At 68.2% G+C, this 57,671-nt stretch carries 43 protein-coding genes, 1 tRNA gene and 1 other RNA gene (2 of these 45 only partly in view); 24 read left to right on the forward strand and 21 right to left on the reverse strand.

Going from position 1 to position 57,671, the window contains the following annotated elements; genetic code table 11:
- The 4 genes from ACIA49_RS13550 to ACIA49_RS13565 form a co-directional block, all read right to left on the reverse strand.
- On the reverse strand, nt 1-577 hold the 5' portion of the coding sequence (locus ACIA49_RS13550) for a creatininase family protein (protein WP_396377440.1). It extends 149 nt beyond the left edge of the window; 577 of the gene's 726 nt are visible here — the first part of the coding sequence; it begins with the start codon at nt 575-577; the stop codon falls past the left edge of the window.
- Complete coding sequence (locus ACIA49_RS13555) at nt 574-1,524, reverse strand: Gfo/Idh/MocA family protein (protein WP_396377441.1); 951 nt, start codon at nt 1,522-1,524, stop codon at nt 574-576. The genes ACIA49_RS13550 and ACIA49_RS13555 overlap by 4 nt, the downstream gene beginning before the upstream one ends.
- A 100-nt stretch (nt 1,525-1,624) precedes the next feature.
- A complete protein-coding gene (locus ACIA49_RS13560; RefSeq protein WP_396377442.1) occupies nt 1,625-2,149 on the reverse strand; it encodes a GNAT family N-acetyltransferase in 525 nt (174 codons plus the stop codon).
- 729 nt (nt 2,150-2,878) lie between these two features.
- The gene (locus ACIA49_RS13565; RefSeq protein ID WP_396377443.1) at nt 2,879-3,826 is read right to left on the reverse strand and encodes a type IV toxin-antitoxin system AbiEi family antitoxin domain-containing protein; all 948 of its coding nucleotides are present in this window, start codon (nt 3,824-3,826) and stop codon (nt 2,879-2,881) included.
- 218 nt (nt 3,827-4,044) lie between these two features.
- On the opposite strand from ACIA49_RS13565, the gene ACIA49_RS13570 reads away from it, so the two are divergent.
- The 3 genes from ACIA49_RS13570 (at nt 4,045) to sfnG (ending at nt 6,512) form a co-directional block, all read left to right on the forward strand.
- Nucleotides 4,045-4,116, forward strand: a complete 72-nt coding sequence (locus ACIA49_RS13570) for a putative leader peptide (protein ID WP_355465572.1) — start codon at nt 4,045-4,047, stop codon at nt 4,114-4,116.
- 63 nt (nt 4,117-4,179) lie between these two features.
- A complete protein-coding gene (locus ACIA49_RS13575; RefSeq protein WP_396377444.1) occupies nt 4,180-5,397 on the forward strand; it encodes an acyl-CoA dehydrogenase family protein in 1,218 nt (405 codons plus the stop codon).
- Nucleotides 5,397-6,512 (forward strand): dimethylsulfone monooxygenase SfnG, encoded by a 1,116-nt coding sequence (sfnG, locus tag ACIA49_RS13580; RefSeq protein ID WP_396377445.1) that lies wholly within the window; start codon nt 5,397-5,399, stop codon nt 6,510-6,512. Before ACIA49_RS13575 ends, sfnG begins: the two co-directional genes overlap by 1 nt.
- Before the next feature lie 186 nt (nt 6,513-6,698).
- On the opposite strand, the gene aceE is transcribed toward sfnG, so the two are convergent.
- A complete protein-coding gene (gene aceE / locus ACIA49_RS13585) occupies nt 6,699-9,428 on the reverse strand; it encodes a pyruvate dehydrogenase (acetyl-transferring), homodimeric type (RefSeq protein ID WP_396377840.1) in 2,730 nt (909 codons plus the stop codon).
- Between the two features lie 297 nt (nt 9,429-9,725).
- On the opposite strand from aceE, the gene ACIA49_RS13590 reads away from it, so the two are divergent.
- The 4 genes from ACIA49_RS13590 to ACIA49_RS13605 all read left to right on the forward strand — a co-directional run bounded on the left by ACIA49_RS13590 (nt 9,726) and on the right by ACIA49_RS13605 (nt 21,909).
- The gene (locus ACIA49_RS13590) at nt 9,726-10,166 is read left to right on the forward strand and encodes a DUF3052 domain-containing protein (protein WP_391549029.1); all 441 of its coding nucleotides are present in this window, start codon (nt 9,726-9,728) and stop codon (nt 10,164-10,166) included.
- A gap of 1 nt (nt 10,167) precedes the next feature.
- Complete coding sequence (locus ACIA49_RS13595; protein WP_396377446.1) at nt 10,168-10,629, forward strand: peroxiredoxin; 462 nt, start codon at nt 10,168-10,170, stop codon at nt 10,627-10,629.
- Between the two features lie 18 nt (nt 10,630-10,647).
- Nucleotides 10,648-10,721, forward strand: a tRNA-Val gene (locus ACIA49_RS13600).
- Between the two features lie 550 nt (nt 10,722-11,271).
- Nucleotides 11,272-21,909 carry an amino acid adenylation domain-containing protein gene (locus tag ACIA49_RS13605; protein WP_396377447.1) on the forward strand — a complete coding sequence of 3,546 codons (10,638 nt, stop codon included), beginning with the start codon at nt 11,272-11,274 and terminating at the stop codon, nt 21,907-21,909.
- 470 nt (nt 21,910-22,379) lie between these two features.
- On the opposite strand, the gene ACIA49_RS13610 is transcribed toward ACIA49_RS13605, so the two are convergent.
- Nucleotides 22,380-23,297 carry an ROK family protein gene (locus ACIA49_RS13610; protein ID WP_396377448.1) on the reverse strand — a complete coding sequence of 306 codons (918 nt, stop codon included), beginning with the start codon at nt 23,295-23,297 and terminating at the stop codon, nt 22,380-22,382.
- Between the two features lie 438 nt (nt 23,298-23,735).
- Between ACIA49_RS13610 and ACIA49_RS13615 the strand changes: the two genes are divergently transcribed.
- The 4 genes from ACIA49_RS13615 to nagZ all read left to right on the forward strand — a co-directional run bounded on the left by ACIA49_RS13615 (nt 23,736) and on the right by nagZ (nt 28,787).
- Entirely contained in the window at nt 23,736-24,989 is a 1,254-nt protein-coding gene (locus ACIA49_RS13615; protein ID WP_396377449.1) for an aconitase X, read from the forward strand.
- A 676-nt stretch (nt 24,990-25,665) separates the two neighbouring features.
- Complete coding sequence (locus ACIA49_RS13620) at nt 25,666-26,319, forward strand: aconitase X swivel domain-containing protein (protein ID WP_396377842.1); 654 nt, start codon at nt 25,666-25,668, stop codon at nt 26,317-26,319.
- Entirely contained in the window at nt 26,316-27,245 is a 930-nt protein-coding gene (locus tag ACIA49_RS13625; RefSeq protein ID WP_396377450.1) for an ornithine cyclodeaminase family protein, read from the forward strand. Before ACIA49_RS13620 ends, ACIA49_RS13625 begins: the two co-directional genes overlap by 4 nt.
- 24 nt (nt 27,246-27,269) lie before the next feature.
- Nucleotides 27,270-28,787 carry a beta-N-acetylhexosaminidase gene (gene nagZ / locus ACIA49_RS13630; RefSeq protein ID WP_396377451.1) on the forward strand — a complete coding sequence of 506 codons (1,518 nt, stop codon included), beginning with the start codon at nt 27,270-27,272 and terminating at the stop codon, nt 28,785-28,787.
- On the opposite strand, the gene ACIA49_RS13635 is transcribed toward nagZ, so the two are convergent.
- Entirely contained in the window at nt 28,771-29,991 is a 1,221-nt protein-coding gene (locus ACIA49_RS13635; protein WP_396377452.1) for an ROK family protein, read from the reverse strand. The genes nagZ and ACIA49_RS13635 overlap by 17 nt on opposite strands.
- A gap of 93 nt (nt 29,992-30,084) precedes the next feature.
- Between ACIA49_RS13635 and ACIA49_RS13640 the strand changes: the two genes are divergently transcribed.
- The 5 genes from ACIA49_RS13640 (at nt 30,085) to ACIA49_RS13660 (ending at nt 36,369) form a co-directional block, all read left to right on the forward strand.
- Nucleotides 30,085-31,716 carry a glycoside hydrolase family 13 protein gene (locus ACIA49_RS13640; RefSeq protein WP_396377453.1) on the forward strand — a complete coding sequence of 544 codons (1,632 nt, stop codon included), beginning with the start codon at nt 30,085-30,087 and terminating at the stop codon, nt 31,714-31,716.
- A gap of 23 nt (nt 31,717-31,739) precedes the next feature.
- Nucleotides 31,740-32,870 (forward strand): Nif3-like dinuclear metal center hexameric protein, encoded by a 1,131-nt coding sequence (locus ACIA49_RS13645; protein WP_396377454.1) that lies wholly within the window; start codon nt 31,740-31,742, stop codon nt 32,868-32,870.
- 229 nt (nt 32,871-33,099) lie between these two features.
- A complete protein-coding gene (locus ACIA49_RS13650) occupies nt 33,100-33,810 on the forward strand; it encodes a zinc ribbon domain-containing protein (RefSeq protein WP_396377455.1) in 711 nt (236 codons plus the stop codon).
- Complete coding sequence (locus ACIA49_RS13655; protein ID WP_396377456.1) at nt 33,807-34,910, forward strand: bifunctional RNase H/acid phosphatase; 1,104 nt, start codon at nt 33,807-33,809, stop codon at nt 34,908-34,910. The genes ACIA49_RS13650 and ACIA49_RS13655 overlap by 4 nt, the downstream gene beginning before the upstream one ends.
- Before the next feature lie 13 nt (nt 34,911-34,923).
- A complete protein-coding gene (locus ACIA49_RS13660) occupies nt 34,924-36,369 on the forward strand; it encodes an RNB domain-containing ribonuclease (RefSeq protein ID WP_396377457.1) in 1,446 nt (481 codons plus the stop codon).
- Here ACIA49_RS13660 and ACIA49_RS13665 read toward each other — a convergent pair.
- Nucleotides 36,366-36,932 carry a TetR/AcrR family transcriptional regulator gene (locus tag ACIA49_RS13665; protein WP_396377458.1) on the reverse strand — a complete coding sequence of 189 codons (567 nt, stop codon included), beginning with the start codon at nt 36,930-36,932 and terminating at the stop codon, nt 36,366-36,368. The two genes, ACIA49_RS13660 and ACIA49_RS13665, sit on opposite strands and share 4 nt — an antisense overlap.
- A 50-nt stretch (nt 36,933-36,982) precedes the next feature.
- Between ACIA49_RS13665 and ACIA49_RS13670 the strand changes: the two genes are divergently transcribed.
- Nucleotides 36,983-37,459 carry a GNAT family N-acetyltransferase gene (locus tag ACIA49_RS13670; protein WP_396377459.1) on the forward strand — a complete coding sequence of 159 codons (477 nt, stop codon included), beginning with the start codon at nt 36,983-36,985 and terminating at the stop codon, nt 37,457-37,459.
- Here the strand turns inward: ACIA49_RS13670 and ACIA49_RS13675 are convergent.
- On the reverse strand, nt 37,456-38,613 hold the full coding sequence (locus tag ACIA49_RS13675) for an alpha/beta hydrolase family protein (RefSeq protein ID WP_396377460.1): 1,158 nt from the start codon (nt 38,611-38,613) through the stop codon (nt 37,456-37,458). The two genes, ACIA49_RS13670 and ACIA49_RS13675, sit on opposite strands and share 4 nt — an antisense overlap.
- A gap of 59 nt (nt 38,614-38,672) precedes the next feature.
- Between ACIA49_RS13675 and ACIA49_RS13680 the strand changes: the two genes are divergently transcribed.
- Nucleotides 38,673-39,149: a VOC family protein gene (locus ACIA49_RS13680; RefSeq protein ID WP_396377461.1), complete on the forward strand. Its 477-nt coding sequence runs from the start codon at nt 38,673-38,675 to the stop codon at nt 39,147-39,149.
- On the opposite strand, the gene ACIA49_RS13685 is transcribed toward ACIA49_RS13680, so the two are convergent.
- The gene (locus tag ACIA49_RS13685) at nt 39,146-40,048 is read right to left on the reverse strand and encodes an aldo/keto reductase (protein ID WP_396377462.1); all 903 of its coding nucleotides are present in this window, start codon (nt 40,046-40,048) and stop codon (nt 39,146-39,148) included. The two genes, ACIA49_RS13680 and ACIA49_RS13685, sit on opposite strands and share 4 nt — an antisense overlap.
- A 91-nt stretch (nt 40,049-40,139) precedes the next feature.
- On the opposite strand from ACIA49_RS13685, the gene ACIA49_RS13690 reads away from it, so the two are divergent.
- Nucleotides 40,140-40,637 carry an NUDIX hydrolase gene (locus ACIA49_RS13690; protein WP_396377463.1) on the forward strand — a complete coding sequence of 166 codons (498 nt, stop codon included), beginning with the start codon at nt 40,140-40,142 and terminating at the stop codon, nt 40,635-40,637.
- Nucleotides 40,638-40,645: 8 nt separating this feature from the next.
- Here ACIA49_RS13690 and ACIA49_RS13695 read toward each other — a convergent pair whose 3' ends face one another.
- Together ACIA49_RS13695 and ACIA49_RS13700 are read right to left on the reverse strand one after the other, a co-directional pair.
- Nucleotides 40,646-40,822 (reverse strand): hypothetical protein, encoded by a 177-nt coding sequence (locus tag ACIA49_RS13695; RefSeq protein ID WP_165952739.1) that lies wholly within the window; start codon nt 40,820-40,822, stop codon nt 40,646-40,648.
- Nucleotides 40,823-40,885: 63 nt separating this feature from the next.
- The gene (locus ACIA49_RS13700) at nt 40,886-41,578 is read right to left on the reverse strand and encodes a helical backbone metal receptor (protein WP_396377464.1); all 693 of its coding nucleotides are present in this window, start codon (nt 41,576-41,578) and stop codon (nt 40,886-40,888) included.
- A gap of 292 nt (nt 41,579-41,870) precedes the next feature.
- On the opposite strand from ACIA49_RS13700, the gene ACIA49_RS13705 reads away from it, so the two are divergent.
- Nucleotides 41,871-42,482 carry a histone H1-like repetitive region-containing protein gene (locus tag ACIA49_RS13705; protein WP_396377465.1) on the forward strand — a complete coding sequence of 204 codons (612 nt, stop codon included), beginning with the start codon at nt 41,871-41,873 and terminating at the stop codon, nt 42,480-42,482.
- 60 nt (nt 42,483-42,542) lie between these two features.
- Here the strand turns inward: ACIA49_RS13705 and ACIA49_RS13710 are convergent, their stop codons facing one another.
- Nucleotides 42,543-42,734: a hypothetical protein gene (locus ACIA49_RS13710; RefSeq protein WP_396377466.1), complete on the reverse strand. Its 192-nt coding sequence runs from the start codon at nt 42,732-42,734 to the stop codon at nt 42,543-42,545.
- A gap of 47 nt (nt 42,735-42,781) precedes the next feature.
- On the opposite strand from ACIA49_RS13710, the gene map reads away from it, so the two are divergent.
- Both map and ACIA49_RS13720 read left to right on the forward strand, forming a co-directional pair.
- Nucleotides 42,782-43,630: a type I methionyl aminopeptidase gene (gene map / locus ACIA49_RS13715; protein WP_396377467.1), complete on the forward strand. Its 849-nt coding sequence runs from the start codon at nt 42,782-42,784 to the stop codon at nt 43,628-43,630.
- On the forward strand, nt 43,627-44,010 hold the full coding sequence (locus ACIA49_RS13720; RefSeq protein WP_396377468.1) for a GNAT family N-acetyltransferase: 384 nt from the start codon (nt 43,627-43,629) through the stop codon (nt 44,008-44,010). The genes map and ACIA49_RS13720 overlap by 4 nt, the downstream gene beginning before the upstream one ends.
- On the opposite strand, the gene ACIA49_RS13725 is transcribed toward ACIA49_RS13720, so the two are convergent.
- From ACIA49_RS13725 to ACIA49_RS13740, 4 genes are all read right to left on the reverse strand, one after another.
- Complete coding sequence (locus ACIA49_RS13725) at nt 43,987-45,480, reverse strand: S10 family peptidase (RefSeq protein ID WP_396377469.1); 1,494 nt, start codon at nt 45,478-45,480, stop codon at nt 43,987-43,989. The genes ACIA49_RS13720 and ACIA49_RS13725 overlap by 24 nt on opposite strands.
- Nucleotides 45,481-45,607: 127 nt before the next feature.
- On the reverse strand, nt 45,608-46,729 hold the full coding sequence (locus ACIA49_RS13730) for a ThuA domain-containing protein (protein WP_396377470.1): 1,122 nt from the start codon (nt 46,727-46,729) through the stop codon (nt 45,608-45,610).
- Between the two features lie 10 nt (nt 46,730-46,739).
- A complete protein-coding gene (locus tag ACIA49_RS13735) occupies nt 46,740-49,559 on the reverse strand; it encodes a carbohydrate-binding protein (protein WP_396377471.1) in 2,820 nt (939 codons plus the stop codon).
- 11 nt (nt 49,560-49,570) lie between these two features.
- A complete protein-coding gene (locus ACIA49_RS13740) occupies nt 49,571-52,378 on the reverse strand; it encodes a glycosyl hydrolase family 95 catalytic domain-containing protein (RefSeq protein WP_396377472.1) in 2,808 nt (935 codons plus the stop codon).
- Between the two features lie 237 nt (nt 52,379-52,615).
- Here ACIA49_RS13740 and ACIA49_RS13745 point away from each other — a divergent pair, with 237 nt between their 5' ends.
- Both ACIA49_RS13745 and rnpB read left to right on the forward strand, forming a co-directional pair.
- Nucleotides 52,616-52,984 (forward strand): DUF952 domain-containing protein, encoded by a 369-nt coding sequence (locus tag ACIA49_RS13745; RefSeq protein WP_396377473.1) that lies wholly within the window; start codon nt 52,616-52,618, stop codon nt 52,982-52,984.
- 8 nt (nt 52,985-52,992) lie between these two features.
- An RNA gene (gene rnpB / locus ACIA49_RS13750) (RNase P RNA component class A) lies at nt 52,993-53,391 on the forward strand.
- Nucleotides 53,392-53,422: 31 nt separating this feature from the next.
- Here rnpB and ACIA49_RS13755 read toward each other — a convergent pair.
- The 4 genes from ACIA49_RS13755 to ACIA49_RS13770 all read right to left on the reverse strand — a co-directional run.
- Nucleotides 53,423-53,947 (reverse strand): DUF3291 domain-containing protein, encoded by a 525-nt coding sequence (locus ACIA49_RS13755; protein WP_396377474.1) that lies wholly within the window; start codon nt 53,945-53,947, stop codon nt 53,423-53,425.
- Between the two features lie 84 nt (nt 53,948-54,031).
- Nucleotides 54,032-54,520 carry a GNAT family N-acetyltransferase gene (locus ACIA49_RS13760; protein WP_396377475.1) on the reverse strand — a complete coding sequence of 163 codons (489 nt, stop codon included), beginning with the start codon at nt 54,518-54,520 and terminating at the stop codon, nt 54,032-54,034.
- Between the two features lie 75 nt (nt 54,521-54,595).
- On the reverse strand, nt 54,596-56,632 hold the full coding sequence (panB, locus tag ACIA49_RS13765; RefSeq protein ID WP_396377476.1) for a 3-methyl-2-oxobutanoate hydroxymethyltransferase: 2,037 nt from the start codon (nt 56,630-56,632) through the stop codon (nt 54,596-54,598).
- Nucleotides 56,633-56,784: 152 nt separating this feature from the next.
- Nucleotides 56,785-57,671, reverse strand: partial view of an NAD+ synthase gene (locus tag ACIA49_RS13770; protein WP_396377477.1) — the 3' portion only. It continues 886 nt past the right edge of the window; 887 of the gene's 1,773 nt are visible here — the last part of the coding sequence; its start codon lies beyond the right edge, outside the window — the gene reads right to left on this strand; it ends in the stop codon at nt 56,785-56,787.

Consider the following 57,671-nt stretch of genomic DNA (forward strand, 5'->3'; position numbering starts at 1 on the left):
CGTCGTCGATCATGGGACCGGCTGGTGTGTCGTCGCGTGGGTGGCGTTCAGCGACGAGTGCTTCGTCCTGGGCCAGCATCAGCGCGGTCTCGAACCTCCCCGCATGGCCCGGGACCGGGGTGTCCCCGATGTCACGGGCGAGTCGCCAGTAGTCCACGTGCGCCACGTTGACGTCGTACCGGCTGGAGGCCGCCGCGGCGGCTGCGTGACAGACGCCGATGTTGCCGCCATGGCCGTTGACCAGGACGAGCCGGCGTCCGCCCGAGGCGGCGAGTGAGCGGGCCAGGTCGATCAGGACGGCGAGCAGGGTCTCGGGGCTCAGCGAGAGGGTGCCGCCGAACGGGAGGTGATGGTCGGACGCGCCGTACGGGAGTGGCGGGGCAACGATGAGCGGGCGGGCGGCGCGGTCGCCGACTTGTTGGACGGCCTGTTCGGTGACGGCCTGGGCGAGCATCCAATCGGTGCCGGTGGCCAAGTGCGGCCCGTGCTGCTCGGTCGCGCCGATCGGCAGGATGACGATTGCCTCAGGCAACAGTTGTACGAGGTCGGTGCGGTTGGTGCGCTGCCACTGGATCATTCGGCCCTCCCGGCGACGAGTTGGGCAGTCTGGAGGGCGGCGATCCCGTCGTCCAGCGAAGGCTCAGCCGGTACGCCGTTGTGCAGGGCGACGAAGCGGTCGAGTTGCCGATCGAAGCACCGGGTCATCCGGTCGCCGGGGAAGCGCACGACCTTCTCGCCCTCGGCCGTGGTCAGGGTGAGTGCGAACGTGAAGCCGTCGAGCACCGCCAGCCCACGGTCGCCGAGCACGCTGATCTCGCACCGGGGGAGTGCTGCGGTGAACCACCCGAACTCGACCAGCGCTTGATGGCCGCCGGGGTAGCTCAGCCGGGCGCCGGTGAGATTCGGCGCGGGCAGCCCGGCACGCGTCCGCACCGCCCACCGGTCGTCGACGGCGGTTGGTCGCCCACCGAGCAGATGGGTGAGCCAGTCGAACACGTGCGCACCTTCGTGTACGACGGGCGACCCGTGCTCGAGCGTGGCGGTGATCCGCGCGGTGTGTTCGGCGTCGTCCGGCCGGTACGGCTCGTCGTAGATATGCGCCCGCACCAGCACGGTCTCGCCGAGAGTGCCGTTCGCGATCCACGTGGCCAGCTGACCGATCGCCGGGTCGTGGCGGTAGGTGAGACCGACCTGCACCCGCCCGCGCTCGGCCGGCTCCAGCTTGTCGTAGATGCGAGCGGCCTCCATCGAGGTCGCCACCGGCTTCTCCGCCAGGACGAACAACCCCGCCTGTGCGTAGCTGACGGTCAGCTCAGGAGTCACCCATGGGGGAGTAGCCAGCACGACCCCGTCGACATCGGCTTCGAACTCGGCGGCCACCTGGACGTCGAGCTCGGCCACCGCCGCCCGGCGCTCCGGGTCGGGATCCACGAGCTGGACGAGCTCGATCGCCGGATGCCGCTGGAGCGCAGGCAGGTGCGCGGACAGACCGATGTCCCCGAGCCCCACCAGCGCTACCCGCATCGCCACATCCTTCGGAATCTCGTAGATAGATTCTGAGTTCTGAAGTTTAGTGGCCGCTCGTTCACCCGGCAACGGCCCCGGACGACTTCGGGTAGACCAGTCAGGTGGTGATCCAGTACCGCCGCGTCGTCCCCAGCCACGTCTCCCGGACATCCTCGAGCACACCGCCGTTGCGCTCGATCGTCTTCGCCGAGGCGACATTCGCGTCGTCGCAACTCACCATCACCCGCTCCAACCCATGCTCCCGAGCGCGCTTCACCACCTCACCCAGCGCCCACGCCGCAAGCCCCCGACCCCGAGCCGACGGCCGAACGCCGTACCCGACATGCCCACCGCCCTCGAGCAACTGCTCCGTCAACCGGTGCCGCAACGTGATCGCCCCGAGGTACTCACCACCCTCGACGATCCACCAGTGCGTCGCATGCACAAACCCAGGCTCCATCGGCGTCCCCGGGTCACTCCGCTCCCGCAGATACCTCACCCACGCCGCGAACCCCTCAGCACTCCGCACCTGGTCTCGCTCCGGGTGATACCCCGACCCGTCCTGCGCCACCTCCCCCCACTCCTCCAACGACCCCAGCCACGACTCCCACAACGCCACATCCGGCTCAACCAGCTCCACCACCCCCCGACCCTAAATCCACCCCACCCCACCACCCCACCCAATTTCCCGCCCCCGCCCCACCCACCCTCCCCACCCACCGACCCCACCCAGCGACCTCACCTAGCGACCTCACCCAGCGACCTCACCCCACCCAGCCTCCTCACTCCGCCTCACCCCGCCCCACCCAGGCACCCCCACTCGCTCACTCCCTTCCCCGCCCGATCACCCCAGCCGCCGTGCCCCGCCGTACCGACGCATCTCGCTGCCCCTTCCCTCCGGCCATTTGAGGGGAGATCCCCTGAAGTTGCCGGTTCTCTGCCCGAAATTTGAGGGGAGAACGGGCTACGTCAAGGGAGATCCGTTGAAATGACCGAGGTGTGGCAAGCCCGGGTGGAGGTGGGTGGGCCGAGGCCGGGCTGCCGGGCACGCCCGCGTCGCTCGGCCCGGTCACCCCATCCGCCGAGGCCGTCCGCCGAGCCCGTCACGCCATCGGCCGAGCCCGTCACGCCATCGGCCGAGTCCGGTCGCGCCGTCGATCGAGGTCGAGCCCGGTCGCGTCCGGTCAACCCGTGTGCCGCCGGCCGTCGTACCGGCGTCGGCTCTCCCCGCTCCCGCCGGCCATTTGAGGGGAGATCCCCTCAAGTTGCCGGTTCTCTGGCCAAAATTTGAGGGGAGAAGGGGCCATTTCAGGGGAGATCCGTTGAGATGGCCGAGGCGCGGTGGCGGTGTGGTGAGGTGGTGGGGAGTAGGTCAGGCTGCTGGGCGGGCTCGGTTGAGGCTGCGGCGGATGGTGGCGGCGAGTTGGTCCGGCCGGCTGAGGTCCGACCAGACGGTACGGACGACGTGCAGGCCGAGCGCCCGGAGCCGATCTTCTCGGCGTTTCTCGCGGATGAGGACCTCAGGTTCTCCGCTGGAGTATTTCAGGAGGCCGTCGAACTCGACGACGCTGTCCTCGGCATCGAAGTAGAAGTCGGGTCTGCCGATCAAGCCTTCCGCGTCGTAGAACTCCACCTGAAGCTTGGGTGCGGGCAGGCCGTGCTGGTGCATCAGGACGCGGACGCGGGATTCGCCGACCGATTCCGACAGCGGGTCGGCGAACCGGAGGACAGCTCGTGCCGCCGGACCCCCTGGCCAGAACTCGATCGCGCCTTGCAGGCGTTCCAGGTCGCCCGCTGTGAAGGCACCGCGGCGCAGCGCGGCATCCGCGACGACGACCCCAGACTCGAAAGGCACGATGGAGGCGGTCTCGACGACAGCTCTGGGTACGGTCGTCACCAGCAGGCCGTCGATGACGGCCAGGTCCGCCGGTATGAGTACGCCGAGGTGATGCCGAACGCCGGCGGTCAGGCCACCTGCTTGCCCGTCGAGTCTGGTGACGTGGACCAGTTCGAGGTCCAGGCCCCACAGCGGAAGCCCGTGTACGACGAGCGCCGACTGATGGCTCACCGCCACCGATCCCGGTCGCAGCGAGTTCATCGCAGCGCGGATCGCCCGCAGATGTCGCAGTCGGATCCGCTCCCAGTCCGGCATCTCGGTCTCGTCCGGGCGTTCGGCGTACTGGCCGTGCCGGATCCGTACCCAGCGACCATTGCCGAGAAGGTCGCGAACCTGACGTGGGGTGTATCCGCTGGCCAATGCTTGGCGGCGGCTGAACACCCCGCCCTGCTGCTCGGCGATCACCCGGAGCTTCACATTCATGCGTCCAAGCATTCCGCAGCCGTCGCCGCTGTGGGCCGCGCTCAGAGGATCTGTGGATAACCCATTTCAGCGGATATCCCCTGAGGTTGCTGGTTCTCCCCTCGAATTTCGAGGGGAGAAGGGGCAACTCGAGGGGATCTCCGGTCAAATGGTCCAGGGGGTGAGACGGGGGTGGGGGTGGTTGACGAATGTCTAGTTGTTGGGTCGACAATAGGGTTATGACTCGCGAGTTGATCTTGGTGCAGCGCCGCCACATCGACCTGCTGCGTGTCGCCTCTCAGGCGTGTTGATTCCAGCGGTCGGCCTCAGTTCACCCATCCGGAATCCCCTGGGAAACAAGGAGTTTCACCCTTATGTCAACCTCAGAGCTACGCCCTGCCCTGTCCGAGATCACGCCGTCCACGCCGCAGGAGTGGATCCGGCGCGCCGCCGAGGTGGCGGCGATTCTGGCCGTCGACGCGGCTGAACGCGACCGCGCCGGCGCTACGCCGTACGACGAAGTCCAGCTACTGAAGGACTCCGGCCTCGTCACGTTGTTGGGCCCGACCGAACATGGCGGCGGCGGTCAGAACTGGCCGACGGCGTACAAGGTGATTCGCACGGTCGCGGAGGCCGACGGGTCGATCGGGCAGCTGCTTGGTTATCACTTGTTGTGGTTCTGGGCCGCGCGGTTGGTCGGCACGAAGGAGCAGATCGCGGCGGTCGAGGAGCAGGCCACGAAGAACAAGTGGTTCTTTGGTGGCGCGGTCAATCCGCGCGACGCTGATGTGGTCGTCACCGATGAAGGCGACACGATCAGCTTCAGTGGTCGCAAGAGCTTCTCGACCGGTAGCAAGGTCTCCGACGTGACCGTCCTGGAGGGCACGCTGCTTGACAGTGGGACCCATGTCTTCGCGATCGTGCCGTCCACCATCGAAGGGCTGACCTTCCTCGACGACTGGGACAACATCGGCCAGCGGCTGACCGAGAGTGGCGGGGTCACCCTCAATCAGGTCCGGGTCGGTTGGGACCAGGCTGCTGGGTTCGTCGGTAAGACGTTCCAGCCGCGGGTCTACAACACCCTCAACGTTCCGACGATCCAATTGGTCTTCGTGAACTTTTATCTCGGCATTGCGCGCGGTGCCCTGGAGACCGCGGTGACCTACACGCGGGAGAAGAGCCGGTCCTGGCTGCACGGCGGGTATGCGACCGCTGTCGACGAGCCGGCCGTCATTGACGCGTACGGCGATCTGCAGTCGAAACTGTGGGCCGTCGAAGCGCTCGCCGACGCGGTCGCGCTGGAAGGTCAGGTGATCCACGAGAACGCGTGGGAAGTCACCGAGCAGCAGCGTGGTGAGCACGAGGTGCGCGTGGCTGCGGTCAAGGCGCGTGCGACCGAGGTCGCGCTCGAGGTGACCAGCCGGATCTTCGAGGTCACGGGTGCGCGGTCGACCGCCACGATCGAAGGGCTCGACCGGTTCTGGCGCAACGTCCGGACGCACACGCTGCACGATCCGGTCGCCTACAAGCGGCGCGAGGTCGGCCGGCACTTGCTCGTCGGTGAGCTGCCCGAGCCGACCTGGTACAGCTGATGTCGACCGAGCGCGTCGCGGACGCGGTCAAGTTCGCCTACTGGGTTCCGAACGTCAGCGGTGGTCTCGTCACGAGTGACATCGAGCAGCGGACGAGTTGGGACTTCGAGTACAACAAGAAGCTCGCGCAGACGGCCGAGCGGGTCGGGTTCGAGTACGCACTCAGCCAGGTTCGCTACACCGCAAGCTATGGCGCCGAGTTCCAGCACGAGTCGACAAGTTTCAGCCTCGCGCTGCTACTCGCGACCGAGCGGCTGAAGGTGATCGCCGCGGTTCATCCCGGGTTGTGGCAACCCGGCGTACTGGCAAAGTTCGGTGCCACTGCGGACCACCTTTCAGGTGGGCGGTTCGCGGTGAACGTGGTCAGCGGCTGGTTCAAGGGCGAGTTCACCGCGTTGGGCGAGCCGTGGCTGGAGCACGACGAGCGATACCGGAGGTCGGCCGAGTTCCTGCAGGTACTGCGCAAGCTGTGGACCGAGGACAACGTGGAGTTCGCCGGCGACTTCTACCGGATCCGGGACTTCACGCTGAAGCCGAAGCCGGGGGTGTTCCCCGAGCTCTTCCAGGGCGGCAACTCATCCGCCGCCCGGGACAACGCGGGCAAGCACTCGGACTGGTACTTCTCCAACGGCAAGGACTTCAACGGCGTCACCGAACAGCTTCTCGACGTACGGCGGGTTGCCCGCGACGCGGGTGGTGGTCGCGAGGTGAAGTTCGGGCTGAACGGGTTCATCATCGCGCGGGACACCGAGAAGGAAGCGCGGGAGACGCTCCGGGAGATCGTTGCCAAGGCCAACAAACCGGCGGTGGAGGGGTTCCGGGACGCCGTGACCCAGGCCGGCCGGTCGGCGCCTGACGGCAAGGGGATGTGGGCGGACTCGACGTTCGAGGATCTCGTCCAGTACAACGACGGCTTCCGGTCGCAGCTGATCGGTACGCCGGAGCAGATCGCCGAACGTATCGTCGCCTACCGCCGGCGCGGGGTCGACCTGATCCTCGGCGGCTTCCTGCACTTCCAGGAGGAGATCGAGTACTTCGGCGCCCGCGTCCTCCCGCTGGTCCGTGAACTCGAAGCCGCCGAACGCAGCGCCGAACTGGAGCTCGCCGCCGTCTGAGAGATCGTCTGAAACCAGCCGCGGGCGCCCACTGTCGCCAGCGCCCGCGGCTCCCACCGACCGGGTTCGGCCGGGGTCACCAGGCCCGACCGCACCCGCCGCCGGCCGTCCACCGACCGGCCGGCAAACGACAGCAGGCCCACCTCCCCGTGCACAAGGGTGATGGGCCTGCTGATCGTTCTGCGACTAGGCTCCGGCGCCTTCCTGCTTCACGCCGGCGACCGCGGTCGGGTCGTCGATCCGGTACTTGCGGGCTGCCTCGGCCGCAACCTCCGGCTTGACGTCACCGCGCTTGGCGAGGATCTGCAGAGCCGCGACGACGACCGACTCGGCGTCGACCTGGAAGTGCCGCCGGGCCGCGGCGCGGGTGTCGGCCAGGCCCCAGCCGTCGGTACCGAGCGACGTGTAGTCGTTCGGGACCCAGCGCGAGATCTGATCCTGGACGGCGCGCATGAAGTCGCTGACCGCCACGACCGGACCCTTGGTGTCCTTGAGCTGCTCGGTGATGAACGGCACCTGCTCCGGCTCGTCCGGGTGCAGCAGGTTGTGCTCCTCGGCCGCGATCGCGTCGCGGCGCAGCTCGTTCCAGGACGTCACCGACCAGATGTCGGCCGCCACCGAGTACTCCTCGGCGAGGATCTGCTGTGCCTTGCGGATCCACGGCAGTGCGACACCCGAGCCGAGCAGCTGGATGCGGGGTACGTCGTCACCGGCCGCCGTCTGGTACTCCTCGAAGCGGTACATGCCCTTGAGCAGGGCCGTGACGTCGAGATCCTTCGGCTCGGCCGGCTGCGCGACCGGCTCGTTGTAGACGGTGAGGTAGTAGAAGATGTCCTCGCCGTACGGCTTGTCCTTGTCCAGCCCGTAGCCGTACATCCGGCGCAGGCCGTCCTTGACGATGTGCGCGACCTCGTAGGCGAACGCGGGGTCGTAGTGCACAGCCGCCGGGTTCGACGAGGCGAGCAGCGGCGAGTGACCGTCCGCGTGCTGCAGACCCTCACCCGTCAGCGTCGTCCGGCCGGCGGTGGCGCCGACCACGAAGCCGCGGCCGAGCTGGTCACCCAGCGCCCAGAGGGAGTCGCCGGTCCGCTGGAACCCGAACATCGAGTAGAAGATGTAGAACGGGATCATCGGCTCGCCGTGCGTGGCGTACGACGTACCGGCCGCGATCATCGAGCCCATCGCACCGGCCTCGCTGATGCCCTCGTGCAGCAGCTGACCCTTCTCGGACTCCTTGTAGGCCAGGAGAAGCGCGCGGTCGACCGCCTCGTACTGCTGACCGTGCGGCGAGTAGATCTTCGCCGTCGGGAACATCGAGTCCATGCCGAACGTGCGGTACTCGTCGGGCGCGATCGGCACGATCCGGTGCCCGATCTCCGGGTCCTTCATCAGGTCGCGGAAGAGCCGGACGAGCGCCATCGTGGTCGCCACCGGCGTCTTCTCGTTGCCCTTGCTGAGCGGCTTGTAGACGTCGTCACCAGGCAGCGTCAGCGTCCGCGGCTTGACCCGCCGCTCGGGCAGGAAGCCGCCGAGCTGGGACCGCCGCTCCATCATGTACTGGTACTCCGGCGAGTCCTTGCCCGGGTGGTAGTACGGCGGGTTGTAGGCGTCCTCGAGGTCCTTGTCCTCGATCGGCAGATAGAGCCGGTCGCGGAAGGTCTTCAGGTCGTCCGAGGTCAGCTTCTTCATCTGGTGGGTCGCGTTGCGGCCCTCCAGCGCCTCGATCGTCCAGCCCTTGACGGTCTGGGCCAGGATCACGGTCGGCTGGCCGACATGCTCGGTCGCGCTCTTGAAGGCCGCGTAGACCTTGCGGTAGTCGTGACCGCCACGGGGCAGCTTGCGCAGGTCCTCGTCGGACAGGTTCTTGACCATCTGCGCGAGCCGCTGGTCGCCGCCGAAGAAGTTGTTCCGGATGTACTCGCCGGACTCGACGGAGTAGGTCTGGAACTGGCCGTCCGGCGTGGTGTTCATCTTGTTCACCAGCGCGCCGTCGTGGTCCTGCGCGAGCAGCGAGTCCCACTCCCGGCCCCAGACCACCTTGATGACGTTCCAGCCCGCGCCGCGGAAGAACGCCTCGAGCTCCTGGATCACCTTGCCGTTGCCGCGGACGGGACCGTCCAGCTGCTGCAGGTTGCAGTTGATCACGAAGGTGAGGTTGTCGAGCTCCTCGCGGGCGGCCAGGCCGATCGCGCCGAGCGACTCCGGCTCACCCATCTCGCCGTCACCGAGGAACGTCCAGACGTGCTGCTGGCTGGTGTCCTTGATGCCGCGGTGGTGCAGGTACCGGTTGAAGCGCGCCTGGTAGATCGAGTCCAGCGCGGCCAGACCCATGGAGACCGTCGGGTACTCCCAGAAGTCCGGCATCAGCCGCGGGTGCGGGTACGACGACAGACCCTTGTGCGGGCCGCGCGACACCTCCTGGCGGAACCCGTCCAGCTGGTCGGCGCTCAGCCGGCCCTCGAGGAAGGCCCGGGCGTACATGCCGGGGGAGGCGTGGCCCTGGATGAAGACCTGGTCGCCGCCGCCCGGGTGGTCCTTGCCCCGGAAGAAGTGGTTGAACCCGACCTCGTAGAGGCTGGCCGCGGACTGGTATGTGGCGATGTGACCGCCGACCTCGAGTCCCTTGCGGTTGGCCTTGCTCACCATCACCGCGGCGTTCCAGCGGATGAAGGCCCGGATCCGGCGCTCGATGTGCTCGTCGCCGGGGAACCACGGCTCCCGCTCGGGCGGGATCGAGTTGATGTAGTCGGTACTGCGCAGCGCCGGAACGCCGACCTGCCGTTCTCGCGCCCGCTCGATCAGCTTGAGCATGAGGTACCGCGCCCGCGCCTTGCCGCGTTCGTCCAGCACGGCGTCGAGCGATTCGACCCACTCGCGTGTCTCGTCGGGGTCGATGTCGGGGAGCTGGGTGGGCATCCCCTCGGTGATGATGGCTGGTGGTTCGTGTCCGGAAGCCACGGTGTCCTGCCGTTCTCTCTGGTTGTCTTCAACCGCAATCCTGTCACCTGTTCGGAATGCGTTCTACTTCGGCTTCCCCGCAGGCGTGAATACGGTTGCCGGAGCCTGATCTGAGCGGACACGGACAGTACCCGCCGCGCGGATACCGGACACGTCACGGATACCTCGTGCATACTTGCGCGACGCGGTACGTCACGATGGACTACTGCTACTGATGTCTACCCCCGGGCAATCCGGGACCACGGAGGAGGACCTGTGAGCGCGACCGCGGACCACGCGGACGGCAAGGAGCAGCCGAACATGGCGGCCCGGCTCGGCCTGGAGGCCGGCTGGATCGTGCAGGAGATCGGCTACGACGACGACTGCGACGAGGATCTGCGCGACGCGATCCGGGCGGTCACCGGCGAGGAGTTCGTCGACGACGACACCGACGAGGTGGTCGACGTCGTACTGCTCTGGTTCCGCGAGGAGGACGGCGACCTGGTCGACGCCTTCTTCGACATCCTCACCGACCTGAAGGCCGGTGGTGTCGTCTGGCTGATGACGCCCAAGGTCGGCCGGGACGGGTACGTCGAGGGCAGCGAGATCGCCGAGGCCGCTCCGACCGCCGGCCTGTCCACCACGAGCACACTGAGCGTCACCGACGACTGGTCGGCGACCAAACTGGTGGTTCCGAAGTCGGGCCGCCGAGGCTGAGGTGACTGCTGCCGTCGGCAGCCAGGCCCCGGACTTCAGCACGCGCAACCAGCACGGCGAGGAGATCCGGCTGAGCCAGTACGCCGGGCGTCCCGTCGTACTGGTGTTCTATCCGTATGCCTTCAGTGGGGTCTGCACGGGTGAACTGACGACCCTGCGGGACTGCCCGGACCTGCTGGCGGCAGCGGAGTTCCTGGCGATCTCGTGTGACCCGATGTTCAGCCTGCGCGCGTACGACGACGCCCAGGGGCTCGGCTTCAGCCTGCTCACCGACTTCTGGCCGCACGGCGCGATCGCCACGTCGTACGGCGCCTTCGACCCCGAGCGTGGTTGCGCCCGCCGCGCCACCTTCGTGATCGATGGTGCCGGGGTGATCCGGTGGTCGGTCCTGAACCCGATGCCGGCCGCACGAAATCCGGACGACTACGCCAGGGCCTTGGCGAATCTGGGTCCCTCCAAGTGATACGGTTTGCCGTCGCAAGGGCTGTTAGCTCAGTTGGTTAGAGCACCTCGTTTACACCGAGGGGGTCGGGGGTTCGAGTCCCTCACAGCCCACGAACGGAATGGGAGAGGTGTGCTCGCGGAGAGCGCGAGCCTGGTTCCGTTCGTCGTGTTCTCCGGGGGTGCGACCCCCGGGGCCCGCCCGGAGGGGCTGCGCCCCCCGGACCCCCCGCGTGCGGTGGCTGGTCGCCGCTGTTGGGTGATGGCTCTGGCTTGTGCTGGCTGTTGAGTGTTGGCTGTCGGTCGGGGTGTTCACGGTTTGGTTTCGGGGGCGTATCTGATGCTCTCGCCACTCGTTGTAAGCGGTGTCGGCGGGTCCGGGAATTCTTAACTCATTGCTGGCCGGAACTGGCTCCTGCTGGGGCCGGGGCGGCTGGTAGGGTTCACGGCTGTCGGTCGGCACGATGACGCACCGGGTCCGCTTGGTGACGGCATCGGTCCGGCTGTCCGAAATACGGGGCTTCGTGTCGGTGAGAGCGAGACGGGTGTGCCCTGAGCCCGGCTCCGTCCAGTTGGGGAGGCGCTTGTCCGTGGGTCACCGACCGACTCGCGTCATCGTGATCTCCGCCCCCCGCTCTGACGTCCCGTTGGTGGTGGCGCCGGCGTGGTGAGGAGCGGTGCCGACCGGCCGGCGATCAGTACCGGGCCGGCCTTGATGATTCCCGCGGGCTACCCGCGCGACCTGCCGAGTGCGCTGCTGCGCGCGGCCCGCGACTTCAGCGGAGCCGGTGTGGTCGAGATCGGCGCGGACGGGCGGGAGACCAAGCTCGACTTCCCGACGCTGCTCGAGCTGGCCGCCCGGATACTGGCCGGCCTGCGGGCGAACGGCGTACGGGCTGGTGATCCCGCGGTCGTCCACTGCACCGAACCGGTCGGGTTCTTCGCCGCGTTCTGGGCCTGCACGCTGGGCGGCATCCGCCCGCTGCTGATGGCACCGTCGCCCGAGGGTGACCGGACGGAGGCCGGCCGCGAGCGCCTGCGGACCGTCACCGACCTGCTCGGCTGGACCGTCCTCATCGGCCGCCCGTCGGACCTGCCCGACGACCTCGGCCTGCCGGTCCTCGACCCGGACGCCCTGGCCGGCCACGAGCCGACCAACGAGTTCCACCGCCCGGCCGCGGACGACGTCGCCGTACTGATGCTGTCCTCCGGCACCACCGGTACGCCGAAGATCGTGCAGCTCACGCATCGCGGCCTGGTCGAGTTCGCCGCGGGCACGCCGGCGATGCTCCCGGTCCGCCCCGGCCAGACCACACTGAACTGGCTCCCGCTGGACCAGAGCGGCGCGTTCTTGCTCTACCACCTGCTGCCCGTCTTCACCGGCTGCACCAACATCCACGTCAACACCAACTGGGTGCTGGCCGACCCGCTGCGCTGGCTGGACCTGATGGACCAGCACCGGGTCAACCACTCCTGGTCGCCCAACTTCGGCTACCGGGTGACCACGCAGGCGATCGCCGGGGAGCCGGACCGGCACTGGGACCTGTCCGCGCTGCGCAGTCTGGTCAGCGGCGGCGAGCAGATCACCGTCCCCGTGATGACCGAGTTCCTCCGGCTGACGAACCGCTTCGGCGTCGTACCGGAGACCTTCGTCGCCGCCTGGGGCATGACCGAGACCGTCACCGGCATCACCTTCGCCCGCCCCGGCCTCACCCCGAACGTGCACCGCGTCCGCGTCCCACCGACCGGCATCGTCGAATGGGTCGACCAGCGCCCGTCCTCCGGCAAGGTCGCGGTCGCGCGCCCGGGCAAGACGCGCGCGGAGGCGCCCGGCGTACTGAGCCTGGTCTCCGTCGGCGCACCCGCTCCCGGTACGACGGTCCGCATCGTGGCGCCCAACGGTGCCGTGCTCCCGGAGGGCCGGATCGGCCAGCTGCAGGTCGCCTCCGCCCGGGTCACACCCGGCTATCTCGGCAACCTGGAAGCCGACCGCGAGGCGTTCCCGGTCGGCAACTGGCCGATGCGCAAGTGGCTGTCGACCGGCGACCAGGGCTTCATCACCGGCGGCCAGGTCGTCATCACCGGCCGCGACAGCGAGCGCATCATCATGCGCGGCACGCTCTACTACGCCCACGACATCGAAGCCGTAGCGGCCGCCGTCGTCGGCGCCGAGGCCGGTCTGGTCGCAGCGTGCGCGGTACCGGACGTCGAGTCCGGCACGGATCGCCTGGTCGTCTTCTACGCGCTGACGCCGGACTCGATCCCCGGCATGGACCAGGCCATCCGCAGCCTCATCCAGACTCGCCTCCAGTTGGTCGCCGAGGTCGTCGGCGTCCCGCGCCGCGACTTCCCGACCACCCCCGGCGGCAAGATCCTCCGCCCCCTCCTGAAGCAACGCTGGCTCGACGGCACCCTCGAAACGCCACCCCACCCGTACGTCGAACCCGCCGGCGCCACGTCGTACTCCGGCCCCACCGGCGAAGGCCCCGAATCCGCCACCGCCAACACCCACATCTCGGCCGAGGAACTAGAAGCCGGCGAACGCACCACCGAGCTCCCCACCGTCCGCCTGGCCTGGCAACGCACCCTCCAACAAATCCCCACCCCACCCCAACGCCCCACCCTCGGCACCCCCACCGACCCCCTAACCGCCCCCGCCTCGGCCCTGCCCTCCGACGCGTCACCCCCTGCCGACGCACCGGCCCCCGCCGAGCCCCTTGCAACGGCCGCCGACGACCAGCTGCCCGCGTCCGAGCCGTTCACCTCTCCCGACGCACCGGCTCCTGCTGAGCCTGTCTCGTCGACCCCCGACGGTCTGCCGTCGGCAACCGACCCTGCCGCCGAGGCCGCGACGCCCAGCGGCCCCCAGGCTCCTGCGGATCCCGTCTCAACTGCCGCTGACGAGCAGCTGCCCGCGTCCGAGCTCCTCACCTCCACCGACGCAGCGGCTCCTGCTGAGCTCGTCCCAACCGCCGCTGACGGTCTACCGCCCGCAACCGAGCCTGAGGCACTTGCTACCGGCGATGCTCAGGCTCCCGGTGAGCCCGTCCAGGGCCACTCCGACGCACTAGCGGCTGATTCGCCCACGGCGTCTGAGCCCGCCGACGTACCGAGTGCCGGCGACGCGTTGACCGAGCCCGTCTCAGCACCCGAAGCCGCGCCGGTCGATGCGTCGACAGACTCTGCCGAGCCCCAGTCCGCGTCCGCCGGCGACGTACCCGGGAACACTCCGGCCGAGGTCGCCTCAGCACCTGTCGACGAAACCGCGCCGAAGACACCCGCTGAGCCCATCGACGGCGAAGCGACCACCGCCGACTCCGCTCCCGACGACACCTCGGCCGAGGTCGACTCAGCACCTGCTGACGACACCGCGCCCACCGAGTCCTCGGGGCTTGTCGATGGAGCGGTGCCTGCCACCGACTCCGATGCGCCCACCGTCGGCGATGCTCCGGCTGACGTCGTCGCAGTCTCCGCGGTATCTCAGCCCGACGCTCCGGAAGCCTCCGGCGAGTCCGCTCCCGCATGCGCCGAGGCCGTCACAGCTCCCGCCGAGCCCACCACACCCATCGACGTACCGGAAGCTGAAGCGGCTCCGCAGGCTGACCTGTCGGAGACTCCAGCAGCGTCCGCTGACGTCGAGGAAGCGCCGACATCTGTCGAGGAACCAGAAGCACCGACGGCGTCCGCCGACGTACAGGAAACTCCTGCGACCTCCCCGCAGGCCGACGACGCAGAAGCCAGTGCGGAGTCCGCGCCGGTCGACGTGCAGGAGACCCCGGCCGCCGACGTACAGGAAGCTCCCGCAGCTTCTACGTTGGCCGACGACGAGGGAGCTCCTGCCGCGTCTGCACCTGACGAAGACGTCCAGGAATCCGACGCTCAGGTAGATGCGCCCGCATCCAGCGACTCGGCCGACGGGCAATCGGGAGAGTCGGCGGAGGTACCCACTGAGGACGAGTCGACGGATGCGGTCGCCCGCACGACGGAACTCCCGGAGGCAGTCGACAGCTCCGCGCACCCCGTCGCGGACGAGCCGGCTGATGAGCGCTCGCTTGTCGCCGAGTCGGGTGTCGAGGTCGCAGAGGGATCACCAGAGCGGGCCGATGCGTCGCCGGAGTCCGCCGAGCAGGTCGCCGGTACGTCGGCTGAGTCGGCTGAGCGTGATTCCGAGTCGTCGCCGGCGTCAGGCGAGCAGGTTTCTGACGCGTCGCTGGAGTCGGGCGAGCAGATTCCTGACGCGGCGCCGCAGTCGGGCGAGCAGGTTCCTGACGCGTTGCCGGAGTCGGCTGAGGACCTTCCTGGTACGTCGGCGGAGTCGGCTGAGCTTGAGTCGGAGTCGGTCGACGGGTTGTCGGAGCAGCGTGCGGCGGACCTGCAGCGCGCTGACGAAGCTGTCGGCGAGCGGGCCTCCGGGCACGGGTCGATCGAGCCGGAGACGGAATCGTCCGATGAGCCGGTTGACGTCTCGGCGTCGGCGCAGGCTGAACAGCTTCCGGCTGGCGAGCCCGATCCGGCCGCCGAGGTCGAGAGCGTGGAGCCTGCCGAGGGCGAGGCGACGGAGTCGGTCGAGGCTGAGGAGCCGGAGACTGCCGCGGTTGGCGCGGAGGGGCTCGACTCCAGTTCGGTCGAGCCGTCGGCTGAGGAGCCGGAGAGCGTCACGGTTGGTGCGGAGGGGCTCGACTCCAGTTCGGTCGAGCCGTCGGCTGAGGAGTCCTCGGCGTCGCAGGAGCCGGGTGCGGTCGAGGCTGACGCGCCTGAGGTCGCTGAACCGGCTGCCCAGGTTGAGGTTCCGGCTCCCGATGCTCCCGAGGTGGATGTCGAGTCGTCGGCTGCGGAGCTTCAGTCGTCGGCGGCTCCGGTCGCCGACCCAGCGCATCGGATGGCGCAGGCGCCTACTGCTAGGCAGTTGCCGACCTCCAAGCCCTCGACGAGGGACGAGGCCGCAGCACCTGAGCTGGTCATTGACCAGCCCGTCGAAGCTGAGCTGAACGCGTCTGCCGAGCGGCCCGTCGAGGCTGAGGTGGTCACTGACGACCTAGCCGAGGCGGCTGAGCCCGAGTTGGCGGACGAGCCGGACGACGCGCAGGACCCCGCCGCGTCGGATGCGACTGAGGAACTGGTTAAGGCCGCCGACGCAGAGCCCGACAGCGCCGAGAACGTGGCGGCTCCCGTTGGCGACTCACCCGAGTCTGCGACTGAAGCGGGCGTCCTAGCGGCTGCTACCCAACCCGCGGTCGAACCGGTCGTCGTACCGGAGCCTGCCCAGCTTGCGGCTGAAGCGGCCGTCGTACCGGCTGCGACCCAACCCGCGGCTGAAGCTGCCGTCGTACAGACTCCTGCTCAGCCTGCGGCGGCTTTGGTTGAGCCGGTGGCTGTGGTGGGGGTTGCTGGGCGGTTCCCGGGGGCGGAGACGCTGGAGCAGTTCTGGGACAACCTGGTGGGCGGCGTCGAGAGCGTACGGCGGTTCGCGACCGACGAGTCTGGTGAGCTTGCGGTCAGCGGTGTGCTCGAGCACGTTGAATCCTTCGACGCGAAGTTCTTCGGGCTGAGCGACCGCGAAGCCGAACTCATGGACCCGGCGCAGCGGTTGTTCCTCGAGGTCTGCCACCAGGCGCTTGAGCACGCCGGCTACGGCGGAGTCACCAACCGGGTCGGCGTCTTCGCCGGCTCCGGCATGAACCTCTACAACCGCCAGCCGCAGGCGCGCGACTCGCTCGCTGCTCGCGTCGCCTATCGCCTCGGCCTCACCGGCCCGGCGATCGGCGTCCAGTCGGCCTGGTCGTCTTCGCTCGTCGCGGTGCATCTGGCCTGCCAGGCCTTGCGTTCCGGCGATGCGGACCTCGCGCTGGCGGGAGCGTCCGCCGTACAGGTGCCGCAGGCAACGAGTTACCAGCCGTCATCCGAGTCGATCCTGTCGCCGTCCGGTCACGTGCGCGCGTTCGACGCGGCCGCGGACGGCACCGTCGGCGGCAACGGTGTCGCCGCCGTACTGCTCAAGCGTCTCGATCAGGCCGTCGCCGACGGAGACACCGTGTACGCCGTCATCCGTGGCACCGCGGTCAGTAGCGATGACGTTGCTAGCAGCAACCAAACCCTGATCGAGCGTGCCCTCGAACGCGCCGGGTTCGCGGCCGAGTCCCTGAGCTACCTCGAAGCGAACGCGATCGGCAGCGTCACGGCCGACGCTGTCGAGGTGCAAGCGCTGACGACCGCCATTCGCCGGCACACCGACAAGGTCGGCTTCTGCACGATCGGTTCGGTCAAGCCGAACATCGGTCACCTCGACAGTGCCTCCGGCATGGCCGGTCTGATCAAGACCATCCTGATGCTGCAGCACCGGACGCTGGTCCCGACCATCAACTACACCGAGCCCAACCCGGCACTTGCGCTCGGCAGCAGCCCGTTCGTGGTCGCGACCGAGGCTCGCGACTGGGAGGCCGGTACGACGTTGCGCGCCGGCGTCAGCGCTCTCGACGCCGGCGGTACCAACGCGCACGTGATCCTGGAGGAGCCGCCGCGCCAGGTCCGACGTGGCGACGACGGACCCGTCGTACTGCCGCTGTCTGCTCCCGACCCGGACGCGTTGACCGACCTCGTCGAGCTCTACCGCGCCGACCTTGAGCAGGGCACCGGCCACCGCCTCATCGATCTTGCCGGTACGGCGGCGCTCGGGCGACCGGCGCATCGGCACCGCATCGCCGTCGCGGGTGCATCGGAGGCCGAGCTGGTCGACGCACTTGGATCCGCTCAGGCGACCGAGATCCCGCGCGGCGGCCCGGGTCCGCTCGGCTATGCGTTCACCGGCCAAGGCGCAGCCCGTCGCGGTATGGCGGCTGGGCTTGCTGCGCGCTTCCCGGTCTTCCGTTCGGTGCTTGATGAGTGCGACCGCGTGTACGCCGAGGAGACCGGCGGCAGCCTGCTCGACCTGCTGCTCACCCCGGCTGGTCAGTCGGAGGGCGTCTGGCCGACCGAGACCGCGCAGCCGGCGCTCTTCGCGTTCGAGCTTGCGCTCGCCCGGCTCTGGCAGTCGTTCGGCGTGCAGCCTGCGCTGGTGGTCGGTCACAGCGTTGGTGAGTACGCCGCGTTGTGTGTCGCCGAGGCGCTGTCGCTGGCGGACGGCGTACGGCTGACTGCGAAGCGCGGCGAGCTGATGCAGCGTGGGACGGCACCGGGCGCGATGGTGTCGGTGCGAGCGGATGCGGACCGGGTTCGCGAGCTGGCACAGACGTCTGGCGTGGAGATTGCCGCAGGCAACGGTCCGCAGTCGTTCGTGCTGACCGGGTCCGAAGTGATCGTCGGGCAGTTGGCCGAGCAGCTGGATCAGTTGCAGGTGGCTTGGCAGCGGCTGGATGTCGACCGGGCCTTCCATAGCTCGCTGGTGGATCCGATCCTGGCGGACTTCGCGACAATAGTGCGTGGGATCACGCTCAAGCCGCTGCGGACGCCGATGGTGTCGAGCTGGTCGGGTGAGCTGCTCGAGTCCGGGACGGTGCTGGACGGCGACTACCTGGTCGGGCAGTTGCGGCAGCCGGTGCTGTTCGGGGATGCGGTCGAGGCGGTGACCGCGGCTGGTTGCCGGCGGTTCCTGGAGCTCGGACCGGACGCCGTACTGAGCCCGGCCGGACGGCGGATCGCGCCGAACAGCACGTGGATTCCGGCGCAACGCCTCGGGCAGGACCCGGTGCTGGCGACGATGAACGGGCTGGCTGAGCTGTACGAGCAGGGCACCGAGATCACGTGGTCGAAGGTCTATGGGTACGGCGGTCGCGTGCCGTTGCCGACGTACCCGTTCCGTCGGGTGCACCACCCGGTGGACACGTCGTCCGCTGCTCCTGCGGCCGTGGCCGACGGGGTTGTGCGTGGCTCGGTGAGCGCGTTCGAGCGTGCAGCCCGGGCGCAGGCGGTTGGGTTCGCGCCGTCGAGTGCTGCGGTGAAGCGGATTCCGCTGGATCCGCCGGCTGAGGTGGCTGAGGTCGCTGCAGTAGACGACAACGCGGAAGAGGAGTCGCCGTTCGCGCTGCCGGAGGAGACGCACTCGGTCGACGCGGACTACCTCGCGCAGGCGGGGTCGCTGTCGGGCGATGAGGTGTCGGCTGAGCGGTATCGCGAGTCGCTCGACGCCGTACTGGATCTGACCTGCGATGTGCTGCGGCTCGATCCTTACGACCTGACGGTTGACCACACGTTCGCCGAGCTCGGCGGTACGGCGGAGTCGATGGCGCCGGTGATCGACCGGATCAACGAGCAGTTCTCGGTGGAGCTGACGGCGGAAACGCTGTTCTCGTCGTACACGACTCCGCACAAGCTGGCCACGGCGGTCGCCGTACAGACGACGCGCGCGGACGACGAGCAGGTTGCTGAGAGCAACGAACCTGCTGAGGCGCCTGTGGTGGAAGAAGAAACTGTCGAGCCGGTAGAGATCGCGGTCTCCGAGGTTGAGGCTACGCCGGTCGAAGCTGAGTCGTCCGAGCCGGTTGGGGAGCCCGACGCGCGGGTTGCGCTGGCTGTGCTTGGTACTGGGCTCGCGGAGCTCGCGGCCCGGGTTGAGGAAGCGGCGACCGCAACGAGTGCTGCTGAGCTTCCGGGGAGCGGGATGGCGGCGCTCATGTCGCAGCAGCTTCGGGTGGCCGGGCAGCTCGTCGACGGTGTCACCAAGCTGATGCGCGAGCAGTTGTCGCTCCTCAGCGACACCACCAGCTCCACTCCTGAGCCGGCCGAGACGGGATACGACGCTGCTGTCCCCGCCGCGCCCTTCGCGGGTGGCACCTTCGGGCCGGAAACCCCCGGTACGACGCAGACGTCCGCCGAGAACGAGCCAGCAGGTGACGGGGATGAGGCCGCCGACGTGGCTGGCGCTTCCGCGGCTGACGATGGTGCAGAGGCCGACCCGATTGACGCGGACGGACGAGACGACTCAGGCGCGGCGGCTGAGCGTCCTGACGCGGGTGCGCGAGACGACTCGGCTGGTGGGGAGCGGAGCGTCGTACCAGTTCTTTACTCGGATGGTCGGGTGGGGGAGCTGCGGCGGGTTGTGGTCGAGGGGGAGATGGCGCCGGCCGTTGGTGGGCGGCGGCGGGATGTCGGGTATTGGCAGGTGGCCCTCGCAGGTGCCGAGCCGTTGGTTTTGCCGGCCGATGGTGGGCGGCGGGGTGAAGTCGCTTCGGTGAAGTTGGAGCTGGAGGACGAGCTCGGGGACGCAGTGTTCGTGTTCAGCCGGGAGCGCAAGGTCAGCCCGCTGATGACGATGCTGGCGGCGGTGGGAACTGTGCTGGGACGGTTTGCGGCGCAGGAGGATGTGACGATCGGGTCGGCGTTGATCCGGCCGCAGGGGGACACCTCGGCGGGAGTTCGGCGGGCGTTGCCGATTCGGATCGACCTGTCGGGTGAGCCGGACCTTGGTGAGCTCGCGCATCGCGTGCGCGACGTGACGACCGGCGCCTTCGATCACGCGGGGACCGACCTGGCGATCCTCCAGCGCGACCCGCTCTTCCAGATTCTGGTGGAGTTCGAGGACGGCGAGGAGGAGCTCCCGGAGCCGCTCGATCTGCGGCTGCGGTTGACGCACCACGGTGCCGGCATCACCTGTACGGCGGACTACCGGGCGGGCTTGTTCCACCGGAGCACGATCGACCGGCTGCTCAACTACCTGCAGGCTGTGTTGCGCAGGGCAACGGCTGAGCCACGGCTTCGCCTTCCCCAGTTGATGATGCCGATCGCTGCCGACCTCGAAGCGCTGCGCCGGCTCGAAGGTGATCTCGAGCCGGTCGGTCCGATCGGCCGTGGTCGCCGGGACGCTGTCGTGGCCGGCGAGTTGAGCGGACTGCACACGCTGTTCGAGCAGCAGGTCGCGCGGACGCCAGACGCAGTTGCGCTGGTGCAGGGCCAACGTGAACTCACGTATACCGAGCTCGACCGCCGCTCCAATGCGGTCGCCTGGCAGCTCACGGATCTCGGGGTGAAGCCCGGTCAGCTGGTTGCGGTTCGAGTTGCCCGAGGCACCGAGTTGGTGGTCGCCGTCCTCGGGGTGCTCAAGTCGGGGGCGGCATACCTGCCGCTGGATCCCGGCGTACCGGAGTCTCGGTGGGCGTTCATGGTGAACGACGCTGCCGCGGTCGCGCTGGTTGGTGACGACGCGGCCCTGGCCGATCGGCTCGGCCTGCGGCTCGTACCGGTGGCGACCTCTGACAGTGATCCGCGATCGCGCCAGGCGCCGCCGGTTCAGGCCGCGGCCGATGATCTTGCCTACTGCATCTACACGTCGGGTTCGAACGGCAATCCGAAGGGTGTACTGGTACCGCATCGTGGGCCGGTCAACTTGGTTCGGCACTACCTGCGGACGCGGAGCTCGCTGCGGACTCTGCAGTGGACGTCGTTCGGCTTCGACGTCCACGTGCAGGAGATGTTCACGGCGCTGGCGTCCGGGTCGGCGTTGGTGCTGATCGGTGAGGACGACCGGTACGACCCGGACGCGGTCATCTCGGCGCTGCGTGACCACGGGGTCGAGCGGCTCTTCATGGCCTTCAGCCCGCTGACCGCCTTGCTCGCGACGATGCGCCGGCTGCCCGAACTGCCCGCGCTGCGCGAGATCGTCGCCGGTGGTGAGGCGATGGTGCTGACCCACAAGGTGCGGGACTTCCTCGACGCGCACCCGGAATGCCGTCTGTACAACGAATACGGGCCGGTGGAGGCGTCGATCGTCACCACGATTCACGCGGTCGACCCGACGGAGGACCGTCCGTCGATCGGGCGCCCGGTCGACGGCGTCGCCGTACGGCTGCTGGACCAGGTCGGGCGACCGGTACCGGTCGGCGGCGTGGGCGAGATCCACCTCGGCGGCGCGGCCGTTGCCCAGGGCTACATCGGTCGTCCGGACGAGACCGAGACCGCTTTCGTCCCCGACCCAGCACACCCGGGCGGCCGCCTGTACCGCAGCCGCGACCTCGGCCGCTGGCGTCCCGACGGCACCCTCGAGTACCTCGGCCGCGCCGACGACCAGGTGAAGATCCGCGGCCACCGCGTCGAGCCCGGCGAGACCGAACACGTCCTGGCCGACCAGCCCGGCGTGATCGACGCGGTCGTCATCGCCATCTCCGACCACGGCGGCGACACCTGCCTGATCGGCTACGTGGTCCTCGAGGACAGCGACCCCGCGACCCTGGCCCGCCTGATGCTTGACCTGGGCAAGGAACTCCCGATCTACCTGGTCCCTGCCGACCTGATCCCGATCGAAGAGCTCCCGCTGGACGACAACGGCCGCCTGGACCGCACACGCCTCCCCGAGCCCGAGTGGCTGCATCCGTAAGCAGGTAGGGCTCTACGGATCCGCTGACGCGCGGGTGAGGTCCTCGGCGTGGAGTCGTCGCAGACGTAGACGTCCTGCTCTCAGGAAGGCGGATCGCCGGCCCCGGCGAGAGGCCCATCGAGGTGGTGAGCGGTCCTCCACCCTCCTGAGGACCGATCGCCGGCGTCTACTCCACTGCCTTGAACGGCGAGGCGGCGGAGAGTCTCCTCTCCGCCGCTCACGCGTTCTGGCCGGTCCACGGCCCCCCATCGACCGACCTCTTTGGCTGATCCAGGTCCCCCCTTGACCAGCCGTGGATGACGTGCCCCCACCCCATCCATCCGTTGCATCGCGTGGAGAGGGGTCGCCGTTACACGGATCGGAGCAATTGGGTAAGAATTGCGCAAAGATGCGTGGGACAGGCGTTTCCGACGCAGAGGGGTGTGCCGAAAGGGCAGTATGTTGCCCGGTCGCGCAACATCAACGGGCAATCAGCTGATCGAGGCCCAGGCCTGGTGGGCCGCTCCGAGGAGCCCGGCGTTATCCAATTGTGCTGGTACGACGGTGAGGTCGGCGACGAACGGTAGTTGCGCCAGCCGCTTCACCCAGGCCTGCACCGGGTCGAACAACACCGGCCCCGCCTTCGACACCCCGCCACCGATCACCACGGTCGTCAGATCGACCGTCACCGCGGTCGCGACGATCCCGGCCGCGAGCGCCTGCGCGCCGTCGTCGAAGGCCGCGAGCGCGAGCTCATCCCCGGCGGCCGCATCAGCAGCCAGTACGGCGGCGTCCACGCTCTCGCCGATCCGCCAACCCCGGCGTTGGGCCCGAGCCACCATCCGCGGCCCGCTCGCATAGGTCTCGACGCACCCGTATGAACCGCAGGCGCACGCCTCGCCGTTCAGATCGACAACCACATGCCCGATGTGGGCAGCGTTCCCCGACTGGCCCAGGAGCGGCCGGCCGTTGACGACCAGCCCACCGCCGACACCGGTCGACACGACGATGCCCAGCAGCGTCTGCGCGCCCCGCCCGGCGCCGGTCCAGAACTCACCCAGCGCGAAGCAATGCCCATCCACCCCGAGCGTCACCGGTACGTCGACCAGCGCTCGCACGCGGTCGACGAGCGGGAAGTTCCGCCAGCCGGTGATGTTCACCGGCGACACCAGCCCGTGCTTGGCGTTGAGCGGGCCGGCCGAGCCGATCCCGACCGCCAGTGGAGCGGCGTTGCCGAGCACCCGGCCGACCAGTTCGCCGAGCGCCGCGAACACCTGGTCGGCCTCGCCCGCCGGCGTCGCGATCCGGTCGCCGACGACGATCGTTCCGTCCGCGGACACGAGAGCGGCGGCCATCTTCGTGCCGCCGATGTCGATCCCGAGAACCGTGCTCACTGTGTCGCCGCTCATCGTCCCCCCGCCATCAGCCGAACCGCGCCCACTCCGTCAGCCCGAGCCGGTCCCCAGGTCCGCCGCGCCGCCGATCCGCCGTACCGGGCCGTGGTCCTGCCGGGGAAGGTGGTGGTCGTGGGCCGGGCAGGGGAGAACGGCTCGCGCACGGAAGGTTCAGGCGTGCGGTGCTGAGGGTTCTGCTCGGTCACGTGTCGGGCTCCGTCGGGGGCGGTCAAGGTCGAGAGACAACGTTATCTGTAGTCGGCCCGATCGGCGAGGGGTGATCGGGATGAATCCGCGCCGAACCTGCAGAAAGACGCTCGGACGAGACCTTGACTGACCCTGACAACGATGACACTGAAGGCCGTTTGGCGGCCGAAAATCGGCGCTCTGCCGGACCGGTAGCATGAGGCCGCGGATCGGCGTGATCGCGACCCGCGGGCGACCGGAGGTCGGATGGCGGACGTGGCGTTGACCGCGGCGGAGCGCGAGCTCCTCGACGGTGCGGCCGGCCCTGCGGTGGCGCTGGCGATGCGGCTGATCATCGGACTGGCCCGCACCCTCGGCGCCCGGTCCCTGGTGCCGATCACCTCGGCGCACGTCGACGGCTGCCTCCATCACGGCCAGGCCGGACTGGATTTCGCCGAGCGACTCGTCGAGCTCGGCGGGCGCGTCGTCGTACCGACGAGTCTGAACGTCGGCTCCCTCGACCTCCTGCACCCCGGCCTGGTCCGGCTGGCCGGATCCGAGCGCCAGGACGCCCGGCGGTTGATGGACGCGTACACAGCCCTCGGTGCCACACCGACCTGGACCTGCGCGCCGTACCAGGACGCCCGACGCCCCGCCTTCGGCGAACACATCGCCTGGGCCGAGTCCAACGCGATCGCCTTCGCGAACTCGGTCCTCGGCGCCCGCACCGACCGGTACGGCGATTTCGTCGACATCTGCGCCGGGCTGACCGGGCGAGCGCCGTACGCGGGTCTGCACCTCGACGAGAACCGCCGCGCCCGGGTCGAGCTCGACCTCAGCCCACTGCCCGCCCACATCCTCCGGATGGACGCGGCCTGGGCCGCCCTCGGTCACCTCACCGGCAAGCTCGCCTCCGACCGCGTCCCTCTGCTGACCGGCTGGGCGGAGCGGGTTCCCGAGGATCACCTGAAGGCGTTCGGTGCGGCAGCCGCCTCCCGCGGCGGCATCGGCCTCTTCCACGTCGCCGGTACGACGCCCGAAGCCGCCCACCAAGGTGATGCCGTGGAGACGGTCCACCGCATCACTCCGGCGATGTTGCGTGCTGCCCGTGATGAACTGTCGAGCCCTGGGGCGGGGCGGCTGGATGCGGTCAGCATCGGTACGCCGCACTTGTCGGTCCGCGAGTTCGAGGAGCTGGCGGCTCTCGTGCGCGCTGGTGAAGCGATGTCGCCGAATGTCGAGGTCTGGGCCTCCACCAACCGCGCCACCGCAAAGGTTGCCGAGAGCAACGGCTGGCTCACCGACGTGGAGGCGGCCGGCATCCGCGTCCTGGTCGACACCTGCACCTACGTGACGTCGGTCCTGCGTCCCCAAACCCGCCACGTGATGACCAACTCCGCCAAATGGGCCTGGTACGCCCCCGTCAACCTAGGCGTCCAAGTAACCTTCGGCACCCTCGCCGACTGCCTGACCTCAGCCCGAACCGCCCAAGTAACCCGAGACCCCACCTCCTGGCACTAACCCCCCACCCCCGCTTTGCGGATGATTGCTGCCGCTGAGAGGCAGTAACTCCACGCAAACCCCCGCCCCATCAAACAATCCGAGCCCATCGCGCCGCTGCCCGCGGAGCGTCTTTCCCGGACCGCAACCACAACCCGTCAGCCCCAAGCAATGGAGAACGCGGTCACCGGCCGCACCATCCCCCTCAGCCACCGCGTCGCTCAGCCACCCCGTCTTTTGATCGGCCGAAACAAGCTCAGCCACAACGCGACGTACCCGGCCGAGTCGCTTGCCTGGCCCGCCGCGCGACCCGACCGCCTCCGGCGGTCGACTGAAAGCTTCGCGCGCGCCAAGCAGATGGCTGAGGGGGATGGCGAGGTCGGCGACCGAGGTACACCCTGCCTGGGGCCGACGGGCTGTGGCTGAGGTACGTGATGCCCGGAGCTCACCCATAAACGCGGCCGACGCCCTAGGCGAGGCACCTTGAGCACCCGTCAGCCACGTGACGCCCGCCGGAATGGTTGGGCCGTGCTCAAGGTCGGGCGGTGGGGCATTTTGGGTATCGATCGACCACGTGGTGCCGCCTTTGTGGAGTCTGATGGGCGTTGGGTGGCCCTGAGCATCCACAAAGGTGCTCGCGCACCCGCCGGTGTGGTTGGGCGGTGCTCAAGGTGGGGTGGGGGAGCATGTGGGGGTGATGGGTTTGGGTGGGCGGGGGTTGCATGGGGGTACGGCGGTTGGTGGGGTGTTGGTGTTGGGGGAGCCGTTGTCGTTGTGGGGTGGGACGGATGCGGCGACGGGGGTGATTACGGATGAGCGGCATCCGGAGTTTGGGGAGCGGTTGGGTGGGCGGGTGGTGGTGATGCCGGGGAGTCGGGGGTCTTCGTCTAGTGCGAGTGTGTTGGCGGAGATGTTGCGGGCGGGGGTTGGGCCGGCGGCGTTGGTGGTGTTGCGGGCGGATCCGATTCTGGTGATCGGGGCGATGGTGGCTGAGGAGCTTTATGGGCTGGGGATTCCGATCGTGGAGGTCTCCGCGGCTGACCTGGCCGTCTTGTCCCGGTGGTCGCGGGTCACGATCACTGTGTCTGAGGGGGAGTGTGAGTTGACCGGGGAGTCTGAGCTCGAGCGACTGTTCTTCACTGACGAGGCCGACGGGTGGGTACGTCAAAGGCTGCTGGGGGAGTTCGAGCGGCGGCGGGACGGGCGGGCCGACTTCACGTTCACCATGGTCGACGTGGTGATGGACTTCGATGCGCAGACGGCGACGCTGTCGGGGATTCTCGCGGAGGACGGTGAGGTTGTGTTGCCGTTGGCGGAGTTCCGGGAGCGGTTGATGAAGGAGGCTGGATGATTCAGCAGTTCACCGGGGACGACGTACTGGCGGTGCCGGCGGAACGCGTGGTGGCGGGGATTCGGCGGGCGGGGGCTGATCCGTGGACTTTGGAGCGGAGTGCGGCGCGGTCGGGGTTTCAGGCGCCTGGTGGTGAGTTGTTGTTGATGCCGGCGGCTGATGAGCGGCTGACCGGGGTGAAGATCGCCACGATCGCGCCGGACAACCCCAGCCGACAGCTACCCCGAGTGCAAGGCGTGTACGTGTTGTTCGACTCGAGCACGTTGAGCGCCGTCGCGGTGATCGATGCGGTGGAGCTGACCGCCGTACGGACTGCTGGGGTGTCGATGGTCGGGATCGCGGCGCTCGGCGGTGCGCGTGGTCGGACAGCGATCGTGGGGACGAGTGTCCAGGCGCGGGCGCATCTGCGGATGCTGGTCGAGCTGGGATGGTGCAAGGACTTCACCGTCCACGGCAGGAGGGCTGAGGCTGTCGAGGGGCTCGCCGCCTACGGCCGATCGCTCGGCGTCGAGGCACAACCCGGTACGACGGCCGACCTCGAAACCGCCGGTGTCGTCATCTGCTGTACGTCGGCCTCCACGCCGGTCGTCCCGGACACGCTCGCGCCGGATGTGATTGTGGTGGCCGTCGGCTCGCACACACCGACCGCGGCCGAGCTTCCGGCCGGGCTGTTCAAGGACGCCCAGGTCGTCGTCGAGTCGAAGACGGCCGCGACCACCGAGGCCGGTGACGTGATCCAGGCGGTTGCGGCCGGGACCCTCGCCGCGGATGCGGCCCTCGAACTCGGCGCGGTGCTGCGCGGCGACGTACCGATCGACCCCACGAAGAGGCGGATTTTCAAGAGCGTCGGGATGGCCTGGCAGGACCTCGCCGTCGCGACCACCGTTTTTGAGAGTGAGATTTCGAAAAGGGGGCTGGCGAATTAACGCACCACGAGAGAGGGTGTCGGCATGACCGACCACCTGGAACGTGATGCTGCCGGCGCGTTGATCGTCGGCTTCGCCGGAACCACCGCCCCCGACAACCTGCGCCGCGCCGTCGCGGACGGTCTCGGCGCCGTCATCCTGTTCACCCGGAACGTGACGGGTCCCGAGCAGGTGCTCGCGCTCACGCAGAGCCTGCGCGCCGAGCGGCCGGACGTGATCATCGGGATCGATCACGAGGGTGGCGAGTTCAGTCACCTCGCGCCGGCCAACCCGTGGCCGCTCTCGTCGCCGCGCACGCTCGGCGACCTCGACGATGTCGACCTGACCCGGGCCTCGGCGCGGGACGCGGCCGCCACGCTGGCCTCGCTCGGGATCGACCTGATGCTCGCGCCGTCGGTCGATGTGAACAGCAACCCGGCGAACCCGATCATCTCGACGCGCTCCTTCGGTACGACGGCCGACCGGGTCTCGCGGCACGGTGTCGCGTTCGTCGAGGGTGTGCTCGAGGCCGGGATCGCCGCGTGCCCGAAGCACTTCCCGGGTCATGGCGATGTCGCGACCGACTCGCACCTGGATCTGCCACGGGTCGACCGGTCGATCGACGAGGTGCAGGCGGTCGAGCTGGCGCCGTTCAAGGCGGCGATCGCGGCCGGTACCGACCTCGTCATGAGCGCGCACATCGTCTTCTCCGCGTACGACGATCAGCCCGCCACCCTGTCGCACCGGATCCTGACCGGACTGCTGCGGGAGGAGCTGGGGTTCGACGGCGTGATCACCACCGACGCGCTGGAGATGCAGGCGATCACCAAGATGATGTCGATCGAGGACGCGGCGGTCGCCTCGATCCGGGCCGGTGCCGACCTCGCGATGATCGCGATCGGTGCTGCGGATCCGCAAGGTCTGACCAAGCACATTGTCGATGCCGTGGGCAACGGTTCGTTGCCGGCCGAGCGGGTCGCCGACGCGGCCTCGCGGGTACGGCGTTTGGCCGCGTCGCTGGCGCAGCGGAAGCGGCAGACCGCGTTCGACGGGGCGGCGATCCGTGAGGTGGCCGACCGGGTTGTCGCGGGACAGACGTTCCCCGCGCTGGGCGCGACGCCGTACGTGATCGATCTGACGCAGGGGCTGCACCCGGCGTGGCACCCGTACTTCAGCGGCCTGCCGGAGATCTTCGCCCGGATCGCTCCGGGGTCGGATGGTGTGGTGCTGCGGGACCAGCATCGGCTGTCGGAGAAGGAGGCTGCGCTGTTCGAGGATCAGCACTCCGAGGGTGAGCAGTCCGAGGACGCGCTGGCTCAGGCGGCCGCGGCGGCGAAGGGCCGGCCGCTGGTGATCGCCGTCCAGGACGCGGGTCGTACGCCGTGGATTCGCGAGGCGCTGGAGTTCTTGCTGCAGGGGCGTCGTGATGACGTGTTCGTGTTGTGCACGGGCATTCCGGAGGATCAGGCGCTGGTCCCGGCCGGGGTGCCGTCGGCAACGACCTCGGGCCGGAACGTGATCGTGCTGGAAGCGGTCGCGCGGGCGCTCACCCGGAGCGCGTGAGCTCCAGATCCAGTGCGTGCTGCTCGACGTAGTTGAGTGCGTGGCGGACGGCGCCGACCGAAACGATCGCGTCGCCGAGTGAAGACACTGCCACGCGCGGCGGCGTACTGGTGTATCCGGACAGCTGCTCCTCGATATCCGGGAGCAGTTGTCCGGCAGCCTCGGCCACCGCACCGCCGATCACCACGAGCTCGGGATTGACCAGGATCCCCAACGTGGCAACGACCCTGGCCGTCCGAGCTGCCAACGAGCGAAGGATGCCGAGGGCAACTTCATCCCCAGCAGCGGCCGCCGCGAACACCTGCTCCGCGGTCACCGCCCCGACGGTGCCGGCCGAGGGGTGGGCGAGCGCGCGGAGGCTGGTTTCGATGGTGGGATCGGCGAGGATGGCGGTGGCCTGGTCTCTGGCTATGCGGGCGATGCCATGCGTGTCGCCGACGCCCTCGACGAGCTTGAGGTAGAGCATTTCGCCGGCGCCGCCGCGGCTGCCGTGGAGGAGACGGCCGGAGTCCATCAGGCCGGAGCCGAAGCGTTCGCCGGCCAGCAGGACCGCGAGGTCGTCGATGCCTTGGCCTTGGCCGCGCCAGTGCTCGCCGAGGACGGCGAGGTTGGCGTCGTTCTCCAAGAGCACCGGCCAGCCGTGCAAGGAGGTGAGGCGCTGGCCGAGGTCGGTGTCGAAGCGCCGCCAGAACTCGTCGTCGACCAGGATGTTGCCGGCCCGATCGACCGGAGCGGCGACCCCGACACCCGCGGCGAGCACCTGAGAATCCGATACATCGGCAACCGCCAATGCTTCGACGACGGCCTCGGTCACCAGCGCGGTCCGCTCAGCAGGCGTCTTCACCGCGGACAGCGACCGACTGGCCCTGGCCAGCGTGACGCCGCGCAGGTCGGCGACCAGGACCGTCGTACGGCCGGCGCCGATGTCGATGCCGAGGACATAGCCCGCCCGGCTGTTGAACTCGAACCGCCGCGACGGGCGACCGACCGCGGTGTCGTCGCGACCGGGGTCGAGCTCGATCACCCAGCCCATGCCGATCAGGTCGTTGCAGACGGCGTGCACGGTGGCGCGGGTGAGGCCGGTGGCCTGGATCAGGCCGGTTCCGGTCATCACCCCGGCGGTCGAGAGCACTCCCAGTAGCTTGCCGGCGTTGACGCGGCGAAGCAGCGGCGGTGTCGCCGCGGTGACCGGAGCGCTCGTCATGGTGACCCCTCTTGACCTCAGTGCAGATCCGCGCGCAGAATACTGCAGAACCTAAATTTAGAGTCTATATTAATCACAAAAGTGAGGCTTTTGGTGACCAGTACCCAGACGGCTGACCCCGACTGGTGGCGGCAGGCCGTCGTCTACCAGATCTACCCGCGCAGCTTCGCCGACTCCGACGGCGACGGTGTGGGTGACCTGCAGGGCATCCTCAGCCGCGTTCCGTACCTGATCGACCTCGGCATCGACGCGGTCTGGCTGAGCCCGTTCTACCCGTCCGCGCTGGCCGACGGCGGGTACGACGTCGACGACTACCGCAACGTGGACCCGCGGCTCGGCACGCTCGACGACTTCGGTCAGCTCGTCGAGGCGCTGCACGCGGCGAACATCAAGCTGATCGTCGACATCGTGCCGAACCACACCTCCGACCGGCATGTCTGGTTCCAGGAGGCGCTCAGCGCTCAGCCCGGCGACCCGGCCCGCGAGCGCTACATCTTCCGCGACGGGGACGGCGAGCAGCCGCCTTCGGACTGGGACTCGATCTTCGGTGGTTCCGCCTGGGCCCGGACCCCGGACGGCCAGTGGTACCTGCACCTGTTCGCGGCCGAGCAGCCCGACCTGAACTGGGCCCACCCCGAGGTGCGCGACGACTTCCTGACCACGCTCCGCTTCTGGTCCGATCGTGGGGTCGACGGTTTCCGCGTCGACGTCGCCCACGCCCTGGTGAAGGACCTGACCGAGCCGTTCAAGTCGAAGACCGAGCTACCCCGGCAGTCCGAGTCGAACGGGATTCACCCGCTGTGGGACCGGGACGACGTACACGAGATCTATCGCGAGTGGCGCACGGTCCTGAACGAGTACGACCCGCCCCGGTCGGCCGTCGCCGAGGCGTTCGTCCCGGCCGCTCGGCGGGCGCGTTATGCCAGCGCGGACGGGCTCGGGCAGGCGTTCAACTTCGATCTGCTGCAGGCCGATTGGGACTACGGCAAGTTCCGCCAGGTGATCGAGGAGAACCTCGCGCTCGCCGACCAGAACGGTTCGTCGTCGACGTGGGTGTTCTCCAACCATGACGTGGTCCGGCACGCGACCCGCTACGGCCTGCCCAAGGACCCGACCGGCGGCTGGCAGGACGGCAAGGCGTGGCTGCTCAGCAACGGCACCGAGCCGACGGTCGACGTCGAGCTCGGCCTGCGCCGGGCGCGCGCCGCGATCATGCTCATGCTCGCGCTCCCGGGATCGGCGTACCTGTATCAGGGCGAGGAGCTCGGGCTGCAAGAGGTCGGCGAACTCCCCGCGGCCAACCTGCAGGACCCGGCGTACTTCCGCTCCAAGGGTGCCGAGAAGGGCCGCGACGGCTGCCGCGTCCCGATCCCGTGGACGGTCGGCGGTCTCTCCTTCGGCTTCGGGACCGGCGGTTCGCACCTGCTCCAGCCCAAGTGGTTCGGTCAGTACTCGGTGGAGGCGCAGGACGGCGTTGCCGAGTCGACGCTCAGCCTCTACCGCAAGGCTCTCGCCGTACGGCGTGGTCTGCAGACCGCCAACGAGTTGACCTGGAGCGACGGCGTCGACTGGGTGCTGCACTTCACCCGTCCCGGCGGCTGGCAGTCGATCACCAACTTCGGTGAGGCCCCGGTCGAGCTGCCCGACGACGCGGCGGTCGTGCTGTCCAGCGGGCCGCTCGAAGGCGCCAAACTCCCCGGCGACACCACCGCCTGGTTGATCTAGCCAGGTTTGCAAGGATGGGCCTCGTGAACCCGAGGCTCGCCGATGTCATCGCCGTACTCGACCGGTTGTACGACCCGTCCTGGGCTGAGTCCTGGGACGCGGTCGGACTGGTGACGGGTGATCCGGACCAGCCGGTACGGCGGGTGCTGTTCGCGGTGGACCCGATGCGCGAGGTGGTGGACGAGGCGATCGCGGGCGAGTTCGACCTGCTCGTCACCCACCACCCGCTACTCCTCAAAGGCGTGAACAGCGTCGCCGCAACCACCCCCAAGGGCCGGGTCATCCACGACCTGATCCGCAGCAACACGGCCCTGCACGTCTGTCACACCAACGCCGACAACGCCAACCCCGGCGTCAGTGACGCCCTCGCGGCAGCCCTCGGCCTGCAAGACACCCGCCCCCTCAACCCGATGCCCGCGGACCCGCTGGACAAGATCGTCGTCTTCGTCCCAGTGGCCGACACCCAAGGGGTTCTGGAGGCGATGGCGGTCGCGGGTGCTGGTGAGCTGGGTGACTACGACCGAGCGGCGTGGAGTTCAGCCGGCGAGGGAACGTTCCGGCCGCTCGAAGGTGCGAACCCAGCCATCGGTCGGGTCGGGGACATCGAAGTGGTCGCGGAGAACCGGCTCGAGATGATCCTGCCGCGGCACAAGCGTCGTGCTGTGGTGGCGGCCATGAAGGCGGCGCATCCGTATGAGGAGCCGGCGTACGACGTGTATGAGCTGGCCACGCTGCCGAGTGAACGCGGTGGCGGCCGGGTCGGCGTACTGGCGGAACCGCTCCCGCTCAAGCAGTTCGCGCAGCTCGTGGCGGACAACCTCCCCAAGACACAGCACGGCGTACGGGTCGCTGGTGATCCTGACCGCCTCATCACCTCCCTCGCGGTCGTCGGGGGAGCGGGGGACTCGGAGTTCGCGAAGGTGCGCGCAGCCGGCGTCGACGCCTATGTGACCGCCGACCTCAGGCATCACCCCGCCACCGAAGCGCAGGCGTACGGCGACCCCGCCCTCGTCGACGTCGCCCACTGGGCCAGCGAATGGCCGTGGCTCCGGGACGCCGACCGCCTCCTGCGGGAAAACCTGGCCGCGCAAGGCAGTACCGTAGACACTCACATCTCGACGCTCGTCACTGACGCATGGACCTTGCGGCTGTGAGAGGGGGTCTGGGGACCCATCGCCTACTGCGCGGCACCCGGCACGGCACCTCGCCGCACGAGTGCAAAGGGCTAGATGCTCCGCATCGAACCCTCCGCCCCCGCGCACCGATGCACCGCACCGAGTACCTGCTCGCTACGGCGCTGACTCCCCAGACCCCCTCTGAGCGCAAACTGAACGATCTAAGGAGCCGACTCTGAACGCCGAGCCCGCCGTCCAACGCCGTCTTTTGGACCTGCAGGATCTCGACCTGCAGCTGGATCAGGTCGCGCACAAGCGCAAATCGCTGCCGGAGCATCAGGCTCTGGTCGAGCTCCTCGCGGAGAAGTCCGTCGTCGACGGCGAGCTGGTGACCGCGGACACCGAGGTCGGGGACCTGCAGCGTGAGCAGAAGAAGGCCGACAGCGATGTCGACCAGGTCCGCCAGCGCAAGGCGCGCAACCAGCAGCGGATCGACTCCGGTCAGGTCACGTCGCCGCGCGACTTGGAGAACCTGCAGCACGAGATCGGTTCGCTGGAGCGGCGGATCTCGAACCTCGAGGACGCCGAGCTCGAGGTGATGGAGAAGCTGGAGGCGGCCGAGGTCGTGCAGACCGAGCTGCGGACCCGCGCCGAGGCGTTCGCCGGTCGGCAGACCGAGCTGGAGGCCTCCCGGGACGCGTCGCTGAAGGAGCTCGACGAGCAGCGCGCCGGGATCAACGAGAAGCGCACCGAGGTGCTGGCCGACCTGCCCGATCCGCTCGTCACCCAGTACCAGCGACTGCGTGAGCACAACGGCGGCATCGGCGCCGCGCCGCTCGTCGGCAAGCGCTGCATGGGCTGCCGGATGGAGCTCGCGCCGTCCGACCTGAACCTCATCAAGGCCGCCGCCCCGGACGCCGTACTGCGCTGTGAAGAGTGCGGCCGGATCCTCGTGCGCACGTCGGAGTCCGCGGTATGACCTACACGCACGTGATCGTCGAGGCGGACGGAGGGTCCCGGGGCAACCCGGGACCGGCCGCGTACGGCGCTCTCGTGCGCGACCCGGCGACGGGTGAGGTGATCGCGCAGGACGGCAAGACGCTCGGCGTCGCGACCAACAACGTCGCGGAGTACTCCGGTCTGATCGCGGGTCTCGAGCTCGCCGCGGAGTACGCGCCGAACGCCTCGATCGAGGTGCGGATGGACTCCAAGCTGGTCATCGAGCAGATGGCCGGCCGGTGGCAGATCAAGCACCCGGACATGAAGCCGCTGGCGGTCAAGGCAAAGAGTCTCGCGCCGCGCGGTACCAAGTGGACCTGGGTGCCGCGCGCGCAGAACTCCGCCGCCGACGCGCTCGCGAACAACGCCCTCGACGGCGTCCCGATCCCGCTGAAGCCCGAGCCGGTCAAGCCGGCCGTCGCGAAGGACGAGCGGAAGAAGAGCATGCCGGGCTGGAGTCCCGAGACCGAGCCGCCGACCCACCTGATCTTCCTGCGCCACGGTGAGACGCCGCATACCGCTGAGAAGCGCTTCTCCGGATCCACGGGCGACAACCCGGGCCTGAGTGAGACCGGCTTCGCGCAAGCGGCCGCGGCAGCCGAGTATCTGGCCCGCCAAGGAGGCGTCGACGCGATCGTCACGTCGCCGATGGTGCGCACCCGGCAGACCGCCGAGACCGTCGCCACCCGGCTAGGGCTCGAAGCGGTGGTGGACGAGGGCTGGGTCGAGTGCTCCTTCGGTGACTGGGACGGCTACACGTTCGCCGAGGTCCAGGAGAAGTGGCCTGATCAGCTCAACGACTGGCTGGAGTCGACCACGGTCACGCCGCCCGGCGGCGAATCGTTCGACACCTGTGCCCGGCGCGCTCGCTCGGCGCGGGACGGCCTGCTCGCCCGCTACCCGGGCAAGACGGTCGTCGTGGTCACCCACGTGACGCCTATCAAGCTGATGGTTCGCTCCGTTCTGCAGGCCCCGATGGCCTCGATCTTCCGGATGGAGCTGCGCCCGGCCACGATCACCGAAGTCCACTGGTACGCCGACGGCCTCGCGTCCCTCCGGTCCTTCAACGTAGTTCCCTAGCTACTCTGACCCCATGCCATTGCAGAGGGTCAGGTTCGCCGACGAGGTGCCGGAGATCTTCCGGTCGTCGATGCAGGACATCCGCCGGGAGCTCGACGTACCGGCTGAGTTCCCGCCCGAGGTAGTCGCCGCGGCGGTCAAAGCCGGTACGGCGCCGCGGTTGCCGGCGCTGGATCGGACCGAACTCGAGTTCGTGACGATCGATCCGCCGGACTCGATGGACCTCGACCAGGCCCTGCACATCGAGCGCGCGGGCGACGGGTACGTCGTGCACTACGCGATCGCCGATGTCGCCGCGTTCGTCGAGTACGGCGACCCCATCGACGTAGAGACGCGTCGTCGCGGCGTCACGCTCTACGCGCCGGACAAGCGCACCCCGCTGCACCCGCCGGAGCTGTCCGAGGGCGCAGCGTCGCTGCTGCCAGACCAGGTGCGTCCTGCGTTGCTGTGGACGATCCCGCTCGACGCCAGCGGCGAGAGCACCGGCGTCACCTGTGAACGCGCACTGGTGAAGTCGCGCGCCAAGCTGAACTACGCCGGCGTCCAGAAGGACCTCGATGCCGGTACGGCGTCCGAATCGCTGCAGTTGCTGCGTGAGGTCGGCAAGCTGCGTGAGCAGCTCGAGCTTGAACGTGGCGGTGTGAACCTGCCGATCCCCGACCAGGAGGTCGTGACGAACGACGGCTCCTGGAGCCTGGAGTTCCGTGCGCCGCTTCCGGTCGAGGGCTGGAACGCGCAGATCTCGCTGCTCACCGGGATGGCCGCGGCCGACCTGATGATCAAGGGCAAGATCGGCATCCTGCGGACCCTCCCCGAGGCTCGCGACGATCTGCGCAACAAGCTCGGCCACACCGCGAAGGCGCTCGGCATCGACTGGCCGCGCGAGACGACGTATGCGGAGTTCATCCACGGACTCGATCCGAAGGTGCCGGCGCACGCCGCGATGCTCGCGGCCTGCACGGTGCTGTTCCGCGGCGCCGGGTACGTGACGTTCAACGGGAGCGTGCCGGAGCATCCGCAGCACGCCGCGATGAAGGCCGAGTACGCCCATGTCACCGCGCCGCTGCGCCGGCTGATCGATCGTTGGGCTGGCGAGATCTGCCTCGCGCTGTCGGCCGGTACCGAGGTGCCCGCCTGGGTGCTCGAGTCGATGGATGAGCTGCCGAAGATCATGGAGGAGGCCGACCGCCGCGCCAACGCCTATGAGCGCGCGATCGTCGGCATGGTCGAGGCCGGTCTCCTGAAGGATCAGGTCGGCGCCGAGTTCGACGGCGTGATCACCGACATCGACGACCGCGAACCGAACCGCGGCATCGTCGTCCTGTCCGCACCTGCGGTCGAAGGACGCGTCACCGGTACGGCGAACCTCCCGCTCGGCAAGGCGGTCCGGGTGAAGCTCGTCGAGGCCGACATCGTCAAGCGCAGCGTGACCTTCGAACTAGTCGACACAGTGAACTAGTCGGTTAGGTAGGCGTCGACCGCGGCGGTCGTGCGATCCAGGTCGCCGGTCGCCAGCAGGTCGATCAACGCACCCCGCAACATCGCCAGTACGCCGGTACGACGCGCCTCCGCGGCCGCCGTACCGGGGTCCGGCTGGCTCGCCTTGAGGAGTTCGAGCCAGTCCTCGACAGTTGATCGGCCAAACTCCGCCCACGGGCCTTCAGGGGCGACCAATGAGCGGCCGTAGGCCTCGACCCAGAAGGCCATCAGCGGTCGGCGTTCTGGTGCGGCCAGCCACGTCCACAGCTCCCGCGCGACCACGGTCAGGCCGGGCGGTACGTCGTACCGGCTGTTGAGCTGTTGGAGCAGTTCGAGCTCGTCGGTGCGGGCGCGGGTGAGGAGCGCGCGGATCAGGCCGTCCTTGCTACCGAACAGGAAGAGCAGCACTCGCGGGCTGGAGCCGATCGCGGTGGCGAGCGGGCGCAGCGAGAGATCGGCCAGGCCGTGCGTGAGCGAGTACTCGTAGGCGCGCTCCAGCAGTTCTTGTTCTCGCGCGGATGGGCCTTCCTTTGGCGTCGGCACGTGCTTAGTATGAGCTACTGAAACGACTGTGTCAGTAGATTGGGGTTCTGGTGATCAGGAAAGTGGGACAGCCGGGGGATCTGGGCTGGGTGGTGCAGTCGCACGCGGAGACCTATGCGGCCGAGTACGGCTGGGGGTTCGCGTACGAGACGCTGATCGCGCAGATCGTCGCGGCGTACGCGACCGAGCACGACGACAGCCGGGAGGCGGCGTGGATCGCCGAGGTGGACGGTGAACGCGTCGGCAGCATCTTCTGCGTGCGTGGGCCCGACGAGGCGACCGCGAAACTACGGCTGCTGTTGCTGACTCCCGCTGCGCGCGGCCACGGGCTGGGCGCCGAGCTCGTGGACACCTGCCTCGCCTTCGCCCGCGAAGCCGGCTACAAGCGGATGGTGCTCTGGACGAACGCGCCGCTGGTGGCCGCGCGTCACATCTACCTGGCGCGCGGCTTCCGCCTCACGAGCTCCGAGACTCACGACAGTTGGGGTGACCCTGTCGTTGGTCAGAACTACGAACTCGATCTCTAGGAAGCGCAGGCGGGGGCGCCGGGGGCTGGGGTGTTGCGCAGCGCGTGCGAGAGGAACGTGCTGACGTAGCCGTTCTCGAGGGTGAGGGCGCGACGACGATCGATGGTGCCGAGTGGGAGGTACCTGCGCAGCGGCCAGGCCAGGTAGTAGGCGCCGTAGTCGGTGAAGTTGAAGTGGCGGGTGCCGGGGATCGTCGCGCACCACGACGTGTTGGTGCTTGCCTTGAGCAACGACAAGGCGCGATTGCGATCGGTGTCGTTCTTGGCGTCCGGCCCGCACACGCTGGTGATACACGAGTCGTCGGCACCGAGCAGCATGATCGGTGCCTGCACGCCCTTCTTCACGACCTCGCCGTACTGGCTGCCGTCGATGTCGATCGCGGCCGCGCATCGTGCGTCGGTCCGGCACGCCTCCAGCGAAGCGGCCCCGCCGAACGAATGGCCGACGTACGACGGTCCGAACGCGGGGTCGACGCTGTCCGGGAGTTCCTTGGCCACCTGCGTTGCCGCGAACCGCGCGTCGGCGGCCCAACTGTTGACGAGATGATCACCCGCTTCGATCGCGCCGGGCGAGTTGTCGCCGAGGTTGGACGGGTTGGCCGCCGGCATGCTCGAGATGGTCCGGCCGTCGAGGACGGTGAGGTTCGCGCTGTACGTCGGGGTGACTCCCGCGACCAGATAGCCGTGACTCGCGAGGTCCTCGGCGAGCGCGGCATACATCGGTGCGGAGAACCCCATCCCCGGCAACAGAACCACCACCGGGAACCGCCCGGGCGCGACCGCCGCGTGATCGAGCGCGGGGTCGTGCAGGCTGTCGAGCGGCCCTTCCAGAATCGACACCGGCGCCTTCAACTGCAGTCCGGTCCACTGGCCCGGAACGTAAGCAACCTTGCGCCCGGTCACACCCTTGGCCACCGGGTACCAGACGAACACGCTCAGCTTCCGCGGCCCAGCGACGTACGGGTCCTTGCGTGCCGTGTCGGTCCATTCGAACGTCTGCCGACCCACTTGCAGTTGCCCGGTCGGCGTCGGCAACGACACCGGCGCCGACCGCTGCACCAACACCCACCCGACATACCCACCGCCGCCGACAACGACCAGCAACACCAAAATCACGATGCCGGTCCGCATCTTCCGCAATCCCCGCCGAGCCATGGAACCAGCCTGTCACAAGCGGACACCCACTGGCCGCTACCTCCGCGAGGATCGTCGTCATGAACAAGAACCCTGGTGGGAAGTCGACAGTCACCCCGTACGTCGTTGTGCGCGGCGCCGAGCAGTTTCTCGCCTTCGTGGAGCACGTCTTTGACGTGAAGGCGTCAGGGCGCTGGCCGAACCCGGACGGGACGATCGGGCATGCCGAGATCACCGTGGGGGAGTCGGTGCTGATGACGTTCGACGCGCAGCCCGACTGGCCGGTCACGCCGAGTTTCCTGAGCGTGTACGTCGACGATGTCGACCACACGCTCGCTCGCGCGCTGGACGCCGGTGGCACCGTGGTCACCGAGCTGACCGAGTCGCGCATCACTGGTGATCGCGGCTGCCGGGTGAAGGATCCGGTCGGCAACATCTGGTGGTTGCAGACGCACCTGCACGACTTCGATCCGACGTTCTTCGCCGACCCCGAGGAATCGGCGAAGATGCAGGCCGCGCAGGAATCGTTCGCGATCGAGATGCGCAGTCGGGTTTAGATCCAGGGGAGGGCGGAGCGCTCCGTCCAGTATTCGTCGGGTTGCTGGACGAACTCGGCCAGGGGGCCGTCGGTGCGGGAGGCGAGGTTGCTTTCGAGTTGCTCGGCCGTGGTTGCGCCACTTAGTACGATGTCCGCCCACGGCTGGGCGAGCGCCGTACCGATCGCTAGGGAATCGGGGGCGACGCCGTGTTTGCGGGCGAAGACGTTGAAGGGTGTCTCGCCTGCCTTGGCGGTGAGGCGGCCGTTGGCGACAGCCTCCTTCACGACCACGAACCAGCCGGCGTCGTGTGCTTCGGCGAGGGCGGCGCCGGCAGAGGTCTCCAGGACGTTCCAGGTGGACTGGACCGCTGTGAACGGTCCGTCGAGGTCCAGCGCCTTACGCAACGCGGCCGCTTGATGCGGTCCACTCGTCGACAAACCGACCCGTACGCCGGTGTCCGCGAGCTCGCGGAGACGGTCCAGCAACTTGTCATCGGCGAGCGCCGGGCTGTCGGTCGTCAGGCTGTGCACGAGATAGAAGTCCGGTGCACCACCCAACGCCTGCAAGGTCTCGGGCCACTGCCGCTCGAAGGTCGCGAGCGCGTGATCCTTCACCTCGTGCGTCTCGGCGTTGTGCTGCCAGTCCGCGACATACGTATAGCCCCACTTGGAGCCGATGGTCAGCTGGGACCGGCGTTCCGGCGTGAGCCACCCACCGAGGAACTCTTCGGCAAGCCCGTACGAACGCGCGGCATCGAAGTAGCGAACACCCGCACGCCACGCCTGCTCCAGCAGTTCGTGCGTGCGTGTACGCAGATCCTCGACGGCTCGTCCGGCCGGCAGATCGTCGTCATGACCGAGGTTGATGTAGCCGGGCCGACCGAGGGCTGCAAGGCCCAGACCGATACGCGCGCTCATACCTTCGATCGTAGATGTCTGTGGCAACAACTCGGGAGACGCGCCGCATTGCCCGACCTGAGTTGCGGAACGTCGTCTAGCGTTTTGTGGTGTGAGTGAATCTCGGTTGCCACCTCCAGGTACCGTCGTCCGCCGGACGACGGCTCGTGTGCTGCCGGTGCGCCCGGACGGCAAAGTGCTGCTCCTGCATGGCTGGGATCCGCTGAAACCCGACGTTCCGTACTGGTTCACGATCGGCGGTGGGGTCGAGGCCGGTGAGACGATCGTGGAGGCCGCCTGCCGCGAGCTGCGCGAGGAGGTCGGCATCGTGCTGCCCAGAGACGCGCTCGGGACGCCGGTGGCGACGAACACGATCGAGTTCGAGTGGGGCGGCTGCCGGATCATCCAGACCCAGACGTTCTTCGCGGTCGCGGTCGACGCGGTCGACGTCACGTTCGCGAACCAGGAGGAGCTGGAGCTGCAGACGATCAGCGCGCACGGCTGGTGGTGGGGCGACGACCTCGAGGCGACCGGTCAGGCCGCGCACGTCACGATCCCCGGGCTGCTGCGCGAGGCCACCGACACGATCACGCTGCGGCGCGCCTCCTGAACCGGTAGTTACCGGGAGCGCGCTTCCTTCAGCACCTTCTTCGGGACCTTCTTGTCGACCTTGTAGTGCACCCGGTCGAGCCGCTCCGCGCAGCCGGCATCAGCCAGCCGCTTCAGGACGACCGGGCACTTCTTGCACCTCGGCTTGTCCTTGCAGCACTTCTTCTTCGCGGTCATCTCCGGCACCAGGCGAGCGTAGGTGAGGCAAACCTTACTGTCTACCTGAACCGGCAGGAATCGTGTCGCACGTCACGCCAGCTGTTCGGTGAGCACGGCCCGCGCCTCGACCAGCGAGGGGCCGTACCAGGTCAAATGCCGCCCGGAGACGCACTTCGCCGGCTGCCGGAATGCCTCCGGCCCGTCGTCGGGTGCAAACGCATAAGGCTCGTCGGGCAACACCGCGACGTCGTACGGCGGCAATGTTTCGGGGTCGAACCGGGGATAACGTTCGGCCGAATCCGCGAACACGTTGTCGATGCCGATGCGGGTCAGCAGATCACCCGCGAACGTGTCCCGTCCCAATGCCATCCACGGCCGCCGCCAGATCGGTACGACGGCGCTGCGGCGCGGACCGTCGTACCGCGGTCCCCACACCGAACGTGCCTCGTGCAACCACGGGGGGATGTCATCGGTGATCGCGAGCAGCAGTTCGTCGAGTTGATCGAGTGCTTCGTCGACAGTGCTGGGAGACGTCATCCACACGGTGATGCCGCGAGCACGCAACGCGTCGAGATCGACCGCGCGATTCTCTTCGGCGTTCGCGATCACAAGGTCCGGAGCGAGTGCTTCGATGCGTTCGAGATCGGGATTCTTGGTACCGCGAACACGCACCACTGCGAGGTTCGAAGGGTGTGTGCACCAGTCCGTCGCACCGACCAGAAGGTGTGCGTGCGTGACCGCGATCGACTCCGTCAACGACGGCACAAGACTGACCACACGCATCGCTTCACCACTCCTTCCGAAGTCTGTTGCCAACGACAACACTGCGCCAAACGGCCGTTCGACACGAACTTTGTGCGCGTGTCGTGAAGAAATTCTGGACGCACTCCGGCGCCGATGTGGTGCGTTGGAAACCCTTCTGCACAACGCTTTTCGGAAATTCTTCGGTCGTTTCCCCGCCGGTCGCCTTGACCTCAAGGTGTTTCGGGTGCTTTACGAAGCCACCAAGTGTTGTCATCATCAGGAACGACGAGGAATCCACCGTGGTTTTCCTCAGCCGCACAAGGAGGCAGAAGTGCCAGCCAAGAAGGCAGCCGCAGGGAAGGCGACAGCCAAAAAGGCTTCTCCCGCCAAGAAGACTGTCGCGAAGAAGACCACCGCCGCGAAGACGACGACCGCGCGGAAGGTTGCAGCGAAGAAGACAGTCGCCAAGAAGGTGAGTGCGGCAAAGAAGACCGCCGCCAAGAAGACGGTGGCGAAGAAGGCCCCGGCGAAGAAGGCCACCACCGCGAAGAAGACTGTCGCGAAGAAGGCTCCGGCCAAGAAGGTCGTGGCCAAGAAGGCGCCGGCGAAGAAGACCGTAGCCAAGAAGACCGTGGCGAAGAAGGCCCCGGCCAAGAAGGTCGCCGCGAAGAAGACCGTCGCCAAGAAGACGGTCGCGAAGAAGGCTCCGGCCAAGAAGACCGCGGCCAAGAAGACCGTCGCCAAGAAGGCGCCGGCCAAGAAGGTCGCGGCCAAGAAGGCGCCGGCGAAGAAGACGGTGGCCAAGAAGGCACCGGCTCGCAAGGTCGCCGCGAAGAAGGCTCCGGCCAAGAAGACCGTCGCCAAGAAGGCTCCGGCCCGCAAGGTCGCGGCTCGCAAGGCGCCGGCACGCAAGGCTCCGGTCCGTAAGGCAACTGCGCGCTGATTTCAGTTACCGAAAGGGCCCCGTCAGATCTGATCTGGCGGGGCCCTTCAGGTGTTTCGATCAGTCGTCTTCTGCGTCCTGCTTGTCCCAGGCCTCATTGCGTTCCTGGGCTATCTCCAGCGCCCGGGCCGCTTCTTCGGGCGAACTGTAGGGCCCGAGCCGGTCACCGGACTTGGCGCCCTGGTATGGCTCGACCTGGCCGGTCTTGGTGTTGTAGTACCACTCGTTGCTGTGATCGTCGCTGTTCGGCATGACCACCTCCCGGGGTTCTTGGCGTCGCTCACTAAGATGTTCCCACCATGTCGATCCTTACTCCCGGCACCATCTCGCCGCGCCGCGAAGTTCCTGCCGCCATTCCGCGTCCCGACTACGTCGGCAAGCCCGCCCCGACGCCGTACGAGGGCTCCTACGTCACGTCGCCGGAGCTGATCGAGAAGATGCGAGTGGCGAGCAAACTCGCCGCACAGGCGCTGCAGGCGGTCGGTGCGGCCGCGAAACCGGGCGTGACGACCGACGAGCTCGATGTCGTCGGCCACGAATACCTGGTCGAGCGCGGCGCCTACCCGTCGACGCTGGGCTACCGCGGCTATCCGAAGTCGTTGTGCACCTCGGTGAACGAGGTGATCTGCCACGGCATCCCGGACGACCGTCCGCTCGAGGACGGCGACATCCTCAACGTCGACATCACCGCGTTCCTCGACGGCGTGCACGGTGACACCAACGCGACGTTCCTGGTCGGCGACGTCGACGAGGAGAGCCGCGTGCTCGTCGAGCGCACGCACGAGGCGCTGATGCGCGGCATCAAGGCGGTGAAGCCCGGTCGCCAGGTCAGCATCATCGGCCGCGTCATCGAGTCCTACGCCAAGCGTTTCGGGTACGGCGTCGTCCGCGACTTCACCGGTCACGGGATCGCGACCTCGTTCCACTCCGGTCTGATCATTCCGCACTACGACGACGAGCGGTTCGACGACGTCATCGAGCCTGGCATGACGTTCACCATCGAGCCGATGCTGACGCTCGGCACGTACGACTACGACCTGTGGGACGACGGCTGGACGGCCACCACCAAGGACAAGTCCCGGACGGCGCAGTTCGAGCACACGCTCGTCGTCACCGACAGCGGTGCCGAGATCCTCACCTTGCCGTGAACATCACGCCGTACGAGCACTCGCATCTGCCCGGCATCGTGGCGTTGTGCGAGGCCGAGGGCTGGCCGAGCTTCGGTGCCGACCTCGACCGCGCGCACGCGACGTTGACCGCACCGGGCGTGACGAGCGTGGTGGCGCTCGACGGTGAGCTGGTGATCGGCTTCGCGTACCTGCTGAGCGACGGCCACATCGCGTCGTACCTGTCGATGATGGCCACGCACGTGGACTATCGCCGCAAGGGTGTGGGGCGCGCGCTCATCGAGTTCGCGCACCCCCTGACCGGTGCTCAGCGCATCGATCTCATCACCGACACCGCCGAGGACTTCTACCAGTCCTACGAGCACCACCGCACGCTGTCAGGCTTCCGCATCTACCCCTGAGCTGTTGCCGATGAAGGCTGCCAGGTCTGCGGACTGCTGGACGCGCGACTCGTCGTGGACGTACATCATGTGGCCGGCGGCGTAGTACTTCACCTCGATGTTGCCGGTCAGCTCGCGCGGGATCTGCAGGCGCGCGAGAGTGTGTTCGGTGGCGAAGTACGGGGTGGCGCCGTCGTAGTGGCCGGAGGCAACGTGCACCTTCAGGTGCGGGTTGGTGCGCAGGGCCTCGGCGAGCTTGTCGGCGACGGTGATCTGCTGGCCTTCGAACTCCTTATAGGACCAGTTCTTCGCGGCTTCCCAGCTGAGCGTCTCGTACGGCAGGTCGTTCTCGTAGCCGAGTTCGGCGCGGACGTAGTGGTTCAGCGCCGCGCTGTACGGCCCGATGATCGCGGCGAACGAAGGATCGTTGCCGGATGCATCGATCGCGTAGTCGGCCTCCCACCCGGTGAAGCGGCCGTCCAGGCGACCGACGGTACGGCGCTGTGAACGGAGCAGCTCGGTGTAGAAGCGCTGGTGCTCGATCCGCAGGTTGACGCGGTCGATGTAGTCCTCGCTGAGCCCGGTCAGCGCGGCGATCCGGCCGATCACCTCGGCGCGGAAGTCGTCGGGGATCCGGTTGCCCTGGGCAAGCGCATTCGGGTAGCGGCCGGCCGCGAACCGCTCGGCGTCGGCGAGCAGCTCTTCAAGGCTGCGGTCCGGGATCAGCCCGTGGTAGTGCGCGATCGCGGCATACGTCGGTAGGAACAGCGTGTACGGCAGGTCGTTGCCGGGAGTGAAGTCGAGCGTGCCGAACTCGAGCACGGCCGAGATCAGCATCACGCCGTTCAGGTACATCCCGTACCGCGTCTGCAGATGAGCGGCCAGCCCGGCGGCGCGCGTCGTACCGTAGGACTCACCGGCGAGGAACTTCGGCGAGATCCATCGCCCGTTCCGCGAGGTCCACAGCCGGATCACCTCACCCACGGACTCCAGGTCGCGCGTGAAACCGTGGTACTCACCCGGCTTCTCACCCTCCGCGGCCCGCGAGTAGCCGGTCGAGATCGGGTCGATGAAGACCAGGTCGCTGTGCAGCAGCAGGCTCTCGTCGTTGTCCACCAGCCGGTACGGCGGTGCCGCCACCGCACCGGCGTCACCCGAGACGACGCGGCGCGGACCGAGCAGCCCGAGGTGCAGCCAGATGCTCGACGAACCCGGCCCACCGTTGAACGCGAACGTCACCGGCCGCTCGGCCGCGTCGGCGTCGTCCAGCGTGTAGGCGGTCACGAATACCTCCGCCTTCGGCTGGTGCCCGTCGAACTTGCCGTCGGTCAGCACCTCCTCCCGCAGCACGATCCGCCCGGTGGTCGCGGTGTACTTCAGCTCGCGCCCACCAATGGTCACCGTGTGCCGCGTCGCCACCAGATCGTCCACCGGCGCCGCCGGCTTCTTCTTCTCGTCCGTGGTCGCCTGGGTGCTCTCGTCCGTCGCCATGCGAAGCACCTTAATCGAGCGGACCGCCCCCACTCATCAAACCCTCCACCGGGCCGTCGGAGGCGACCCGCTGAGCGTGAACCACGCCGGGCGCGGAAGGTTGGTGAGTGGTGGCGGTCCGCAGAGATCAGGCGAGCGAGAAGCTGTCCACATCGAACAGCGACCCCGACCCGCCACTGAAGGTCAGGAACAACGCACCCGTTCCTGGGGTGAGGGTGGTGGCGACGGTCTGGAAGTTCTCCCAGCCACCGGTGACCGGTACGGCGACGGTGCCGAGCACTGGGCCGGTGGCCGAGCCGGAGCGGACGCGGATCGTGCCGCCCGCGCCACCTGACGAGATCCGGGCAGTGAAGGACGTCTTGCCGGCAACGTTCACCTGCGCGTAGCCGGCCCAGTCACCGTTGTCGATGTAGCCGAGTGTCCGGCCACCGCTGGCTCCGTTGTGGGCAGCCACCTGTACGCCGGACTGCGACGTGAACGCCTCACCCTCGATCTGGGTGACTGGAGGCGTCGACCCGGCCCCAGCGGCGTACTGGATGCCACCGAGCAGGTGCTGCCGGAACACCGGGTCGGAGTACGACTCGATCGTGTGCCCGAAGCCGGTGTAGAACGAGCGGCCGGATCCCTGCGCGTGGTACCAGGCGATCGGGTGATCACCCATGTTGCCGCCGGTGTAGGTCGACTCGTCCAGGTTGATCAGGACGTGCACGTTCGGCCGTGGGTTGGTGCGGTAGTTGTACAGCTCGTCGGTCCGCACCCACGTCGTACCGAGGTGTGCGGTCGACGGATGGGTGCGGTCCTCGACGCGCGCGGTCACCTGCTGGATCGCTGGGTGACTGTGGAACCACGCGCCGCACAGCTGACCGTAGTACGGCCAGTCGTACTCCGTGTCCGCGGCCGCGTGGACGCCGACGTACCCACCGCCGCCGTTGACGTACGACTCGAAGGCCGCCTGCTGTGTGTCGTTCAGGATGTCGCCGGTCGTGCTCAGAAAGATCACTGCCTTGTACGCCGCCAACGACGACGTGGTGAACACGTTGCTGTCTTCGCTCGCGGTGACGGTGAACCCGTTCGCGGCGCCGAGGTCCCGGATCGCCTGGATGCCGGCCGGGATCGAGTCATGCCGGAAACCGGCCGTCTTGCTGAACACCAGCACCTGGTACGGCGCCCCGAACGCGGGGAGGTTGTTCAGACCGGCGACCACGAGTCCACCGGCGATCAGTGCGGTACGACGTGTGAATGTAGTCATGGCAGGCCCCTCAGGGAGTCACGGTGAAGGTGTCGACGTCGTACAGGTTTCCGGCGCCGCCGACAAAGGACAGGAACAACGGACCACTCGCGGATGCGTTCAAGGTGGTGGAGACCGTCTGGAAGGTCTCCCAGCTGCCGGTGACCGGTACGGCGACCGATCCGAGCAGCGTGCCGGTCGCCGAGCCCGCGCGGACCTGAAGCGTGCCGCCGGACCCGGCCGACGAGACGCGCGCGCTGAACCCGTGCATCCCGGCGGTGCTGACACCGGAGTACCCGGCCCAGTCGCCGTTCTCGATGAAGCCGACCGTGGCGCCACCACTGGCCGCGGCGTGGGCAGCGACCTGTACGCCGGACTGCGAGGTGAACGCCTCACCCTCGGTCGTGCTCCCGCCCGTCGTGGCCGTGTTCAGCGTGAACGCGTCCAGGTCGAACAGGTTGCCCTGACCAGTGGCGCCCTTGAAGACCAGGAACAAGGTGGTGGTCCCGGCCGGGCGGTTGTTCAGGTTGGCGGACACGTTCGTGAAGGTGTCCCAGCTACCGGTGGGCGCCACGTTCGCCGTACCGAGCAGCGTTCCGGTCGCCGAACCGGCGCGCACCTCTAGCGTGCCGCCAGGACCGGCGGACGAGACCCGAGCTGTGAATGATGTCGCATTGCTGACCGCGTACGGCGTGAACGAGATCCAGTCACCGTTGTCCACATACCCGGCGGTCTTTCCACCCTCGGCCGTCGCGTGGTCGGCCAACTGGATGCCGGACTGCGCCGAGAAGTGCTCCGCTTGCCGGTGCCGCGGCTGCAGCTTGTGGACGTTGTGCGTGGTCAGCCCGCCGTTGTCCGTGTACTCCGCGTCGAACACGCCGTACACGTTCGCCGCCGGATCATGCTCGCCATCCACCGGTACGGCGATCGACCCGCTGCACCCGTTCTTGGAGGTGATCTGGTGCTGGTGGACGTCGTGCCCGAGCAAGTAGGTGACCTTCACCCGGGAACAGTCGATCGTGCCGTCCTCTGGATCGCTGACAGTCACCTGGAAGGGAACCGTGTCCCCGAACGAGAACAACTGACCGTCAGTCGGTGAGGTCAGATTCACGGTCGGCGCGGTGTTGCCGACGCTGATCTGCACATTCGCCGAACCCGTCAACCCGGTCGGGTCGGTGACGGTCAACGTCGCGGTGAAGTTGCCTGCCGTGGTGTAGGTGTACGACGGGTTGGCCTGCGTCGAGGTGCCGCCGTCGCCGAACGTCCAGCGGTAGGTCAACGCACCACCCTCGGGATCCGAGCTGCCCGCGGACGAGAACGCGACGGTGAGCGGACGCCCGCCGGAGGTCGGCGTACCGGCTGCTTTGGCGACCGGGTTCCGGTTCTGCGCGCCGATGTACTCGATCCGCCAGAGGGCTTGGTTGTTCGAGCCGGTGCCGTAGTCGAGCACATAGAGCGCGCCGTCCGGTCCGAAGGCCATGTCCATCACCTGGGTGCCGTTCCAGGGGAACGCGCCGATGTCGCCGACGCCGCCGCTGCTGGTCACCTCGATCGCCTTGATCCACTGGCGGCCGAGTTCACCGGCGAAGTAGCGGCCGTTGAGTGAGGCCGGGAACTTGACCGGCGAGTTGAGGTTGGCGTCGTACCGGTAGACCGGGCCGCCCATCGGCGACTCCGAACCACCGTTGCCGAACTCAGGCGGCGTACCGGCATCACCGGCGTACCGGATCCAGGCCGGCTGCGCGGGCGGCAGCGTGGTGCGGCCGGTGTTGCGGAACGAGTTGTTGGTGACTCCGGCCGCGCAGTTGAACTTGGCACCGGACGGGCCGCTCGGGAACTGGTAGTCGTTGTAGGTCTCGGTGGTGGTGTTGCTACCGGTGCAGTAGGGCCAGCCGAAGTTTCCCGGGGCGGTGATCCGGTCGAACTCGACCTGACCGTTGGGCCCGCGGTTCGGGTCGGTGACGCCGGCGTCCGGACCGTAGTCGCCCAGGTAGACGATGCCGGTCGCTTTGTCGACGCTCATCCGGAAGGGGTTCCGGAAGCCCATCGCGTAGATCTCTGGGCGGGTCTGCGCGGTTCCCGGCGCGAACAGGTTGCCGGACGGGATCGTGTAGGTGCCGTCGGGCTGCGGTTTGATCCGCAGCAGCTTGCCGCGCAGGTCGTTGGTGTTGCCCGCGGTGCGCTGTGCGTCGAACTGTGGGTTGCGGGTCGTCCGCTCGTCGATCGGTGTGTAGCTGTCGGACTGGAACGGGTTGCTGTCGTCACCGGTCGTCAGATAAAGGTTGCCGGCAGCATCGAAGTCGAGATCGCCACCGACGTGACAGCACTGACCGCGATCGTTCGGTACGCGCAGAACGATCTTCTCGCTGGCCAGGTCGAGCGTGTTGTTGGCAGCGAGCGTGAACCGCGACAGATGCAGCTCACCCTTCCAGGCATCCCAGTCTGCCTGCGTCCCATCGGTCGGTGCATCGCCGTCCGGGGTGCTCAGGCGCGGGGAGAAGTACAAGTAGATAAAGCGGTTCGTCGCGAAGTTCGGATCGACCGCGACACCTTGCAGTCCTTCCTCGTCGTGCGTGTAGACGTTGAGTTTGCCCGCCAGACTCGTCGTACCGTTGACGTCGGTGATCCGGACCGAGCCGTCGCGGGCGGTGTGGACGACGGACCGGTTCGGCAGGACGGCGAGGGACATCGCTTCGCCGAGTTCGTTCGAACCGCTGGCGAGCGAGATCTGCTGGTAGTCGCCGGGTGGGATGGTCGAACCCGCCTGCGCTGTGGAGGCGTTGAGACCCAGCGCTGCGGTCAGCACGGCGGTGATCAGTAAGGAGATCCGCCGGACACCTTTCGTGGTCATGGAGTGCTCCTTCAGTTGTTGATCAGGTCGAATGATTCCCAGGGACCGATCGCCGTCCGGTTGGCGATCAGCGCGGCCGCACCACCGTTCTCGGCACAGACCAGGTTGTTGTTGACCTGTGCGCGGAAGCTGACCGTGCCGTCGGGATTGCGGATCAGCTGGAACGTCTCCCACGACCCGACGGCCGTGTTCTTGGCGAGCAGCGGTGCCGCCCCGGCGTTGTCGGCGGCAACGAACAGGCCGTTGGCCCGGGCCTTCAGCGACACGTTCCCGTTGCCCAGGTCAGCCATGTCGAACTGCTGCGCCGTACCGATCGTGGTGCTGTTCGCGATCAGCGGCGTACCGGTTCCGGCGGTGACGTACTTGCCGTTGGCCCGCGCCCTCAGGCTGATCGTGCCGGTACCGGGTGTTGCCTTGGGCAAGCCAATGGTTGCCTTGTCGTAGCGCCGCGCTGCCGTGGCCGGCGTACCGGACAGGGCTTGGAACGGTTGGATCGCCGAGCCGGTCTTCTCCACCAGGTAGGACCGGCTGGACTGTGCCGGAATCGTGAACGTCGCGTTGGACTGAGCCGGTACGACGGTCGCCCGGGTCTGCCCGTCGAGGACCGTCACGCTTTGACCGGGCCACGGGTTTCGTACGGCGAGCTGCTGGTTGGCGCCGGAGGTGATCGCGACCGTGGTCGGCGTACCGGCGGTGATCTGGACATGAACCCTGGATTTGTGGCCAATGGCAACGGTTCCTTCGCCGGTCCAGTCACTCGGCCAGGCGGGGGCGATCCGGAGCAGGCCGTCGTAGTCCTGGGCGAGGGCTTCGGGCACGGTCGCGGCGAGGACGCCGGACTGCTCGATGTAGGGCTCGGAGGCTTGCGCACCCGTGAAGCTCGCCATCCCGGAGGGGTAGACCTGGTACTTGAGGACGGCGTTGAGGAGCGTTGACTTCACCTCGGAGGCGAGGCCCAAGCGCGCGGCCTGTAGCGGGTCGTAGCTCCAGTCGGCGGCGTTGACGTAGCTGCGGGAGGTGTAGGTACGCCGACCGAGTGCGGAGTTGTCACCGATCAGGTTGAACGGCCACACCGCTTCGAGACCGATGTTTTCGCTGTTGTGCCGCTCGGCCGTCGGCTGCGTCGAGAGGCCGATCATGGTGTTGCCGTTGGCATCGTCCGCCGGACTCAGGAGCTGCGTCTGGGTCGCGGTGTCGGTACGGGGGAGTTGCTGCAGTTTCGGGATCGCGGCGTTGAGTTGGGTGACCAGTGCGCTGTCGTTCTGGTTCTGCGCGGCCTTGACCGCGACCGGGAAGAACGCTGTCATCGCTGCGATGTCGGTGGTCGGGTCAGTGACGTCCCATTGCGTCTCGTGCGCGTTGGACCGCGTGTGCAGCTTGCCGTCGGAACCGGTCGTCGCATGCGAGAGCAGGAACTGCGCGGCACCCTTGATCAGCGGGTAGTGCGCGGTCAGGAAGGCCTGATCGTCGGTCATCCGGTAGTGCTCCCAGACCCAGAGCCCGATCTCGGCGCCGGTGGTCACCGTGAGCGCGTTGTAGCTGGGGGAGCTGGCCTGGTCACAGGACGAATTGCTGGTTCCGCCGTTGTAGGTGCCGTTGCCGTTGAACCGCATCGTCTCCGGTACGCACAGGCCCTGGCGTCCAGGCATGTGAGCGCTTGTCCAGGATGCGATCGCGTCCAGGTTGTCGCGGTACAGGCGGAACATCGGATCGTTGAGGCCGGGTAGCCCCGCTGACAGGTTGGCGGCGACTTGCATCCGCAGGTTCCAGAACCAGTAGCCGGCCGGGAACCAGTCCCGTTTGTCCTGCGAGAACGTGAACAGGTCCGCGACACCCGCCTGCGATCCCGGCAGGACGCCACGACTCTGGGCGGCGCTCGCATACAGGAAGATCGTCCGCAGGTTCTCGACGTAGTCACCCGAACCGTCCGCCGAGCTGATCTTGATCAGGCCGGCCGAGTTCCAGTAGTTGTGCCACCACTGCAGATGCGCATTCCGCACCTCACCCTGGGCTGCACCGTTCAGTACGGCGTTGGTCGTGGCGATCGAGTCGCCGCCGGTCCAGGTCGGTGCCGCGACGACGACGCGGAACGAACCGTCGGTGTTGGGCTGGAAGCTGACCTGGCCGGTGAGATTGTTCGGGGTGGACGCCGTGACGTTGCGACCGCCCGCGGTGAGCCCGGCCAGCGAGCCGAACGTGCGACCGGACGCGCCCGCGCCGTTGTTGTCCACCCAGGTCTCGGCGAGCGCCGCCGTACCGCCTGATGCTCGCGCTTGTGGTGAGCGTCCGCTCCACAGTTTCACCTGAGCGGTCTGTGTGCTGTTCGGATCAGCGCCAGTGACGTCGACGACGAGTTGCTGGGTGTCGGCTCGCACGAACGCGGTCAGGGTCATGCCACTGCCGGACTGGCGCAACATCCCGTCGTACAGGTCGAGCGTCCCGGTGAAGTCGGCTGCATTGGTGAGCCGCGACAAGCCGGGGATCACCAACTGACCAAGGGACTTGCGGTCGGGGAACGTGTCGGTGCGGTTGAGCTGGGCGGTAAAGCCGTCGGCGGCCCATACGGCCGCGCCAAGCGCACCGTTGCCGAGCGGGAGCGACTCGGCCGGGGCGGTGTTAGGCCTCTGGACGACAATGTCCGACCGCCGCACGACGTTCGGGGTGTCGACGACGAACGACCCGCTCTGCCACGCCGTCGTACCAGGCGCGGCGTCTGCCGGCGGGCTGGCGGCGAGCAGCGTGCCGGTCAGGACCAGGGCGAGCAGGATGGCGAGTTTCGGCCGAATTCTGGGCAGGGGTGATCGCACGAGGGCGTGCATCGGACCTCACTGATGAGCTTGGGGGCGGACCCATCGGCCGGGCGCGGAGAACCCTGGGTGCTATCGGATATTTCCTGCCCCGGAGCGTCACGTCAAGACTTCGTTGGGCGACCATCCAAACTCAGTGCCAACTTCTTACGCCAACCCGCCCATTTCTTGCGGCTGGCGCAGCTAGCGTCCGAAAACACGCCGACGACGTCCTCCGATGCTTCGGACGTTGGGTTCTAACCTGTGCGGATGGCGACGATTTTTCATATCGCGGTGCCGGAGGACTGGGCGGCGGCGGTGGAGGCCGGGTGCTATCGGTGGTCGACGCGGGGGAAGTCCCTGGATGACGGGGCGGCGTTCATTCACTGCTCGCGGCACGACCAGGTCGCGATGGTGGCGAACTTCGTGTACGACGACGTGCCGGGGCCGTTGACGCTGCTGGTGATCGACACCGAGCGGTTGGTGTCGGCGCTGTGCGACGAGGATCTGGACGGGATCGGGATCAGCTTCCCGCACATCTACGGGCCGCTGAACCTCGACGCGGTGCGCGACGACCGCCCGTACGAGCGGGGCGCGGACGGCCGATGGCCAGAGGTGGCTCCGGAAGCCGTATCCTGATCGAGGAACGGGTCGGTCGGGCGATCGCGTTGGCCACGTGAGTGGCTGCCGAGGAAAGTCCGGACTCCACAGGGCAACGTGGTGGGTAACGCCCACCCGGGGCAACCCGCGGGACAGTGCCACAGAGAACAGACCGCCAGCGGCTTCGGTGAACCCCGTGGTTCATCGAAGTGCGGGTGAGGGTGAAACGGTGGTGTAAGAGACCACCAGCTCCCCAGGTGACTGGGGAGGCTCGGTAAACCCCACGTGGAGCAAGGCCAAGAAGGACGGCGGGCAACCGGCGTCCGCGCGAGCGTTCGAGGGCTGCCCGCCCGAGCTCGCGGGTAGGCTGCTAGAGGCGGCTGGCAACAGCCGTCGTAGATAGATGATCGCCGTAACAGGATCCGGCTTACGGACCGACCCGTTCCTCCCTCAGGACTGCCCTTCCCGTACGCCGTACTACACGGAGGCCTTCACCGGCGTCCCCTCCTCATCGAACGACCGGTGAAAAGTGAACGCGTCCGGCGCGGACCCGTGACCGTGGAGGTGCTCCATCCTGGACACCCCGTCCTGCCAGGTCGGCGTCACACCGTCCGCGATCCACCAGAACACGTGACTCGGGTGGCCGTTCCTCTCGAACCAGTCGTTCCGCCGGTTCAACGCCGTACGATGCAGGCCGTTGTAGATGGCGTCGAACGCGGACCGCAGGTCGGTCCAGCGTGAGAGCGTCGCCGCCAGCGCGGTGGTCTCGACGGTCCGCCCCTTGTCGTACCAACTCGGTACGACGAACTCTCCCCACGCACCCCAGTCGGAGTCGAACATCGTGCGGCCGCCCGCCGGCTCCGCGTGACCGAGGTAGCCGGGTTGCTGAGTGATCGTCCGATAGACCGGGTCGCCGCTCTCCTGGAACTCACGAGTGAGCGGTCCCGGATCGGCCAGAGGCGACTTCAGAACACCGAAGGTATAGAGCGCAAGCTGAGGCATAGCAGGTGAAGGTAGCCGCCGCCGTCCACGTTGTCGAAGTTGCCTTTCCGCCCGAAATTTGGCCTCCCGAACAACCCACCGGCCCTACAGCAGTTGCTTGCGGAGCAAGGTGATCGACGTTTCGTAGCGCGTCGTCGATCCGTCCGCGGCCTCCTCGTCCCAGGCGCCGGGCTCGCTGCCGCTGACCACATACCCCAGCCGCTCGTACAACGCGCGCGGCCGAGAGCGGTTGTCGTCCACGCCCAACTCGACCCAGGTCAGTCCGCGGTCCCGGGCTCGCTGTTCCAGCGCCTCGATCAGCACCGAGCCGATCCCACACGCCCGCAGCTCCGTCTGAACCGACAGCTGCCAGATCGTCGCCCCGCCTGGCGGCTTCGTGTAGTCCACCCCACCAACCGCAACCGGCAGATCGGACGGCGTACAGACCGCCAGGTAGTCAACCTCGCCCCGGCGCGCACGCCGGATCGCATCGCCCACGGCCGCAAGCGCCGTCGCATTCCCGTACCACCTACACGCGGGCAGGTCCGCCTCGGTCAGCTCGCGAACAGTCAGCGGTACGACGATCTCGGCCATGACCGCACCCTGGCAGGTGGACGACGCCGAGCACCAATGGATTTCCGCGGACCGCCGGTACTGCGGTCCGCGGATTCAGAAGGTGTGGTCGTCGGTGGGGAAGGCGCCGGTGGCTACGTCGGCGGCGTAGGCGGTGGCGGCGCCGGTGAGGATGCCTCGGAGGTCGGCGTACTGCTTGACGAAGCGGGGCATGGCGCCGGAGCGTAGGCCGGCCATGTCTTGCCAGACGAGGACCTGGGCGTCGGTGTCGCGGCCGGCGCCGATGCCTACGGTGGGGATGGGGACTCGTTTGGTGATCTCGGCGGCTACGTCGCCGGGGACCATCTCGAGGACCAGGGAGAAGGCGCCGGCTTCGGCCAGTGCGACCGCGTCGTCGATCAGGCCGGCGGCTTGGTCGCCGCGGCCCTGGACCCGGTAGCCGCCGATGCTGTGTTCGCTCTGCGGGGTGAAGCCGATGTGCGCCATCACGGGGATGCCGGACTGCGTCAGCTTCTCGACCATCGGTACGACGGTTCGGCCGCCTTCGAGCTTGACCGCGTGCACGCCGGCTTCCTTCATGAACCGGACCGCGGTGTGGAAGGCCTGTTCCGGCGACGCCTGGTACGAACCGAACGGCAGGTCGGCGACGACCAGTGCGCGGTCGGCCGCGTTCGCCACTGCCCGCGCGAGCGGGATCAGCTCGTCGACGGTGACGCGCAGAGTGGTGTCGTAGCCGAAGACGTTGTTGGCGGCGGAGTCACCGACCAGGAGGACCGGGATCCCGGCCTGGTCGAAGATCTCGGCGGTGTACTGGTCGTACGCCGTCAGCATCGCCCACTTCTCGCCACGGTTCTTCATGTCCCGCAGGTGGTGGATGCGGTAGCGCCGCGGCCGCGCCGGAGCGTCACCGGAACCGCCACCCTCAGCCGGACGCTTCTCCGTCGACGAAGGTGACGAAGGTGACGAAGGTGCGGACGGCACAGACGACTCGGCGGCCTCCGGCGTACCGGCAGTTGCTGTCGGCTGGGCGCGACGTGCCGCGCGGTGCGAGGCGATGTGCTCGGCCGGCACCTGGCTGGGGGCGTCCTGCTGGACGTCCGCTCGCCGGCGCGCGCCGATCCGCGACCGCGGTTCGCTCACGGGCGCGTTGCTCTCGTACTCCGCGCTCGGATCAGACAGATAGCTCGGTCCCGGCGGAACAGCCTTCTCCGACGGCGACGGAGCAGACGGCTGCGGGGCGGGTGCCTGAGCAGACGACGTCGGCTGCGGAGCCGGAGCCTGATTCTGCTGCGGGGCCGGCGCAGAGGGCTGCGGGGGAGTCGGCGGCTGCAAAGGCGACTGCGACTGCACGGTCGGCGGCTGCTGCTGAGGGGACGGCGGCTGCAGCGGGCTCAGCCCATTGCTGGGCGCCTGCGGCGGCAGCGGCAACGCACCGGTGTTCGGCGGCGTGCCGTTCTGCTGCGGTGCCTGGCTGCTCCAGTTGGTCGATCCGTTGGAAGCAGGCGGCGGTGCGTGCTGCGTCAGCCCGTTGCTGCTCTGCGGCGCGGCCGGGGGACGCGGCGGCTGCAGAGGCGGCTGCTGGGACGGTGCGCCCTGCCGGTTCGGCGGTACGCCGTTGCTCCCGTTCGTCGGCGCGAACGGGCTCTGCCGATTCGGGGCAGCAGGCGGCTGGGCCGGTGGCTGCTGCGGACGGAACGGGCTCTCCTGCGGGTACGACGGCTGTCCGTACGACTGCTCGTCACTCCGCGCCTGCTGCTCACGCTCGCCGTAGTACTCGGGCCGCTGCGGCGGCTCGCCGTACGGCGGCCGCGGCTGACCCTGTGAGGGTGCGGCAGGCGGCTGCTCGCCGTACCGCTGCTGGGGTGGCGGCGGCGCGGGCGGGGAGCCGGGCAGGTACGGCGGCTTCGGCACGTACGGCTGCTGCGGTACGGGTCCGCGCTCGAACTGCCGGGGTGCGTTCGGCAACGACGGCGCAGGGTCGAGACCGAGGCCGTTGGGCCGGTCCCGCCAGGGCTCGCTGTCGTAGTCCGAACGGCGGTGCTCTTCGGTTGTCCGGTTCGACGGTCCGGTCCCGTACGGCGAGGGCATCTCCTCGTCGTCCTGGGTACCGGCCGACCTGAAGTTGTCAACCATGGGCTCATCGTCCCACCGATGCGGAGGGTAAGCGCCACCGGTCGTGCCTGAGGAGTCAGTCACATTCTCTCCGGGCGTGCCGGAGCCCTCGCGGAACTCTTCGGAAGAGCCCCACGGTGTGTCCTCGGATGGGCGGTACCGCCAGGAGTCGCTCAGTGCTCGGCTGCCTTCCGTGCGTCCTCACGCCATGCATTGGTGATCGGCAACCGGCGGTCCCGGCCGAAGGCCTTGTGGGTGATCTTCGGGCCCGGTGGGTACTGCCGGCGCTTGTACTCCGCGCGGTCGACCAGCTGGATCACCTTGCTCACCAGCTCGGTCTCGAATCCGGCCGCGACCAGCTCGGCGCTGCCCCGGTCGAGTTCGACGTAGTCGTCCAGCATGTCGTCGAGCAGGTCGTACGGCGGCAGCGAGTCGGTGTCCTGCTGCCCCGGCCGGAGTTCTGCCGACGGAGGTTTGGCGATCGAGTTCTCCGGGATCGGCGGCTGCTTGCCGCGCGCGGCGGCGTCCGCGTTGCGCCACTTGGCGAGCCGCCAGACCACGGTCTTCGGGACGTCCTTGAGCGGTGCGTACCCACCGACCGCGTCGCCGTAGATGGTGGAGTAGCCGACCGAGAGTTCAGACTTGTTGCCGCAGGCAAGTACCAGGTGGCCGTCGGCGTTCGACAAGCCCATCCAGACCACGGCCCGGACGCGGGCCTGCAGGTTCTCCTCGGCGAGCCCGGTCAGGCCGAGCGTGTCGATGAACGGCTGCACCATCGGCTGGATCGGGATCACCCGGTAGTTCAGTCCGGTGCGCGCGGCGAGCTCGGCAGCGTCGTCCTTGGAGTGCTCACTGGAGTAGACGCTCGGGTTGGAGATGCCGAAGACGTGCTCGGCGCCGATCGCGTCGCAGGCGATCGCGGCGACCAGTGACGAGTCGATGCCGCCGGACAGCCCGAGCAGCACCGACTTGAAGCCGTTCTTCTGCACGTAGTCGCGCAGGCCGGTGACGATCGCGCCGTACATCTCGGCCTCGTCGGCAAGCCGCGGTGCGACAGCGG

The organism is Kribbella sp. NPDC051587 (assembly GCF_044453945.1).
Lineage (GTDB): Bacteria > Actinomycetota > Actinomycetes > Propionibacteriales > Kribbellaceae > Kribbella.

Bases quoted from the DNA above. Each gene is read 5' to 3' on its own strand.
- aceE (WP_396377840.1), bottom strand. From the start codon at position 9,428: ATGCCCACCCAGCTCCCCGACATCGACCCCGACGAGACACGCGAGTGG.
- ACIA49_RS13680 (WP_396377461.1), top strand. From the start codon at position 38,673: ATGAACAAGAACCCTGGTGGGAAGTCGACAGTCACCCCGTACGTCGTT.
- ACIA49_RS13710 (WP_396377466.1), bottom strand. From the start codon at position 42,734: ATGCCGAACAGCGACGATCACAGCAACGAGTGGTACTACAACACCAAG.
- sfnG (WP_396377445.1), top strand. From the start codon at position 5,397: ATGTCGACCGAGCGCGTCGCGGACGCGGTCAAGTTCGCCTACTGGGTT.
- ACIA49_RS13575 (WP_396377444.1), top strand. From the start codon at position 4,180: ATGTCAACCTCAGAGCTACGCCCTGCCCTGTCCGAGATCACGCCGTCC.
- ACIA49_RS13660 (WP_396377457.1), top strand. From the start codon at position 34,924: ATGCCATTGCAGAGGGTCAGGTTCGCCGACGAGGTGCCGGAGATCTTC.
- ACIA49_RS13655 (WP_396377456.1), top strand. From the start codon at position 33,807: ATGACCTACACGCACGTGATCGTCGAGGCGGACGGAGGGTCCCGGGGC.
- panB (WP_396377476.1), bottom strand. From the start codon at position 56,632: ATGGTTGACAACTTCAGGTCGGCCGGTACCCAGGACGACGAGGAGATG.
- ACIA49_RS13615 (WP_396377449.1), top strand. From the start codon at position 23,736: ATGGCGGACGTGGCGTTGACCGCGGCGGAGCGCGAGCTCCTCGACGGT.
- ACIA49_RS13685 (WP_396377462.1), bottom strand. From the start codon at position 40,048: ATGAGCGCGCGTATCGGTCTGGGCCTTGCAGCCCTCGGTCGGCCCGGC.
- ACIA49_RS13755 (WP_396377474.1), bottom strand. From the start codon at position 53,947: ATGCCTCAGCTTGCGCTCTATACCTTCGGTGTTCTGAAGTCGCCTCTG.
- ACIA49_RS13625 (WP_396377450.1), top strand. From the start codon at position 26,316: ATGATTCAGCAGTTCACCGGGGACGACGTACTGGCGGTGCCGGCGGAA.
- ACIA49_RS13555 (WP_396377441.1), bottom strand. From the start codon at position 1,524: ATGCGGGTAGCGCTGGTGGGGCTCGGGGACATCGGTCTGTCCGCGCAC.
- ACIA49_RS13760 (WP_396377475.1), bottom strand. From the start codon at position 54,520: ATGGCCGAGATCGTCGTACCGCTGACTGTTCGCGAGCTGACCGAGGCG.
- ACIA49_RS13745 (WP_396377473.1), top strand. From the start codon at position 52,616: ATGGCGACGATTTTTCATATCGCGGTGCCGGAGGACTGGGCGGCGGCG.
- map (WP_396377467.1), top strand. From the start codon at position 42,782: ATGTCGATCCTTACTCCCGGCACCATCTCGCCGCGCCGCGAAGTTCCT.
- ACIA49_RS13610 (WP_396377448.1), bottom strand. From the start codon at position 23,297: ATGAGCGGCGACACAGTGAGCACGGTTCTCGGGATCGACATCGGCGGC.
- ACIA49_RS13675 (WP_396377460.1), bottom strand. From the start codon at position 38,613: ATGGCTCGGCGGGGATTGCGGAAGATGCGGACCGGCATCGTGATTTTG.
- nagZ (WP_396377451.1), top strand. From the start codon at position 27,270: ATGACCGACCACCTGGAACGTGATGCTGCCGGCGCGTTGATCGTCGGC.
- ACIA49_RS13565 (WP_396377443.1), bottom strand. From the start codon at position 3,826: ATGAATGTGAAGCTCCGGGTGATCGCCGAGCAGCAGGGCGGGGTGTTC.
- ACIA49_RS13740 (WP_396377472.1), bottom strand. From the start codon at position 52,378: ATGCACGCCCTCGTGCGATCACCCCTGCCCAGAATTCGGCCGAAACTC.
- ACIA49_RS13725 (WP_396377469.1), bottom strand. From the start codon at position 45,480: ATGGCGACGGACGAGAGCACCCAGGCGACCACGGACGAGAAGAAGAAG.
- ACIA49_RS13635 (WP_396377452.1), bottom strand. From the start codon at position 29,991: ATGACGAGCGCTCCGGTCACCGCGGCGACACCGCCGCTGCTTCGCCGC.
- ACIA49_RS13735 (WP_396377471.1), bottom strand. From the start codon at position 49,559: ATGACCACGAAAGGTGTCCGGCGGATCTCCTTACTGATCACCGCCGTG.
- ACIA49_RS13730 (WP_396377470.1), bottom strand. From the start codon at position 46,729: ATGACTACATTCACACGTCGTACCGCACTGATCGCCGGTGGACTCGTG.
- ACIA49_RS13620 (WP_396377842.1), top strand. From the start codon at position 25,666: ATGGGTTTGGGTGGGCGGGGGTTGCATGGGGGTACGGCGGTTGGTGGG.
- ACIA49_RS13700 (WP_396377464.1), bottom strand. From the start codon at position 41,578: ATGCGTGTGGTCAGTCTTGTGCCGTCGTTGACGGAGTCGATCGCGGTC.